Source organism: Metabacillus sp. KUDC1714, from assembly GCF_014217835.1.
Taxonomy (GTDB): Bacteria; Bacillota; Bacilli; order Bacillales; family Bacillaceae; genus Metabacillus; species Metabacillus rhizosphaerae.
The window spans coordinates 3,047,229-3,104,899 of record NZ_CP055263.1 but is presented as its reverse complement, the minus strand read 5'-3'; the positions used below and the strand labels follow the sequence as shown (position 1 = coordinate 3,104,899).

Sequence of the window (57,671 nt, the reverse complement as noted above, 5' to 3'; positions counted from 1 at the left end):
CTTGTTTCACAGATAAATCCTGGTATTTCAGAGCCATCTTCCAATTCTACCTTTCCAATCCCAAGCGGAGATGGAATCAGAGAGACGAAGGATCCGAACTGGCTGAGTGGCATTTCCCAAACCTCTACTTCAATAGACGCCCCTGGTTCGTTCAATCGAATTAATCCCGGTTTAGATGGATGGGAAGATAGTTTAATCATTTTGTATTGCGGAGCGGTTTTCGTTTCTCGAATAAAGACAGCTCCATGTTCGATCATTTGCTTTTCTAACGGAAATCCACGCATATGCAGTCCACATACTGCTACGAGTGTCGTTTCCTTCTTTTGTCGAAAGCGGCGACCATGTATAAATAAATCGGCAAGCCCACAAATCAAATGCTCATTTTCATTGCTTGAAAACAACGTAATTCCAAATGGTAGATTTTCTTCTTCAGCTTCTGCTGGAACCGCTACAGCACTAAGATCTAATAGATTGCAATGATTCGTATATAGTCCCATAAGACTGTTGGTTTCAATTGGATTTTCACGTACTTCTTCACGCGTCCATGTACCTCCGCATGTCGGCATGACCAAAACCGCATTTTTTAACTGCTGATGGGCTTTTTTCGTTAATGTCTGTAGCCTGTGAATCGCTTTAAATAAAGAAGACGCATCATGCTCTGGATTTGCTCCGGAACGAAGGACTGTTTCTGTCACAGGAAAAGCGGCATTCTCATGTGTCGTAATAAATTCCCCTAATTCCGCCCAGCGTTCAGCGACCCACGGTCCTTCATAAAGAATAGCAGCGGCTTCCGCTAAATAGCTTCCATCGATGTATTCGATCGGAATATCCAATTTCCCAACGCGGGCAACAGCTTTTTCCCATGCCTGTTTGTAGTCCTGTGCAAAGGGTCCGAAAAATGTAGGAGGTTCTTGCACAAGATAAATTTTTTCCGGAAGGGCATTGGATTTACGCGTGATTGACTTGGACCATGGATCAGAGCTTTCAAGCCCGCGTACCACTTCATCAACAAGCAAAGCATCTGAAAGACTATTGGTAAACACATTAATACAGTCCAAGCTAGCACAGGCTTTTACCAGACCTTTGATCGGCCATGCCCCAAGACTTGGTTTATAGCCGACAAGACTGTTCAGGGCAGCCGGTATACGACCTGATCCAGCTGTATCAGTTCCAAGAGAAAAGGCGGCCATCCCTCGTGCAACTGAAACAGCGGAACCTGAGCTTGAACCACCGCTGATTAATTCAGGGTTCAACGAATTTTTTGTTTCTCCATATGGACTTCTTGTTCCTACAAGACCTGTTGCAAACTGATCTAGATTTGCTTTACCAACTGGTATGGCACCAGCCTCAATCAATCGCTTAACGATTGTCGCATGTTCATTCGGTGTAAAAGAATATTCAGGGCAGCCAGATGTAGTAGGTATACCCGCAAGATCGATATTATCTTTAATGGCAAATGGGATACCCCAGAGCGGTGTTTGCTCTGGATCCATTTGCTTTAACTGATCTAAATATGGTTTAATCCTTTCCATCGTAGGCGGAGTAATCCAAATATTATATTCTTTGTCTGCTTCTGCCCGATGAACGATTTCCTGAATAACTGCTTCTGGTGTAAGTTCATTCGATTGATATTTTCCCTTCAGCTCAGGAATGGATAATATTTGCGGTAAGTTCAATGTTTTCATGAGAAGCACCTCGCTTTTCTTTTGTCATGGATATAATTAATTGACCAGCATGAACCTCTTCACCCGGTGATACAAGAACAGAGTGAATAAATCCGTCATATGGAGCCAGCTGTGGAAACTCCATCTTCATACTCTCCTCAATGATCAGTGTATCGCCCTTTTTCACTTCTTCTCCTGGTGATACAAGAACTTTCCACACACTACCTGGCATCGTACAACGAACAGCTTCCACACCTTCTGGCAGTACTTCTTCTGTCGTTTCCGTCACCTCATTTTCGGAAATATACTCATCAAGACCCAATTCACGCCATCTTTCACGCTCCTCATGGAAGGCAACCTGTTGTGTTGATCGGAAAGCATCAGCACTTTCTTTGATTGAATTTAAGAAAGAAACATAATCACTAAGTTTAAAGGTCGTTTCGGTAATCTCAACTTCGAAACGTCCTCGTATAAAGTCCTCACGCATAGTGAGAAGTTCATCCGCACCAACTGGATAAAATTGAATTTGGTCAAAAAAACGAAGTAACCATGGCTTTCCTTCTTTAAAACTCTTTGTTTGACGCAAACGATTCCACATTTGAACGGTTCGGCCGACAAATTGATATCCACCTGGACCTTCCATTCCGTATACACACATATAAGCTCCGCCGATGCCTACAGCATTTTCCGGTGTCCATGTTCTAGCCGGATTATATTTCGTTGTTACTAAACGGTGCCGTGGATCGGTTGGTGTTGCCACAGGGGCACCAAGATACACATCTCCTAGACCCAGAACTAAGTAGTTGGCATCAAAAACAACCTTTTTAACCTCCTCGATGGCATCCAATCCATTCACACGACGAATAAATTCTAAGTTGCTTGGACACCATGGTGCATCAGGACGAACATTGTTTTGATAACGATCAATCGCAAGCTGTGTAGCCGGATCATCCCATGATAACGGTAGTCGAACGATACGGGACGGTACTTCCATTTCTTCAAGCGCTGGCAGCTCTCGATCAAGAGATTGAATGATTTCACAAAGTTCAGCAACCGACAACTTTGTTGCATCAATATGAACTTGTAAAGAACGGATGCCAGGAGTTAAATCGATCACTGGAATATCATGACGGGATTGAATGGCTTGCATGAGTGCATGTACTTGGAAACGAAGCAAAAGATCCAATTCCATTTCCCCATATTCAATCAGAATGTTTTCATCACCATCTGCACGAATCATCATTGGAAAACGGCCGTCTGTCCGCTCAACAAGCACTGGATAGTCTGGTGAAAATGGTGCAATTTCTGTTGGTAAAGTCGGAAGAACGGCTGATTCACATTCCTTTGTTCCAATACTCTCCAAGTATTGTTCTTGTGTTTGACGTAGTTCATTTGCTTCTTCTAATGTTAAAAGCTGAAAACGAATACGGTCGCCCGCATGAAGTTGACCAATTTTCCAAAATTCTGCTGAAGCAGTCGTAACCGGACAAACAAAACCACCAAGACTTGGACCATCTGGGCCGAGTAAAATTGGCATATCTCCTGTTAAATCAAGAGTTCCAACCGCATAGGCGTTATCATGAATATTGGATGGATGCAAGCCTGCCTCTCCTCCATCTTCACGTGTCCAATGCGGAGCAGGACCTATTAATCGGACACCTGTACGTGAACTGTTAAAATGAACTTCCCAGCTCGTAGTTGTTAATTGATCCAAATAGTCAGGCATTAAATATTCTTCTGTGCAGTGCGGTCCTGGAATCACACCAATCGTCCATTCCTTTGTTAAAACAGGATGAAGATCAGAAGGGAGTTCGAACAGTAAAGGTGCAGAATTTGAGCTAACCCGCAGAACATCGCCTGTCCGGAGTGCACGTCCACCGTGTCCGCCAAAGCCACCAAGAGTAAAGGTTGAGGAGCTGCCAAGGTATAGTGGCATATCTAATCCACCTGCTACTAATAAATAGGTCCGCATGCCTTGTACGGCTTCACCGAATGATAGCACTTGACCTCGTTTGACATGGATGACGCTATACATGGGTACTTCTCTGTCATCTAACCTCGCTTCCATATCAGCACCTGTCAGGCAAATGGACATTTCTGCCCGGAATCGATAGGAACCGCCACGAAGCGTGAACTCTAATCCTGGAGCCCTTTCGTCATTTCCTAACAGCTTATTTCCAATTCGGAAGGAGAATGGATCCATTGGTCCGCAAGGCGGTACACCCACATCCCAATGTCCGACACGCCCCGGAAAGTCTTGTACAGTCGTTTGAATCCCGCCGTCAAGTACTTCAATAGCACTTTCCTCTGGCGCAAAGTTCTTTAACATTTGTGTATGCACATATCCTGAACGGCAATCCTCTTCTTGTAACAGAGCTTCTAAATATTGTAGATTCGTTGTTATTCCATATAATCTTGTTTCTTTTAGAGCTGTGCTTAATTTATCAATCGCTTCTTCTCTTGTATCAGCATGAACAATAATTTTTGCTAGCATTGGATCATAGAACGAAGTGACGTTGATACCGTCACGTACCCATGTTTCAATTCGAGCTTGTTCAGAAAAATGAATTTGGTCTATTTGTCCACCGCTTGGACGGAAATCATTTAAGCAGTCTTCTGCATAAATCCGAGCTTGAATACTGTGTCCTTTCGGAGCTAAATAAAGAGTTTCAAGTGAACGCAACTCTCCTGCTGCTTCACGAACCATCCACTCTACTAAATCAATTCCTAAGACTTCCTCCGTTACACCATGTTCCACTTGAAGACGTGTATTCACTTCAAGAAAATAAAACTTTGCTTCATCGGGATCATATAAAAATTCAACTGTACCGGCACTGCGGTACCCCACTTCTAGAGCCAGTCTTTTCGCAGCTGCTAACATTTCTTCACGGACAGAAGAAGAGAGAAGAGGAGCCGGACTTTCTTCTACCACTTTTTGATTTCGTCGTTGAATCGAACAATCCCGCTCTCCAAGTGCTGCCACCTCACCAAATTCATTTCCGAAGATTTGTACCTCTACGTGACGCGCTTTTTGAATATATTTTTCTAAAAATACACCACCATTGTTAAAGTTCGTTTCCGCCAATCTACATACCGACTCAAAAGCTTCACATAATGCCGGTTCATCCGTACAGATTCGCATGCCGATTCCCCCGCCGCCAGCTGTACTTTTCAGTATGATCGGATAGCCAATCTGTTCGGCTTCTATTAACGCTGTACGTACATCACTGATCAGCGAAGTGCCTGGTAAAAGCGGAACATTGGCTTTTGTCGCAAGATCACGAGCAGAGTGCTTTAAACCGAATAATTCAATTTGTTCCGGAGTTGGACCAATGAAAGCAATTCCGTTTTCTTGGCAGGCGCGGGCAAAGTCTGCATTTTCGCTTAGAAATCCATACCCTGGGTGGATCGCTTCTGCCCCTGTTTCAATCGCTGTTTTTAATATAAGATCGGCGTTTAAATAACTATCTTTTGCCACCCCTTCACCGATTAAAACAGCCTCATCTGCTAGGTCCACATGTAGACTATCCTGATCAGCTTTTGTATAAACAGCAACAGAACCAATTCCCATTCTTTGCAAGGTTCTTTCTATTCGAGCGGCAATAGCGCCGCGGTTTGCAATTAGTACTTTTTTAAACATGATCGCACGCTCCTTTATTCTCTTATTTATCCCAGATGATTAATTGCACAGGTGTTGGATTATAGGCGTTGCATGGGTTGTTTAACTGCGGACAATTACTGATTACAACCGTTGTCCGGTTGATCGCCTGCATCTCTACGTAATAGCCGGGTGCTGAAACTCCGTCATCAAATCTTAATCCGCCTGATGGTGTTACGGGAACGTTCATGAAAAAGTTAACATTCGCAGCAATATCTCGTTTGGTTGTGCGTTTATCATATTTAGCCATTTGGAGCATAAAGGTATCACGGCAGTTATGCATCGGCAATGTATCGTGTGAATATCGAACGGTGTTACTCTGTGCAGAGCAGGCACCGCCAATGGTATCATGACGTCCACATGTATCCGCGACAATTTTGATTAATTCTTTTCCCGATTCAGCTAAAAGAACAGAACCTGTAGATAGATAAATATTTCGCTGACGCAAAATTGTATTAATGGCACTGTAATGATCAGATGGATGATCCGCATCGTAGAACAACGTGTCCGCTGCTTGATTGCCTTCTAAATCCAGAATTCGTAACACTTGACCTGGCTCTAATGTATACAACCAGCCCTCTCCTGCAAGTAATTTTTTATGATAGATTGCTTCTTCCACTTTACGTTCACTTTCTACATAATTTAAAACTGCCATTATTGAATTCCTCCTTTAGTAAGCATTAAGTATTCCCATGTATTTTCAAATGCCCTTCGGTTTTCGTCGCGGTGGTTCAAGCAAATGTCATTTTCTTGAACAGGTCCTGCATCTTTTATCTTCATTTCAATCGGTGTCGATTCATAAATATTTTTGGTATCTAGTGGATTTGGTGTATTTGATAAAACGAGAAGGACATCCATTTCCGTTCTAAGTGTGACGATCTTTCCTTTTTTCGTATGTCCTTCGACAAAATTCATGTTTCCCTCCTCATCGCAATACACTTTCGAGAATAAATTGATGACTGGTGATAAATCACTTGTCGTTAATCCATTACGGGAGAGTTCCACAATCAAATTCTCTTCCCCGCTCCGGTACCATTCATTCCGATTTTCTTGATAGGTGGTTTTTCCATATTTCTCATCAATCATTTGCCGGGTAGTGTATCCGGAGATCGTATCATGCCAGCCGACTGTGTCTTCCACAAAACTTGCTAGTACGCGACCATTATCAGTCATTAGAACATTTCCTTTTGTTAAAAATGCTGTGTATTGAGCTTTTAATGTATCTGGCATATTGTAGCGTTCAGCAGTGTCATCCGCGTTATAAAGTAATAAAGATAAATTAGCGCCATCTTCGAGTGCAGTAAAGGTAATTTCTTTTCCTCTTCGAATGCGGGCTGACCATTTTCCACCAGCCGGTATAGTTTTAGTGATAATAGAAGAAACAGTGTTAATCATTGATTCATCCCCCTTTTAATTAGAAAGGTCCGAGGTGCCTGCCATATAGATCTGGCCAAAAGCACATGGAACCAAAACTTTTAAAACTGATAGACAATTAAAATAAAAGGCTCTTTTCTAAAAGATTGTTGTTTTTGAACAAAACTGATTAGGGTGATTGGTGCGGAAGGTGCGAGACTCCTGTGGGAGTAGCGGGACAGATGAGACCCCGCAGGCGCTTCGCGCTGAGGAGGCTCATCTCCCGCCCCACGGAAAGCGAGCATCCTGGAGCGCCAATCAACCAACCCAATACTATTTTAAAAGCAACAAAGTTTGCGAAAACAGCCAAATAAAAAAAGGATAAAAGCCTAAAGAGATGGAAATCTCCCAGGCTTTTATCCTTCCGTGTATGCAACCGTTACGGTTGCACTCTTTCTCTTGGACCAGGCTTTAAAGATGATATTACTTCTTTAAACGGAACCCTAGAAAGCTTTTTTGTTTCCAACTAGATTGCGGAAACCTTTATAAGTGTTTTGTGATTTGATGTACTCAGCATAAATGGTCATGGTGTTATGAAACAACAAACATGGTAGATTATCTTACATGCTTTTCTAATTTCATTTGTGTATTCGGTGAAAGCATGATTTTTCGTTCTGTTGCCTTCGACCACTTCGTTCTGAAAAACATATAAACGAAGCCGATCACAATCCAAGCAATGCCAAATTTTAGCGTATTTGTATCTAGTAAAGTTAATAGCCATCCAATAAAACTAGCACCAATAAGAGGGAAAATCAGAAATAAAATGGTTTCTTTTGGTGAACGTTTTTTAAGCTTAATATAGAAATGTGCAATTACAGATAAGTTCACGAAGATAAATGCTGTTAATGCACCAAAGCTGACAAATAAAACGGCTGTACTGAGATTAATAAAAATAGCTGATAAGGAAATAACAGCCACAAATATAATATTTGCTACAGGTGTTTTGTATTTTGGATGGATTGAGGAAAATAATTTTTTCGGCAAAATTGAATCACGGCCAAGTGCGTATAAAAAACGACTTACACTGGTCATTGACGAAAGCCCTTGTGTAAAGGTCGCCACAATTAACACCATAATAAACAGTGAGCTCAATAGGTTTCCGCCAATCAGTTGAACAAGGCTGTAGGCAGCGTTATCTGGATTTGTAAACGTAAAATTCGGATACGCAATTTGAGTTAAATAAGAAATTGAAATATACATAGCAGCAGCAATAAAAATAATACAAAAAATAGCTTTCGGAATCGTTTTTTGAGCATCAACGGTTTCATCCGCCATAGTTGTTACTGCGTCGAAACCAAGAAAACAGAAGCAAATTACAGCAGCACCTGAGAACACAGCGCTCGTCGATGACTCATCACTAAAGAATGGAGTTAATGAAAAGATGGAACTGGATTCATTACCTCCTGTTAAAATATCCTTCGCAACTAAAACACAGAATAGTAAGATAAATCCGATTTGAAATAGAACGGAGATCCCACTTAAGCGTGCAGCGGATTTGATCCCAAGGATGTTGACTACAGCCAGGATGAAATTCATAATAATGACCCAAACATAAATAGGGACAGCGGGAAACTCGGTATTCATAAAAATTCCGAAGGTTAAAATCGCAATAATGGGAGAGAAAACATAATCGATAAGAAGTGCCCATCCTACAAGAAACCCAGCTTTGGGATGAATAGAATTTTTTGTATACGCATAGGCAGAACCAGAGATTGGATAAGCTTTTACCATTTTGCTATAACTATATGCGGTAAAAAAGATTGCTAGAAAGGCTGCAATATATGCGCCTGCCATTTGACCATTAGCTGATTCAAACGCCACACCGTAGACCGTAAAATAAATCATCGGGGTCATCCAAGCAAGTCCCATAAAAACAACTTGAGGTAGTTTTAGTGATTTAACAAGTGTAGCATTCTCCATCATCATCCATCATCCTTTTTAAAATGTAATAAAAAAGGAAAAAAGTCAGGGAGATTTTTTGTTTTAAAAAATCTCCCGGGCTTTTTTCCCTCCGTGTATACAACTATGTATAGCTGTACGCTCTCTCTCGGACCAGACTTTAAAGAGTACTCTTTAAACGGAACCCTAGAGAGCTATTTTATTCAAAATGATTTAAATAACGCTCTTAATATTGTTAATATGTTTGAAGTATAAACCACGAAAAAATAGAATTCTATATTTATGTAAGAAGATCTAACATTAAAAATGAAGAAACACCGATTACCAACAGCCAATGTTCAATTTACTTTCAGAACAGAGCATTTATATCTGTGGCAATTTGTTCAGGATTAAGAGTCGCCTATATGGTCTATGGGGATGCGTTACGTGAGAAATTTCAACGGATATTTTTAACATCAATGTAAAAACCTCTTCTTTAGACGCAGAGGTGATCACAGAGCTTATCTTGTCAAGGAAGGCTCATGAAGTTGTTTCTCAAAAGGAATAGCTTGCACTGACTGTGAATGATATATATTCTGATTATTTTCCTATAAAACAGAATGTTGGAATCCTCTTAGTTTTTATAGTTTGCTTCCTATAGAAGGGAATTACGATGCGTTAAAGTTGGAAGCTTATTTGAAAAGTCACGGTATTCGTGTCTTTTATTCTGATCGTTTTCTAAGCGGGCAGACTATCATGATAACTATTTGCGTATTGCACTCAATAGACGAGTTAAAAGTAGGACTTAACATATTAAAATAGTATCTCAGCTAATTGATTATTTATTTTCATATGCTCACAAAATTAAAAAGCTTGAAGATTCAAGCTTTTTATATTTCTAAGTATTTGTTTTTTTACGAAATTCATGCTTTTTTGGCTGGTTTTGGAATGGGAATATGGAATTCTTTGGATAACCTTTTAAATTTGAAAGTTATTCCTGATAAGGATCGCGTTGGATTTTTCTTAGGAATTTACAATTTGGGAAAATACAGTAACTCAAGCTCTTGCCCCAGTAATTGCTGCATTTATGATTTCAGCAATAGGATTTTCATCAATTTTTATAATGTCATTTGTTTTCTCGATAATCGGAGGGATATCAATTCTTTCAATTAAATCTGTATCTAGGTAGATTCTATTTTTGTTACCTATGAGATATAAATCCTATCAAACAAGGAATATATTAATATCTGTTAGTATACCACTGACAGTGTATAGAAATTATTAGAGGATACGGTATTGTACTGCATCCTCTTTTCTTCAACCTGCCGAAAAATTTACCTTCTCCTCGAAAATATCTTACAATTTACTAAGTCTGTTCCAACCTTTAGTATTTGTTTCTCAATATAGAATATTAAAAAATTCCTGTATTTTAAAACAGGAATCTTAATCAATCTTTTTTATAAACTATCGAACTTTTTTAACAAACTATCAGACTTTAGTTTTAATTAACGCTGGAGATTGCAGACTGCAAGTGAACAGATTTAAGGATTATCCTAAGCTATGTATTACTTATTATTGATTGAGGCTTTCTAATGCTTGCTTAACGTTTGCGAAAGTAGTAATTTCGGACAAATTAATTCCACTATTTACAATTGTTTTTGCTAAATCAGGACGTAGACCTGTTGTCAAGGTTTGTATCCCTAACAAATTAAGCATTTGTCCTATTTGATGTAGATGCCGCGCTATATCTGAATTAATTAAAAATATGCCTGAGAAGTCGGCAATAACATATCTAATCTGAAGTTCAGCAATTTTTGGTACGATTTTTTCCATAATGTGATTTGCCCTATATGAATCGATAATACCAATCAGAGGGAGAACGGCAATACCTTCTTTAATTAATACAATAGGTGCTGACAGTTCAGCCAGTTCTCTTTGCGTCTCCTCTTTATATTCATCGGATAGGCGTTCGAAGGCAAAAACCGTTTCATTGAGGCTTATGTCCAACATATTATTTATCCTTTTAATAATGAAAGCATAATCTTCTAATGTAAGCCCAAAATCTATGCTAATTTTCGTCATTATGTCAGTAAAAATTTCCCTTGTTGGTGGGTAACGAACCAATATTTCTGAAATTTTCCCTTTGGGAGATACCTGTCTAGCTGCGTTATTCTTACTCCATTCAACGAGAGTTTCAGGTATTTTCTCTTCCTCGATAATAAGGGAATCGCCTAAAAAGTTTATAAATTCAATATACATTTCTATTGCTTGTTCTTTTTCCCACAGAGGGATTTCTAATTTCATACTATACAAAACACCATCAACGATTTCTTCAGCAAGTGATTCTGTATTATCAATTAAGTGGTTTGAAACATTAAATATCACGTTCATTAGTCCAACCCCCTCTTTTAAGATAATAAACTTAAACTCTTGTAGTAATAATAAGCATTTAATACATTGATAGTCAATGGAAGTAAGCAGATAAGTGCTTCCGACCTAACGAAATTTAACTAATCTATAATGTTAAAAATCCTGTCCTTTAACTCAGTTACTTGAATAAGTAACTGACTTACTCCATATTGTAGTAAATCCACCGTTAATTTTATATGATGCCAGATATTTCTGGTTGACCTTTTTTATATCGATAAATGATAACCGTAGCCAGGGTAGAACGTAAGCACCCGTGGAGCTATCCTCAAATTTGTCACTCATCTATCAAAATGTGTGTTAATAACACTTACGTTAGCTCCTGATATAATAAAAAACGCCTCAACTCCCGTACTATCAAGGATTTAAGACGTTTTAACTACTCAAATTTAATTGTGTTAATTGATATTTTACACGAAGTATCTAAGGATAAGGCGAAAAGGCCCACATCCATAAGATTTATCAAGACCTAATTTATAAAAATCCTTAAAAATAAAGAGAATACATATTAAGTATGCGTCTATAGATGCATTGATTAAGCATATTAAAAACCTTGAAAAGCATAAAAGCTAATCAAAATTCTTGTATATTAAATCTTTCTTTAATCCTTTCTAATTGTTCTTCTACTTCTGATTTATCTTGGGGGTAATCTTTAAGATAACGAACACATTCTTCTCTTAAATATTTATAGAATGTCGGATAATCTAAAATAATCTCTTGGTCTTCTTCTACTGCAGGACGATCAATGTAATAGGCTATACCTTCTTTACCAAAATAATCTTCTTCCCACTCTTCATAATAGTCAGCAAACACAAACCTCGCATATTCAGTACCATATCCTTCACCATTCGCATAACTTCTTATGATTCGTAAAAATTTACCGTCTCCCATATGGTGATAGAAATAACTTATCAATTTTCGCTGCATATCTTCCACGATGCTTCCAACTCCTTCATTATTAATCCAGGGTAGGGAAGAAATTTGATATTTCTCCTGATTCATCAATAAAGCCTCTAAATTGGAGTCCGTTAGAGGAAACACCTGTTATCTCTCTCCCAGCGCCAACGACCTTACCATTTTTCATGGCTTCTTCTCCCCATTTTAGTATCTGTTCGTCTGATATGATGTTGGGGTCGTAAACTGTTTTTGGATGGGAAACATTCTTAAGCTCTCCAGGTATTAGCTTTCCTTCCATGTCTAGTTTAGGTAAGCCATATTCTATTTCATACACTCCCTCGATGGAAGGGTGCTTTCTTTTTGAAATAATACACTCCTCTAAATCCCAGCCTTTCGCTTTAAATGCCTTTTCGAAATTATTGAGATTATGTCCTCCAACTACGCCCTTACCTTTTTTCCTAACAATATCTACTACTTCTACTAAATGTTTATCATATCCTGGTTTAAAAGTAATATTTTTATTCGCTTCCTTAGTTTCTTTAGAATCATCTTCACTATTATCGTTCTTATTCGTTTCCTTATTTTCTTCAGAGTCATCTTCACTTCTATCGTTCTTTTTCTCTGGATCTTCTTCCTGGTGAGCTTTTTTACTAGAGGAATTCTGGTCATGGTCATGATTATTGTTACTTTTACTTTTCTTTCCTGTGAACGATTCAAAGATCTTTTTTAAATAAGGTTTTAGTTTCGATGAAACCGAGTCACCTAGTTTTACAAGGGCTTTCCCAAAAGGAATTCGACTTAACAGTGCACCAATTCCCAGTGCAAGAGCCGTTTCTGGCGTAAGGTATTTTTTAGGATTGCGGATAATGTCTGCAATCTGACTTCCGCCTGCTGCAATTCCGATTCCAGTCGATACGGCACCTATTGCCGACCAGAATCCTAATAACGGGAACGTTAAAGCAAATGCTCCAAGGACAATCAAAGTTTTTTCCAAACCTGACAAACCGTTCCACCAGTTTTGCAGACTATCAAATAAACAGGCAATACAAGCCTCGGAGCCATTGGCAGTGACTCCCCAATCAGTTAGAAACATAACTGAGACTAATGCTAATAAGACAATAATTAAAGCTTTGTAGTACTTCTGAATATTTATTTCTATGCCTGATAAAAGTTCCCTTGCCTCTGTTTTACCGTGTAACAAGGTAAATCCTAGTTCTCTCCGTTCTCGATAAAAAAGTAGCATGTATCCAAAACGCTGTCTGTCTTCAAAAACACATCTGAATAAATTCCACATTTCAGTAACAGGATTGATCAGGGTTTCCCCATCTAGCATAGGAATCTTCGCTCTTACTCGGTTCAATTCCCAATAATCGATGAGTAACGCAGCACCGAGCATCATTAAAAATACCGGTTTTGCCGCATATCCACTTCCTAATAAATCATGAATTCCGGTTAACCAATCCGGAGCATTGTAACTAGCATTCCATATTGCGTGATCAAAAATGGCCCAAACCAAAAGGATAACAGGAAAAATAAATGTATACCGTTTTAATTTACTTTTATATCGCACTGCTAACCCGATTCCTAACGTTACCATCGCGGTTAGCAACGAATGTCCTGCAGACATTTTATCAGGCAAAAAGCCCTCCTCAAAATAGCCTGGAAATAGTGTGAATAAATCCCAATGAAGCACTTTCCCTCCAAATAGTGTCACACCATAATCAAAAATACCTCCAGAAATAAATCGACGAGTGGTTTCCTCTAAAAATTGAAAACCAGCTCCCGTTGCCGCTCCAATAAGCGCATAATCGCTTAAACTCAATGTGGAAGCACGTCGTGACAAAAACAGATAAACTCCAATGGGGATCAGTTTTAACACCTCTTCAGCAATCGGGGTTAAAAATGCTTGACTCCATATATCTTGTTCCCTCCCGCCGAAAATAGCAGTAATGAAACTGACGATAAGAGAATTCAACGGTACGATTAACCATGCCCCCGCCAAAAAGAAATAGGTGTACTTCTTCCAAGTTAAAGTTTTACTTCGACATAACAACCAAAATTGCAAAATAACGTAAAATGACCACAAAAACTGGACGAACATTTTTCTGGAGTCTTCCATAAAAATTAAGCTTAGTACGAAGGCAAATAGCGATATCCAAGAAAAAATTGTAAAGACCCGTAAAATAAATGGATGGTTCTGAATAAATCCATTCCAAAAGTGAAAGATAGACTCGAGCTTCTTCCTTAAACTCACTTTAAATTTTTCAACCTGACTCGTCATATTGCTCAACTCCGATGCAGTATTTTTTCATTCCTGCATGATTTAAATAAAATTTTTGATGATAACCGCTGCTTCCAATTTCATACTATACCCCCATTCACCAATAATTGGAATAGGTCGAATTTTACAAATATTCTTAACGGTAGTATCGTTATTCCTATGTCAATATCAAAGAAAAGGGGACATAAAGTAATAATGTTTGATTACGCAATTGAATTGTAAATATAGGTTTTTGATTGATACCTTGGTTGTGATGTAGCCTTTTAATAAAGTTTGATTAAATTAACTCTATAAACCTTGATAAAAGAGAAAAAAAGTTTGATCATTTTCTATGTATGTTGTTCTACAATCTGGCCATTTTGCTGAATAAAGACATTTACTAGATCCAAACTGTAATGGCAATCTTTATGTCCAGTTAAGAGGTAGTTAGGATAATTTTCCTTATTGTGATTTAAGTGATAACAAAAAAACACCTCAAACCCTTTAATACTAAAGGTTTAGGCGTTTTCACTAATAAAGACTTAGTTTGGATAATAGATATTTTACAAGAAGTTGAGATTAGATAATTAATGGTGAGTTTCCTCCCCCTCTGTTTTATTTTAAAGTAAAAGCATTGGTGGACTTAAATAGTTCTGATAGGGTTTAACTCTCATGAGAATGAAGTATAAATAATTTTAAAGAAACTTCACCCTTTCACACTCCCCATAACAATGACCAATCCACACCAAGATATTTAGGTGCATTCTGATCAAAAACCCAAGCAACTTTACTTGAATCAAACGATCGTAATTGATGTCGCAGCACCACCTGAACCAACTAATGTGACTTTTTTTCCTTTCAAATCTACTCCATGAGCATTAAGGTTTTTCACATATCCTTTTCCATCTGTGTTATATCCAATTAATTTACCACCTTTATGACAACGGTATTAACTGCACCTGTATATTTAGCACTATCATCTAGTTCATCCACATATTTAATAACTTCTATTTTGTTTGGCATTGATACATTGAAGCCAGCCACATTAAGAGCTCTCATCCCTTCTACCGCTTTTTGTAGCGCATTGTTCCCTACCTCAAAGGCGAGATAAGAGTAGTTTAATCCTTTTAATGTATAGCCTGCATTTTATACAAAAACAACAAAGCACCATTAATGTAATCATTACAACGTAGTACTTAAGATCCCCTGCAAATTTATATCAAGTGTTCATTTAGTTTCTTTATGTCCGAAGGTTAAGGTAATTAATACTGGTGAAATATTTCTTTTACACACCAAGATTTCATGTTTATTTTGCAAACAAAATGAACCATATCTTTAAAAGGAGCTTTTAAAGATATGGTTCAACTTTATGATTATTGCTTCCCTAGGCGAATAACATTCCAAGAAAGCTTTGGTAATACAGCTGTTAGCATGCCACTCTCAAGTTTAGCATTTCCATTTGAATGTGGAGTAACAGGTGTACCTTTTGCAGAATTTGTTTGCTTAATATCATCATTCTCAAGAACGATATGTTCTATCACCTTATATCCTTCGAAGTTACGAATATCGCAATCTAAATGTAGTCCCTCTTGTAGGTCACGGTTTACAGCAAAGATTGTTAATTGTTCATTTTCTTCATTATAAACAGCAGTAGACTCAAGTAAAGGAACATCAGTAAAGTCTTTACTATCATATTTCGGACTAGAAATGATCGGATTTAATGCAACCCCTCTTCCAAATACAGAAGTGTGCATATAAGGATAGAAGATCGTTTGCTTCCATGCTGTTCCATTGTCTTCAGTCATAATTGGAGCAATGACATTTACTAGTTGAGCTAGGCAAGCAATTTTCACACGGTCAGCATGCTTTAATAATGTGATAAGCATACAACCTACTAATAAAGCATCTTCAAAATTGTAAATATCTTCAAGCTGTGGTGGTGCTACACTCCAAGGTTCAATTTTCTTATCCTGCTCTCTACTATGGTACCAAACATTCCATTCATCGAATGAAAGATTAATATTCTTTTTACCATGTTTTTTGGCTTTAATATAATCTGCAATCGCTATGACAGATTTAATAAAATCATCCATTTCTAATGATAGAGCTAAATAGTTTGAAATTTCATTATCGTGGTTACCGTAATACTGGTGTAATGAAATAAACTCTACATGGTCATATGTATGATCTAATACAGTGGCTTCCCAATCTGCAAATGTCGGCATATTACGGTTTGAGCTACCGCATGCAACTAACTCAATTGTTGGGTCAACCCATTTCATCACTTTTGCAGCTTCTTGTGCTATACGTCCATATTCAGCTGCCGTTTTATGTCCAATCTGCCACGGACCATCCATTTCATTTCCTAGACACCATGTCTTAATATTATATGGTTTTTTCACACCATGTGAGATCCGTAGATCACTATAGTAAGAGCCTTCAGGATGGTTGCAATACTCAACAAGATTTCTAGCAGCATCAATGCCACGTGTTCCTAGATTTACAGCCATATTAACCTCTGCGTTTACAAGCTCTGCCCATTTCATGAATTCATTTGTACCAATTTCATTTGTTTCAGTCGTACGCCATGCTAACTCTAATCGGCGTGGACGCTGTGCAACAGGACCTACTCCATCTTCCCAGTTGTAACCTGATACAAAGTTTCCACCTGGGTAACGAACAAGCGGTACTTGTAACTCCTTCACCATTTCAATGACGTCTTGACGGAAGCCATTTTCGTCCGCTTGTGGATGGCCCGGCTCATAGATTCCCCCATAGACAGCACGACCTAAATGTTCAACGAAAGACCCGTAGATCCGATTATCAATTTCCGAGATTTTAAAATCCTTTTCTAAGATCATCTTTGCTTTTTTACTCATAATGTTCTCCTTCCATATTACAAAAAATAATTTTTAATCAATTTTTATTGAGAGAAAAGGGTCAGATTACTTGCATCCAGACCCTTATTCAATACTTTTTCATTTACGTATTATTGCATGTTCGCCTCAACAGTTTCTTGTGCTTGTTTTAATGCTTCTTCAGGTGATTGTGATTTCTGTCTTAGGACATTATTTAATGTGTTGGTATTTAACTCCGTTAAAACATCTGGATAATGTTCGGTTACTTTAATACCATTAATTTCATCTTTAATTTCTAATAATGTATCAAAGATGTCGTTACCAAAGTATTGATAGAACTTGTTATCTTCACGAACAGCAGGATCTTCCCAAACATCCCAACGTGGAGGATCAAAACCTAAAACTGTCCATAGCTTAATATTTGCTTCCTTAGAAAGTTTTGCAAATGCTAAGAACTCTTTTGCAAGTTCTGCATGCTCTGTTTGGTTTGTAACAACTGTACCTGTTCCACCAATACCAACGGAACGATCTCCGCCTTCTTCCCATGCAGGCATTGGACGAATAACCATCTTACCTTTTAAGTCAGGCATGTAGTCTGTGAAGCGTCCCATATACCACATTGGCATAGAAATGGAAGCTGCTTTTCCTTCATTCATAAAAGCATAAAATTCTTCAGCATGTGGTTCCCCACCTGGAGTTAGCTCTGCAATTTTATGTGTATAAAGCATGTCATTTAATAAAGAAAGGGTATTTACATTCTTTTCACTATCTACAGTTAAGTTACCATCAGCATCAAATAAATCAGACTCTTGCTGACTAATCATTTGTTGGAAAGTTGTTGCGTCACCAGTATGTACTGTTGTCATAACAGCATCTGTGTTTGCAACGACTTTTTTACCTGCTTCAACATAGTCATCCCATGTTTTAATTGACTCGATATCAACACCTGCTTGATCCATAATTTCTTTGTTGTAATACATAACAGTTGCCCCAACGTGAGTAGGCATTCCGTAGTATTTTCCATCCTTCGAATAAATATCAAGACGAGATTCAATAAAATTATCCATTTCAGGTTCAACATATTCATTCATAGGTAACAGTTGTGGTTCACCTTGTAAAAAGTTTGGAAAACGACCTACTTCAATATCAGAAATGTCAGGTGCACCCTTCCCAGATTGTAAAGCTAATAATAAATTGTTGTGCATTTGATCGTAAGGGAATGTTTCAGCAACAAGTTTAATTGGTTTATCTGGATGAAGTTCATTCCAACGAGGTACTGCGTCTTTAAAGAATTCCATGTGTAATTCAACAAAAGTCCAATACTTTAATTCAGTAGCATCTTCAACGTCTCCACCTATTACTTCTGATTCAGTTGCTTCACCAGAAGTTGAGTTTCCACCTTTACAGGCTACCAACAAGAAACACATTGATAAACCCAAAAGTATAGATAACAAACTTTTCATTTTCATTTTTTATCCCCCTAATTGTCATTATCAAAAACTGGAGTGCTAACAAAAAGTTTAACGTTGGAATACTCACCTCCCTTAAGTTTGAAAAACCAAAAAACTTAGTGAACACTTACAAAAACTGGTTAAATCTAAACCTTTGGCTAGTATTCTATTGACTTTTAGGAAGTTCTTCAAAACCCATATTCATATAGGTACTATTACCGATTATCTACTAGTTGACTATTTAACCCTTGATCCATTTTATTGAATATTCGCAATGAAAAAAACATAGACCCACATCCAATTGCACTAAATGTGAAAAATGGGATAAGACCTGGATAACTAAGGGAAAAATAGATGATAGAAACAATCACCAACCCACACATAATCGTATAATGAATTTTGGATAATCCGATAATGATCGCATTTTTAATATGTTGTCTCCATGTAGCCTTGTAATGGACTAGTAATGGAAAAGCCCAGATTAAGAGAATTGTATAGAAAAACACAATGAAGTAAAACGCAAATGGGATAACAAAAAACAGGTCACTTGTCGAATTGCTGATCAATTGATAATTGATAAAAAGGATGATACCAGCGATAGATAAAATCCATCCTATAATATTGGCAGAGGCAAATTCCTGCCGATATATTTGCTTAAATGTATTCCAAATTTTTATCTCATGTTCTCCCATGATCCATTTCCGAGCTACTCCTAATAGGGCAGCCGTAGCTGGAAATATACCAGCTACAAATAAGCCAAGGATTGAAAAGAAAATCCATAATACATTTAAGATGACAAGGCGTGAAATCCACTGAAGGATATAATCTAGTTTTGTTACAATCTGTTTTCCATTCATTTTACTATCCACCTCTTTACTCTGGCGCTTCTATTAACCTTTCACTCCACCAACAGTAAGTCCAGCTACAAAATATCGTTGGAAGAAGATAAAAAGGATGATAATTGGTACGATTGTCATTACTGAACCAGCGATTAATATATCGTAGTTATTCCCATACGGTGTTAATAAGGTTGCTAAACCAATAGGTAATGTAAACATATCGTTTGATCTTAAAACAATTAATGGCCACAAGAAGTTATTCCAGCTCCCCAACCCTTGAAGAATTGCCATAGCTGCCATTGATGGTGCCATGAGTGGTAACATAATTTTAAAGAAAATTCCGTATTCAGATGCACCATCAATTCTAGCTGCATCCATTAATTCTTTTGGAAGACCAATTGCATATTGTCGGAAAAAGAAAACGGCAACTGGTGCAACGACTGCTGGTAGAATAACAGCTGTGTAGGTGTTAATTAAGTTCATATTGATCATTAATTGAAATAACGGTAGCATGAGTATTTCAAATGGAACCATTAAGATAAAGAGAACAAATCCAAAGACAAGATTTCTTCCTTTAAAATCATATAATGCCAATGCATATCCTACCATTGAAGAGAAGAACAACGATAAGATAATGGTAATAGCTGAAATGGATAAGCTGTTAATAAACCAACTCCAGTAATTACCGCCTTGAGTAATGATGTACGTATAGTTATTAAGGCTTAACGTACTAGGATCAAATACTAAACTAATTCCATTACGCATTAATTCCGAGGAAGGCCTAAATGACGAGATTAATAAATTTAATATTGGGAATAATGCAATAAATGAAATGATGATAAAACTTATGTTAGCAACCCAAACTAAAAGAGAATTTTTTTCCTTTTTCATTTATGCATCCTCCTTTTTAAATGCTCCAGTTAAAATTAACTGAATGAAGCTAACAACAAATATGATTAGCATCAAGACAACTCCGATTGCAGCACCAAATCCCATATCATTTTGTTGAATACCTTGTTGATATAAATATCCAACGACTGTTAGCCCAATATTTCCTGGTGAACCAGCTTCCCAGAACACGAAGCTTTCTTCAAACATTCTAAATCCATGGATAACTGAAATTGTCGTAACAAAGATCGTAACAGGCTTTAAGAATGGTAAAGTTACATAGTAGAATTTCTTAATTGTTGATGCTCCATCTATTTCTGCTGCTTCATATAATTCCTTTGGTACATTCTGAAGTGCAGCTAAGAAATAAAGAATGTTAACACCCATCCATCTCCAAGAGCAAAGTAGGACCATTAAAAACATTCCCGACCATGCATTGTATCTCCAATCAACTGATCCCAATCCTAACCAGTTCATTATTTGATTGGCCGCTGCAGTATCCGTTTCGCCAAACATTAGTCTGAAGACCATACCAGATACGATTGTTGATGCTAATGCAGGTAAAAACAACGATGCACGGAAAAACGTCTTAAATTTTACAATTTTAGAATCTAACAACACAGCTAGAACAATTGGTGTTATCACTAAAATGATGACGGTTAGTATAACGTAAATGGATGTATTTGATAGCGCTTTTAAAAATGTTGGATTAAAAACCCTCGAGTAGTTGGATACCCCTATAAATGTCGTTTGTCCAGGGAGTACTTGTTGAAAACTCATAATAATTGCTTTAATAGATGGATATAAAGAAAACAGTAGAAAAGAAAGAATAAAAGGAGAAACAAATATATAAGGCACTACCTTTTTCGAATTTAGAAATTTAACCAATTTATTTTGTCTTTTAACCGGTATAGCAAGTTCTTGGGATGTACTCTTTGACGTAGGTAACATTAGAAAACCCTCCCTAATAAAACTTAAATAGCTTAAAAGATTCTTCAAAATACAGTTTAACTACTAATACTTTTTAAAAAGTTGAGTCATTTTATTTGTTATCACATTGGTGTTTAGACAAAGATCGTTAGGAACGAAATGACAACGAGGATGAAAGAGTATATGTTCATTTCGTAAAAAGTTTTTTTAGTTTGCTTGTTCCAAAAACACCTCCAAAATAAATTCTAGTTATTGAAGCTTCAACTAGTCTAAGCATTCCAAGAAACATCATTGTTAACGCTTACATATAACTCTAAAGAATATATACCTGTTCCTACCACAATTCATATAGATCTCATCACTTGATTGTACGAACGTTTCTTTAAAACCTTTATCAATACTTTCACTCGTCCGTATATGCTTCTATAAACTGATTATATGAAACTGGTAAAATTTTTTCAAGAACTTTTTGAAAATTGTTTAAATAATCACTTTCAATTTATGGAGTAGGTAACCTAATCTTTTCATTTGGTTACCTTTTTACGAAGGTTTAACTCTGCTGTTGAACTCCGTACAATTAAACTTGGCTCAAAAACAACTGATTGTACTTTTTCTGCAGATTTTTTCTGTTGACCATTTTTTTCTTTCACGAGATCTACAATCATATTTGCTGCTGTCTCACCTAGTTTACTCTGAGGGTGAGTAATTGTTGTTAATTTCACTTCCGTTAGATTTCCCATAAAGGAATTGTCAAAGCCAACAAGAGATATATCGTCAGGAACACGCAGGTTTTTTTCTCGAAGTACATCAAGCAAAGTAATGGCTAGTTCGTCATTATAACAAACAATAGCTGTAGGTCTAGAATCTCTATCTAAGTCTAATAGTTTCGTAAGTACTTCTTTTGGCTTGGTTAACTTTTCACTTGAATTATAAGTTATGATCCCATTTGGATTAATCGTGACACCATGATTACGATGAGCTTTTATAAAGCCCTTCATTCTTTTTACTCCTTGAAGATCATCTGTTTTAAAGAAACTCACTATATTTCGATGTCCTAATTGAATGAGATGTTCGGCTTGAATATATCCACCCTTTTGGTCATTAATCGTTATGCTTAATGGCTCCAATTCATCATAAAATGCGTTAACCATAATATATGGAATGTTTAAACGTTCAATATTTAGGTAGTAATTGATATTGGGGTTTGATGTCGCACTTTTTGTAGGTTCTACAATGACTCCTTCAAAAGGCTCTGTTAAAATCTTTTCTAAAACCCTTCTTTCATTATCATGATCATTATTTGTACTAAATAGACTCACATTGTAGCCGTGTTTACTTAAAAAGGATTCTGCTCCTCTAATAATTGAAGGAAAAATGTAATCCGAAATAAAAGTAGTGACAATGGCAATGTTTTTTTGACTTCCTACACTTGATAACCTTTTATTATGTGTGCGGTCTGCACAAAAAGTACCAGCACCTTGTTCTCTATAAAGCCATCCCTTGTTTACTAACTCCCCAATTGCAATTCGAACAGTATGACGACTTACCTCAAATTGCTTCATTAACTCACTCTCAGAAGGTATTTTTTGGTGAGGTTGAAAGGTTCCATCTAAAATTCTTGATTTAATTTCTTGTTTCACAATGTCGTATTTCGTTGGCATAGGAGCACCTCATCTTGTAAAATTAATAAAACTTCTCTGTATAGACCTATAAATAAAAGTATTAAGGATAAACTAAGATATCTCTCTTTAACTCTACATTTAATCATCTAAAAAGGCGATTGTTTTTAAGAGTGAAATAAGTTGATCCATTAACCTATTAAATATTAATAAGGGCAGAAAACAATTATTTTTAATTGGACAACTTAAAGAAATCGCTTACATAACATTATCTTTCTTGTACGTAAGTGTTCTTTCATTAATCTTAATATAAATTGTACGTATATTCAAATAATTTCCACATAAAACACTTACCTTCTTTAGCCATTTTTCCCCTTAAGAATTTGTACGGAATACCCACCCTATAATACTTACTACTTTTAGCTTCCTTTCAACTTTTTAAGCTTTATAAATAAAAAAGCCTTATCCACATGGGATTAAGGCTAAAATGATATAATCTTAAACATTCGAAGTAGCACTTTCGATTTAGGAACCACTTTCTAAACTTCTAGAAAAATAAGAAAGAATATTCTTACACTTTTCTACCAACTAATCTGAAATGTAGCAAGTTGCTTGTCAATATCATCGTTAACATCACTTACTCTTAAGTAAATACCATCTAATGTTATAAATTTATCCGGATATCGAAATGAACGGAATGAGGACCAGCTGGAATCACTTAAGCCTTGGGTTGGAATAAATGTCGCTTCAGCCTTGAAATCATCCGATTCATCATTTCTTGCAAGTTGAAGTGCATAATTTACATTTCTCAAATAATGACCTCGATTCTGCAATGATTCGAAGGAAATACCTGCTTTATCAGCTAGACCAGGAACAATTATCCACTGAGAAGATTTGTATGAATCGAAGGGATAATGCGCGATTTGAGCAAAAGACTTCTCATGTCTCACATAACAGTCCGGAGAGTTGTAGGACTTTAGACGATTCCATTGTGGCTTATCTCCCCAATGATGAAGCAAACGATCAAGTTCTTTTTTAGTAATTCTTGTAACAGATCCATGCTTAGCATTCAACGGTGGATTATAGTCACGTCTATTTAATGGAGTCCATTCTCCTCTTGCTAGATCTTCTGTCTCCCAAACAAACATTCTACCATTCACAGGATAATAACAGTCGCCATAAAGATACCATTTATTCTCTTCATATTTTTTAATGATTATAGATGCTTCGATCATTGGTTCACCTATTGGACGTGTGTACTGATTATGATCAAAACTCCTAGGTTCCAATGAAGCTGAATACGTCCCTTTCATTCGTTTGCCATCAGTTGGAGCCTCATCAGGTGTACGTTCATCCTTAAAATACATATAAAAGCTTCCTTCATGTTCTACAATCGCTGCATCAATGACATTATATCCTGGATCAAAATAAATGATTGGGTCACTCACAGTTACGAAATCTTCCGTGTAATTGACATAAATTCGGTTTCTATCATCTGTATTACCAGACCAAAAAATTCCATACTTATTTATTTTCTTATCAAAAAAGACCTCGGGTGCCCAGGAGTGCATACCTTCAGAATTCAATTGAAGAAGACGACCATTTTCAAAGGTTATAAGATCTGGAGAATCATAGCACATAATATACTCACTATTCCACATATTCGTTGCAAGTATAACAAAGCTACCATCCTGTTTTTTGTAGACAAATGGATCTCGAAGTCCCCTTTCACCTATTTGAGGATCAAGTATTGGTTTATTGTTGTTGAGAGGGATCCAGTTAAGACCATCATAGCTGTATGCCAAATGCAGTGAAAACTCATTCCCTTCGTTTAGAGGCGTTTCAGTAAAGTATCCCATAACATAAGCAATTTCCTCATTTTTACTCTCTTGATTTACTACAAGCTTTTCGTTCAAATGACCACATCCTTTATCTCTCGAGATCATACTATACCCGAAAAAATTCACTTAAAGTATTACAAAAGATCGTCTTATTTATTTAGTCGAAGCTTATAACTATCCTGTTCACTTGAACTCGCATGCTCTTTTAAAGTCTCTAAACGATCATAAACAGAAACTACTCTTCCTGTATAATGATCAAGTTCTCCATTTGCCATGTAGTATGCATATTGAGGTGCTTGAAATGGTGGGACATCAATCTTCTGTTCAAATAAACCCTCGATATCACTTAAATAACGTTGACCATCTTTTGTATCTCTTTGATAACGGGTCATATCTGTATCATTTAAGCCTGGATCTAAAGCAAATACTTTAATAGGTGTTTCATCTAGCTCTTCAGATAAATTCTCTGTTAATCTAGCAACAGCGGTTTTGGATGTACCATATCCATTACCATATTTAAATGCTCCTATCGTCCCACCGCCTACAACATTTATAATACTTCCAAAGCCTTGGCTAATCATGATTGGAACCACGGCTTGAATACAATGAAATGTTCCAAATAAATTCGTGGTGACATCATTTATCCAATCTGATTTTCGCACCTCCCAAGTAGGTCCAATCGCTTTAAATGCACCTGCATTATTAATCCACACGTCAATTTGTCCAAATTGTTTCATTACAGAATCCACTACATCTTGAATTTCAGTAGGTTGTGTTACATCCATTGATACCATTACATGCTCAGAAGAATATGTATCTAATTCCTCTTTTACTTCTTTTAACCTTTCAGAATCTCTTCCTGTTCCAATTACTTTATATCCTTTTTCTGCAAAAAACAGAGCTGTATTACGACCAATTCCTCTTGTTGCACCTGTTATCAAAACAACTTTTTTCTGTTCCATTTTATTATCCTCCTTTACGAATGTGCTAATTGTATGAGCTCCATACTTTTATACACATCCTATCGATTTTGTGATTTAATCCTTAATAACTAGATACGATAAATCAATAAAAGCTAAAAGAATCCCCACTAAAAGTATACGTTTTCATTTCATTCACAACAACTACTGAAAAATTATTGCCATAGTTAAAACTTGTTTAGTTACTATACTATTTTATCGTAACTAAACAATTGGTAGTTTCTGTTTTGTGAACCCTTAAGTACCTATGTTTGCTCATTAAATAGTAAAAAGCACGCCCAATTATGGATGTGCTAGTTTTCTTCAACGTCTAAAATATTAGTTTAAATAGACTGTATATAGTTACTGTACTGCTTTACAAAAGAATATTTCATGACGATTAAACTAAATACTCTTTACTACATTATCACTAATTTTTTTAATAACCTTATTATCCTTCATATAATGAAAGTAAGCAAAATCAACATGTCCACCAATTTGTGTCGTTGCATAATTAAATAAACCGATGCGATAGCCCATGAAATGATCTAAAGTGTATTTCATGTTCAATGCATCACCCACTTCAATCCATTCATTCCCATCGATCGAGTAATAGAACTTCGCTACGTCACAGCTATCCTCAAAATTGAATTCTATCTTTACATATATCAGATTCTCTTGAAATGGTATTTTTTCTATTATTTCTTCACTACCATCTCCACGATTTTTCGTCATTGTTACATAGCGGTCACCATTCTCTGTAAGTTGAATGCCAATGGTTCCAAAGCTATTTTGCAAAGCAATTAATCCTGCATGATCACCAGGTTTCATCTGCGTTATATCCATTAAGGTAATTCCAGCACAGGTTGGTCCTTCTGTTCTTTGGGTTAATGTATTACGAGCAAATAATACGCTGTTTGTTAAATAACCAGTTTCCAAACGCAAATATCCTGGCCTTTTCACGAAAGACCACAGATTATTGTCAGGATTATGATTCCATTGCCAATTAAGTTCTAATTTATTTTCTATATAAGCAAACTCATCACTAATTACCAAAGGTTGATGGGTTGAATTTGGCAAGTTCAGTTCAAAATCTTTTGGTGCCCTGCCATCAATCCCAAAAATTGGCCAACCATCTACCCAGTTAACCGGTAATACATAGGGAATTCTACCAACTGCATCATGATCTTGAAACAACATGGCATACCACTTATTATCAGGAGTATCAAAAATGGCTCCTTGAGCAATCCCTTTATTATGGTAACCCTTATCGTCATCAAAAATCACTTTGCGCTCATATTCTCCTAAAAGTTGTCTTGAGCGGTAACATATTTGTCTTCTCCGCTGATTTCCAACCTTTGGCCATTCTATAAATAGTAAATAATAGTGTCCGTTCATCTTATAGGCATGACAACCCTCACATCGTAAACCTATTCCTTCCTTTTCAGTTTCCAAGAGTAATTGATGAACTCCCCCTGGTTTTACGGCTGTCGCGTCCTCTGTTAATTCTGTAATACGAATATCCCCACATCCATAAATTACAAACACTCTATCTTCATCAAAAAACAAAGCAGGATCATGATATCTTCCCTCAATAGTAAAGCGCTTCCATCCTCCACCTTCAATATTCTGTGTTTGGTATATATAAAACTGATTCATATCATTACTAGAAAAACAAACATAAAATGTACCATTATGATAGCGTAAACTTGCAGCCCATGATCCCTGACCATAAATTCCTTTTCCATCTAACAGGTTATGACTATCATTTTCCTCTAATGTGTCAAAAACATATCCGACAATCTCCCAATCCACTAAATTCACTGACTTCATAATTGGGCAGCCTGGTACGGTATGCATACTTGTACTAACCATATAATAAATTTCTTCAACTCTTATAACGTCTACGTCCGGAACATCTGACCAAAAAATTGGGTTTGTTAAAGTAGTTTGACTCATCATATTTCTCCTTTTTTCATTTCTATCTAGTTTCTTTACTTTCTATGATTCTAGTATATATTCAGTTTCTTAGTTAACTTTTTATTCTGTATTTATATTTAAAACTCCTTTATATTTGTAACAATTCATCATGACATCACCTGAAATTAATACACTAATTCTTCAACAAAACCAGCAAGCCTTTCCCCAATAAAAACCAAGGAAAGGCTCGCTTAATTTTAATCATATAATATAACCAATCCTACTATTGAAAAGAACAGACAGATTAGATTTAAATAAGCAAACCTAGTAAATTATTCAGATACTCTATATCTTCCTATACTTCTTTCAATGTAAAAATTAATCAATCAATAGTTTGAATACCACTGGCTTATCACTACTAACTTGATCTGTAGTAATCTCCAAACCATCTTCTGTACGATTCCAACTCGGTTTTTCCTCAAACCCCAAAATGGAAATGTTTTTAATTATGCCATGAAAATGAGGTAGTTTTGAAGCATCTTTTTCTGCAAGAGACTGGATATTTACTTTTCCATCTTCCGGATAATTTAATACTGTTGCATAAAGATAAGAGCCATTTACAGTAAAGCGTATGTCTTCTGAAGTGAACTCTTTTGATTTGCTATCTGTAAACTGTCCCTCCTGGATTTCTGTAGGTCCCTCACCAGACTTCCTCCATACTTTACTATCATAAATAGCCTCACCATTCACTTTTAACCAATTACCAATTTCTAACAATATAGTTTTATCCTCATCAGGTATTGTCCCATCTGCTTTTGGTCCTATATTCAACAATAAACTACCATTTTTGCTCACAATATCAACAAGGTCACATATAATCTCATTAGCAGTTTTATAATCATTATTTTCTGTATAACACCATGAGTTTTTGGCTACAGAAGTATCAGTTTGCCAAAAATACGGCTTCTGTTCTGAAAATTGTCCTCTTTCTATATCTACTACTGCACTACCAAACATAAAGGCATCATGTTTATAGTTAATAGCAACATCCATGCCCCATTCATCAGCACGGTTATAGTAATACGCAGCAAACTTTTTTAGATATGGTTTTACTGCATGATGCTGTATCCACCAGTCAAAATACATAATTTTTGGTCGATAACGATCAACTATTTCACAGGTGCGAATTAACCAATCCTCAAGAAATTCCTCAGACGGTGATGGACTAAATAGATCTTGATGATTTGGCTCCGGCATAGCCGCCCAATAAAAATCTCCTTTCTCAAGCGGTTCTTTAATGTCACTATCAAATTCTTTACCATGGCCCATAAAAAACCAGTGTTCGATACGATGAGAGGATGCGCATAATGAAATGTCTCTTTCTTCTAACGAATCGCCTAATTCACCAAGGATATCGCGTTGTGGTCCCATTTCATAGGCGTTGAAATGAGAATAATCACTCTTATACATTTGAAATCCATCATGGTGTTCTGCAACAGGCATTACATATCGGGCTCCAGCCTCCTTAAAAAGGTCAGCCCATTCCACTGGATCAAAACGTTCTGCTTTAAACAGTGGGATAAAATCTTTGTACCCAAATTCCTTATGATTACCATAAGTTTTTACGTGATGTTCAAATTCTTTTGACCCCTGAATATACATATTTCTTGAATACCATTCACTTCCAAAAGCAGGAACTGAATATACTCCCCAATGAATAAAAATTCCAAATTTTGCATCACGGTACCACTTTGCTAACTCGTACTTCGAAAGTGAATCCCAATTATCATCATACTTTCCTTCTTTAATCACTCGATCAATTTCTTTTAAATAATTTGTATATTTTTTATCAATCATAATCTTTCCTCCTCATGTGTATAAACAAGAACTTGTTTAAAAGATGAAATGAATAATAACTTTAAATTAGATTGACTAAACTATGAGCGATGAAATATCACTCCTCTACTTGTAATGCTTTGATCAATTCTTTTCAAATGATTGATTTATATTTTTTAACACTTAAAATTTCCGATTTATCCATATACAACGATCTTACCTATATGTAAACTTGCAGATCTTAAACTAGAAATTACTAATTACTACTAGTGATCGATATTTTAGGTATAATCAATTCACATAACTTATTCTGAAATAACACCTTTTTTTAGAATTATGTTTGCATAAAGAGCTTTTTCACCAGTCGCTATTATCGCATAGGCATTTTTTGCTCTATCGTAAAATGCAAATCTCTCTACGTATTCAAAGGGACTCTCTATTGAAGTTTGTTTCGCTATTATTGATTCGTACTCATCCCAAATTGGTGTTTCAACAGGATCTCCCTTAACAACCTCCATAAGTGCAATGGGGTGTTTCGTATATGTGTCAATAGGGAATAACTCTAAAATTGACTCTAATATCTCTGTTGCACTATTCCCATCACAGCGGATCACTTTACTACCATGACTTGCTGCAGGGAAATTTCCATCAGCTAGTACGATTTCATCGCCATGTCCCATTTCCATTAATACTTTTAATAACTCAGGGGAAATTATTTTTGGTATGCCTTTTAACATTTTTACAGATACTCCTTATCTAACAGTTTTTATTTTTAGACTTAACGATCAAGATTAATATTTCCCGCGCTTCATAGATCATTAAAAAATGATAATGTTTTTTATCATCACATGTATTTACAATCAAAAAATGCACTATTTAAATGGCTTAATGATAGAATAGTTGATAACTAGTTTGATTTTTCTTCCATTACTCAATTTATGATAAAGATTATGATTTTCGAATTGGAAAATAAAGTGTATAACTCTCATCTGTCACATCTACTAATGGAATAAATTTAAAGTTTATGGGCTGATTTTTCGTTTTATATGTTCCATCATTCCAAAAACTATGATGCCTTTCGTTATGAGGAGTTAAGAAAGTATCTGGTTTATTAGGATCTCCTACAATTTCCCTCTCCTCTTCAACTAGCCCTGCTAAAACAAGTGGTCCATCCATTAATGCCACCATATTTTGTGAACCTATCAGTGAAGAGGTATAAAGTTGTTTTGGAAACTCGAGTGTTATTTGATCATTTTTCCAGATTTTTTTCAAATGGATAAAGGAAGATTGGATAGAATACTCTCCAACTTTCCCGTTAATTTTCACAGTTGGTTCCCCTTGCACCCACCAAGGAATACGAGTTTTCACCTCAAATTCAGCCTGTGTACCACACTCAATATGAAGTATATGCCTATAGCAATCAGGACGATCATTTGGAATTTGTGGTACATGTACATATTGAATTTGCTCATATCCACTTTTATGAAATGTCTGAATAGGACCTGATCCATTCTGCGTACTACTTCTTAACTCCATTTTCACATTTGTTCCCTCATAACTAAAACTAGTTCGTGAAGGAATAAATTGGCTAATCGTTATTCCATTTAATTGCTTATGAAAGATACATTGATCATAAGATGCTTGAGCTTGAACAAGTGTTCCGTGACAACACCAAAAATGCTTCGTTGGACTTCCCCATTTCTTCTTGCTTCCAGGTCCCATATCTAAAAAATATGAAATCATCCCCGTCTTCTTGTTCTGTTGCGACATGATTCCGTTATATAAATTCTTTTCCCAAAAATCAGCATACTTTACATCTCCAGTCCAGCGGTACAAAAATTGGGAGAGACGCATCATATTGTAAATAACACAATGTTCCTGGGCTAAGCCCAATCTTGCAGCAAGGTTTTGAGGGGGTGTCCATACTTCACCGCAAGAAACTCCACCAGTACAATATGTTCCTCTCTTCACCACTGCTTCTTCCCAAAAAGCCTCAACAATATTACGCCAGCGTTTTTCTCCAGTTACCTCCCAAGCACGAGCAGCTCCTAATATTTCTGCTACTTGCGTATTCGCATGTTTATTTGTAAGAACATCCTTATCTTCAAGAAGGGCATCAAAAAATCTTGGGCGATCATAACGTTTGATTAATTCTAGATGTTCAGGCTTACCAGTAAGATCATATAAATCTACCCATGCTTCAAGCATTCCTCCTGTTTCATAATCTAAAATCACATCCAAATTTTCTCTTGTAAAAGACTTAGTCCAATTGTAAAACCAATTTGAAAAACGGTCTGATATATGTAAGGCCTCTTCTATTCCCATCATGTTATACACATCATGTAATCCCATAAATATTTTATGGACAGTATAATGTGGCGCCCATACTTGTCGTCCTTCTAATATTCTCTCCATATAACTCTCTGGAATTGCCGCCACCCATTCTCCTCCGTTTGCTTGTTGACATCTTGCAAGCTCCTGAACGATAAACAAAGTTTTAGCTCTTAGCTCTTCATCACCTGTTTGCCCAAAAACACAAGCTGAAGCTGAGAGCCAATGCCCTAAAAAATGACCGCGAAGCTCACAAGTCGGAGATTCCCAACCCCAATGCCATGTTTCTGGTCCGTTTTCTTCATCGTCACTATCGAAAGAAGTACTAGCGCTTCCACTAAAACTCCATAATCCTGCCTGAAGATAAAAATTCCGTAATAAGTTTTCCGTTGATAAACTTTTAAGATATGAAGCATTCAAATTAAAACGGTCCATAAAAGGGCTATCTATTAACTTTATTGAACCATGTTGAAATTCTTTAAATTTTACTGTCATCATATATCACTCCAAAAGTCTATTCGTCATAATCTTTGATTTACCGATTTATTGAGCTGAAGAATTCTATTTTAACCTTCTATATCCAACAACTTCCAATAGCATTAGATAGTATAAGTTCACATATTTTATTAAAAGCTAGAAATCTATAATACAAAATATTTTTTGCGGAGGAAGATAATATGACTGATTAATTAAAATTAATGCTCATTGGCTCTCCATTGTAAACAACCTTTTGTTTAGAATATGTAGGAACGGATCTAACTTCTCCACCGTTAACAAGAGTAATCAACAATTCTCTAGAGCTCTTCATTCCTCGATAAGAACCACGACGTTTTTCTATTACAAGTCGATTTTTATCATCTTCCCAGCGAATGAGTATGGTGGAAAATTCCCCCTTCTCATAGTTGTAATTGTCTCCTTCATCTTCGTACAGCATAAAACTTCCATCTTGCCCTTTATAAACTTTCAATTCTACGGGTTCTGTTAACTCTTCGGAGCTGTATTGAATATTGGGACCAAAAGGTACAATAGATCCGGCACGTACATACAAAGGCATAGTTTCGAGCTCAGCAGGTGCCTCAATGTGTTGGCCACCAAACATCCGTTGGTCTGTCCAGAAATCATACCAATCTGTTCCAGAAGGTAAATATATATGGCGTTTTTTACTAGCATCTTCAATCTTAATTGATCCATTTTTGTAGTACATTGGGTCCGTCACAGGATTTACTAAGAAGGCTGGTCCAAACATATATTGGTCTTTAATGTTATAGGTTTTCGGATCATGCATAAAGTCAAATGCTAAGGTACGCATCATGGTATAATCCTGATGAGTTACCCAACCAGCGATCGAATAAATATAAGGTAATAAGCGATAACGTAGCTTAATAAATTTTACAATCGTGTCATAGAACACCGTACCTGGCTCACCAAATCTCCACACTTCTCTAGGTGTATCTGTGCCATGGCTTCGGAACATAGGTAAAAATGTGCCATATTGCAACCATCTAACGTATAGCTCGCGGTATCCTAAGTCTTCACAGCCATCCTGATAATCTCCATTCCAAAACCACTGAGCCTTTTTAGAAACAAAGAATGCTCCGATATCCAAAGTCCAGTAGGGATTCCCGGTCACGCAGAAATTTAATCCATCAGCGATCTGATTTCGCATTGTTTCCCAATTGGCAGCTATATCTCCAGACCAAGAAATCGTCCCATACTTTTGCTGGCCTGCAAAAGCGGACCTTGTTAAGTTAACAACCCGCTTCGTTTCAGTTGTCTTCCGCTGTCCTTCATAGATACCCTTGGAATGCAGAAGTGAATATGCATTAATAAAACCAGGGTCCAAATATTTTTTTGATTCTTGCGTATTGATCCGAAGTCTTTCTTCTGGTTCAGGTTTTACTTCCCCTCCCCAATCTGCCTCGAAGGGTTCTGTACAATCGCACCACCATGCATCGATGCCATGTGAAAACAATCCAGCATTTGCCTGTTTCCAATACAGATCACGCGCTTCTTCGCGAAATGCATCATACGTTGCTTGATTCCCAAGAAGATACCCTTTTTGCTTCATTTCTACATGATTAGGCCCATCGTTATTCATAATTGGCCAAATAGAAACCATAAGTTTCGCATTCAGCTCATGAATATCATCCATCATTTTTGTTGGATTGGGAAAACGTTCGGGATCAAAAGATTTTTGCCCCCAAAGTTCCCCAGTCCATGACATCCAATCAAGTACAATTGTATCAAGAGGGATTTGACGTTTTCTGTACTCTTTTATCGTCGAAATTAACTCCTCTTGTGATTTGTACCTCTCTTTTGACTGCACATAACCAAAAGCCCATTTAGGCAAAAGCGGTGCTTTTCCTGTGAGGTGGCGATAACCTTTTACAATTTGATCAAAATTAGGCCCATGAATAAAATAAAAATCCATCTCACTATCTATATCTGTCCATATATATGAACCGTGAATATCATCATGGAATGTCATCAATGAATAGCTGTCTACAAGAATTCCGTACCCTTTAGTAGAGACAAAAACAGGTACCACTGCTTTCATGTTCTGCTGATACAAATATTGATGAGTGCCCCTTAAATTTAAAATACCTTCCTCGTGTGAACCTAGGCCATAGATCGCTTCATCATCTGACCATTCAAATTCGAGTTTGGTATGATAAGCTGTTCGATCAACGATGTGTTTTTCTGGAATAGCTTTAGCTCGAGCGCCATCAACATTTTTTGAATTCTGAATCTCCGTATTTTCATCAAAAACAGATTTTATCACTTCAACAGGGACAAGGGTTTTCCCACCACGATCTGGTTCCTTTGTTAAAACCTTACCTGACGAATCCGTATAAGTTAAAGCACATGTTTGTTTGTTGATTTCAATTTGTACATCGCTCGTTGAAAACTTGATACCATTGTCTGTCTCATTTACTGAAAATAGAACAGGTTCTTGTGCATTTGTTTCAACGATGAGGCTTTCTTTTATACCAATCTCTTTCTCTACTGTATAACGGATACGAATAATTGAATTCGTATAAGGAGTGATTTTTATCATTCCATTTGTACATTCAATTAACAAGTGATCTTCATGGCGCTTATACTGCACTACCTGCATGATACATACCTGCCTTCTATCGATTTTTTCAGTCACCCCATTAAAAGAGAAAACAATGCTAGATTCCAGAAATGACAACCTTTGCTCACTTTATTGTTCTTAATAAGTTATTTTTATCTACACACTCTCTTTTATGAAGGAAGAAAATTCCACTCGTACTTTTGGATTCTTAAACAAAATGTAAATTCTAGCGAATTAACATTGTTTCCGCTTCCATTACTACCTTAAAACAACCTAGTGTTTAACACGTAGAGTATAAATACCATCTCTTTCCGTAGGAAAACAAATCATTCCGTCTTCTTCATGTAGCTTATTAACAGGTTTATCATTTTTATCAGTTAACTTATATGGCCCAGTCCAGTTTATTTTGCAATCATTTCCACTTAAAGAATGAATGACAGCGGTTTCTATTGAACCGTTCGCCCAATATAAATCTACTTCAAATCCACCTCGTGCTTTTATTCCCTTAACAAAGCCTTTATCCCACTTTTCAGGGATGGCAGGAAGGAACTGAAGTGATCCAGTATGACTTTGTATGAGCATTTCAGCAATTCCGGCTGTACCTCCAAAATTCCCGTCAATTTGAAAAGGCGGATGATTATCCAAAAGGTTTGGAAGGGTCGAGTGCTTCAGCATTTCTAAAATATTTGAATAAGCAAGTTCCCCTTCCCAAAGTCTTGCCCACATATTGATAATCCAAGCCCGACTCCATCCTGTATGCCCCCCGCCATTCGCAAGTCTTCTTTCTAAAGTAGTTTTCGCTGCCTTGGCAAGATCTGGAGTTTCCGTTACACTGATTTGCTTCCCTGGGTGGAGAGCAAATAAATGTGATATATGTCGATGACCTGGTTCTGCCTCTTCATAATCCTCCATCCATTCTTGGATTTGCCCATATTTACCTATTTTCGTTTCTGGTAAACGCTTTAAAACCTCAGCCAATTGTTCTCTAAATAGTACGTCCTTCCCTAGGATTTCACTTGCCTCAATGCATGCAAGAAAGAGTTCTTTCAGGATCTGGCTGTCCATTGATGGTCCAATACACAATGTCCCTTTTTGACCATTTGGAAGAATATAGGTGTTTTCTGGTGAAACAGATGGACTTGTAACCAGATATCCCTCTTCCGTTTCTACTAAAAAGTCTAAAAAGAATTCAGCAGACTCTTTCATTGTCTCATAGCTTTTATCAAGAAAATCTTTATCAAAAGTAAATTGATAATGTTCCCATAAATGAAGGCAAAGCCATGCCGCGCCCGTTTGCCAGTAGGTTGACGGAGGGTAAATGTCCTGTGGAGCCGTATCCCCCCAAATATCCGTATTATGATGTGCTACAAATCCTCTGCATCCATACATGACCTCTGCTGTATGTCTACCATTTGCCCGCATTCGTTCAATTAAATCAAATAATGGCTCATGACATTCTGATAGATTACACACTTCAGCAGGCCAATAGTTCATTTGTGCATTAATATTAATGGTATATTTACTATCCCAAGGTGGTCTCATTTTGTCGTTCCAAATTCCCTGCAAGTTTGCTGGAAGCGTGCCAGGTCGACTACTTGATATGAGTAAATATCGACCAAATTGAAAATACAACTCTATCAGCTTATGATCTTCTAAACCATTTTTGACTCGGTTGATCCTTTCATCTATCGGCAATTGGAGTAATTCTTCATTTAATTCATCATTTAAACAAATTTCCATTCGTTTATAATAGGCCGAATAATCCTCTATATGACGTTGCTTCAATTGTTCATAAGATTTAATCGCTGCTTGATCAATCTTTTTAAAGCATTCTTCTTCTGGATCAGCATGACGAAAGGTTGTTTCAGCTGCTAAAAATAATACGACTGTATCAGCCTCACTTACAATTAGGTGCTCTCCAATAGTATCTACCGTTCCTCCCTCTGCAAAGGCAGATAACACAACAGAAAAATCGGATCCACCGTTCCCACCACAATTCCCTTTCATGACTAGACTATTATTTCTTTTTGAAGATAAACTCTCAATATATCTATTCTGTTCTCTTGAAAGTCTAGCAGTAAATGAAATCGATCCTTTTTCACTTGATGTAACACGAATTACTGTAACTTGATCTGGATAGCTGGAGAATATTTCTCTTTTAAAGCTGGTTTGATTCAAAGAATAGTCAACCGATAACATCGCTTTTTCTAAATCAAGCTTCCTTGTGTATTCTTCAACCCCTTCATGCCCAAAATTAAGAAACAAATCACCAAGGGTCATATAATGCCTTTGTGTTTCAGGTGTTCCCGATAAAGCATAGGTTGCTAGTTTTTCAGCTTCACTTAATCTTCCTTCCTTAAGTAACGCTCTAATTTTGGGTAGGTTTTCCAATGCATCTGGATTATTTCTATCTCTGAATCCTCCATACCAGATTGATTCTTCATTTAACTGAATTTGTTCTACTGAAGTTTTGCCAAATATCATAGCACCTAATCGTCCATTCCCAATAGGCAATGCCTCATTCCAATTCTTTGCAGGCTTATTAAATAAAATCATATTATGTTTCAAAACTGATTTCCCCCTAATTATTTTATTGAATAAAATCGAGAACAGTTTTCACCTAATATCTGACTCTCGTAACCAGAAGCGAATTGTTTAACATAATCTAGTACAATTCCCATAACCGATTCATAGGATTCACTAACTGTGCATACTGGCCAATCAGATCCTATCATGACTCTTTCCGGTCCAAATGCATTAAATACGATATCTAGATAGGCTTTAAAATCCTCTTTTCTCCAATTCTTCCAATCTGCCTCTGTCACCATTCCAGATACTTTCACATAAACATTTCTGTATTCTGCAAGTTTTGTAAGATTTTCCTTCCAAAATGAAATCTCTTTATTTTTTATATCTGGTTTGCCGATATGATCTAAAACAAATAACTGTTCCGGAAATTTTTCAATAAGCTGGAGAGCATAAGGAATATGCTTTGGAAAAAGTAAGAGATCATACGTTAAGTTAAAATCGTTTAGCACACTGATGCCCCGTTGAAATTCTTCGCTTAGCATAAATTGATCATCGGCTTCATCGTGGATCACATGACGAACGCCTTTTAAAAAGGGATTGTTAGCAAATTGCTTTAGTTGTTTTGTTACATCAGGTGAACATAGGTCAACCCATCCTACAACTCCCTTGATAAAATCATATTTTTGGGCTAATTCTAAAAGCCACCTTGTCTCATCTAAGCTTTGTCTAGCTTGAACAACGATAGACCCATCAAAATGAATAGATTTTAAAAGAACCTTCAAATCTTCTGGTGAAAAGTCCCTTTTTAATTCAGACATATCATCATTTATCCAGGCGAATTCCTTTTCGTTATAAAGCCAAAAATGTTGATGTGCGTCAATTTTCATCATTCAAAAGATCCCTCCCTTTTACTTATTATTCATATTCAATTACTGCCTTTATTACTTTTGCCTCCGGAGCTAGCAAATACTCGAATTCTTTCGCTATTCCATTAAATGAACAACGATGTGTAATTAAGTCCTCTAAGACAATGCTTGATGATTTTACAGCTTCTATTACTTCTCGAAAATCTTCCTTCGTCGCATTCCGACTTCCCATTAATGTTAGCTCTTTTTTATGAAAATCTGGGTCATGAAAGATGATGTCACCCTTTGCCAATCCAACAAACACTATCGATCCTCCATGTGCTGCGTATCGAAATGCTTGATTCATAGATTGGATGTTTCCTGTTGCATCAAATACAATACTTGGTAGGTCACCATTTGTAATATCTTGAATTTTTTGGAGTGGTTCATTTTTTACGCAAACCGTTTCATCAACTTTCGCCCAGTTCTGGCAAAAAGCAAGTCTTTCTTCATTTATATCCATTGCGATGACACGAGCTCCTCTATATTTAGCAAAAGCCATAACTCCAAGACCTATTGGTCCAGCACCGATGACTAAGACATTGTCACCTTCCTTTAAAAATGAACGCCTGACAGCATGGGCGCCGATCGACATTGGCTCTAACATTGCAGCTTCATCAAGTGAAATTCCATCTATCTTTATCAAGTGAGACACCGGTACAGATAATGTTTCACACATTCCTCCATCTATATGTACACCGATAACATATAGATCTGTACAGCAGTTCGTTTTCCCTGCTACACATGCAATACATTTACCGCAATACATATACGGAATAATCGCAACATGATCACCCTTTTTTAGACCACTATCATTTTTTTCAACTTCTTCAATGATCCCTGATAATTCATGACCTAAAATCCGTGGATAAGTAAAAAATGGCTGATTTCCTTTATATGCATGGATATCAGTCCCACATATCCCAATCCGCTTAATAGTTACCAACGCCTCTCCTCTTTTTAAAGTAGGCTTTGCCATTTCTATCATTTTTAGGTCGTTCGGATTTTCACAAACAATAGCTTTCATTTTATATCCTCCTATAATCGACTGTAAAAATTATTACCAATACTCGCTTCTTCCACTAGACCATGTTTTATTGTGGATCGGTTCTAGTATAGCTAGAACTTCTTTTAGAAACTCTAAATCAATCGGTTTATTTGCCCACTCGATATTCTTTTTAACATTCTCCACACTTGCTGTACTCACTAATGTTGTTGGTACTTTTTCATTCGCTACTGAGTATTGAATAGCAAGTTTTGAAATGTCTTCGCCATGTTGTTTACAAAAATAAGCTGCTTTGCTACATGCATCTTTTATTTCTTGTGATGCTGGATGCCATTCCGGCACCAATCGATTGCTAAGTAGTCCCATCGATAGTGGGGATGCGTTCATCAAGCCGACTTGATTTTTTTCCAAAAGAGGGAGCATATTCAACAAAGAATTATCATTCAATGAGTAATGACAATAGGAAAGGATGACATCAAGATCAGTTTTGTTAAGTACTTTTTCAAATATGGATAATGGTAAACCCGAAACGCCAAAAAATCGAATTTTCCCTTCTTTTTTTAGTAGTTTGAGGGCAGGGATTGACTCCTCTATGATTTGTTCATAAGAAGCAAATTCGATGTCATGCAAAAGTAAAATATCTAAATAATCCGTCGATAACCTTTTTAAGCTTTCTTCTACACTTGTAATAATTCTATTCTTTGAAAAATCAAATTCATGCTCTCCATATCTTCCCGCTTTCGTGGAAAGAATGAACTTCTCTCTCGGAATATCTTTCAACGCTTTTCCAAGTACAGTTTCAGCCTTCGTTAAGCCATAATAGGGTGAAACATCAATTAAATTCATTCCACATTCAACCGCTGTATGAACTGTTTTTATTCCCTCTTCCTCATCAATATTTCTAAACACAGAACCTAAAGATGAAGCACCATAACTAAGAACGGGAACGTTTAGCCCTGTTTTTCCAAGTTTTCTATATTTCATATGCCCCTCCAGAAAAAATTTTTTTACATTTTTGTTTAAGGTTGCGACTATAAAAATAACGCATAACTGATAGAACCGATGAAGAGACCTTCATCGGTTCTTTTATTCAATTGTTCAACTGATCATAGCTGAACTTTTTTATAAACTAGAATTGTCATATGCTTCTTGCATAATTTCTAAATAACGTTTAAGGTTTAACTGGTCAAACCCTTTAACATACGCATCCCATTCTTTATCCAAGTCTTTTGTACCTGTAATAAATTGTAGGGAATTCTGCTCAATATAGTCCACAATATTTGTCTCAATCATTGCTGCTTCATCTGCAACAGCTGGGTCAATCCAAATTGCCCAATGTGGGAAAACCTCAGAAGGTTCTTTTCCTTCATATAAATGAGTTGCTTCCTGTAATCTTCGCTCATACCCTTCTGCTGTATAAATATCAGTCGCTTGGACTAATCCATCTCTAAATTCTCCGGAATGATAATATTGTGATTGTGCCCCCCAATTATCGTTACGTGGTTTTTCATCTTCTTTTAAAGGTATTAGTGCTAAATTAGGTTCTACCCCTTCTTCAATTGCGATTTCTCCTTCTTTAGGTTCCCTCCAGCTTACATCTTTTTCACCATGATGACTGAGAATTCGTCCTTCGTCTGTAAACATATAGTCTACTAACTTAATAGCAGCAATCTGAGCTTCTTCACTTGCTTTATTTGTTAAAACAAATGCTCCTCCAGGAGTACTCGGGAAGTTATATGTTGCATATTCAGTATTTGGTCCTTTAAGTGGAGCCAATGCATCGTAATCTATATCATATTCGAAATTTGTTACAAACACTCCTGGGTGCATCCCGGTAGACGCTCCTACAATTTGAGCTTCTGCATTATTACCTAATTTTTGATGTGCCTCCATATTTTGTGAAAAGGCACCTTTATCAATTAATCCTTCTTTATATAAGGACTTTATATAGGCTAAGCCTTCCTTCCATTCATCTTTATTTGCTACTAAATCGACCTTCCCATTTTCTAAGGTCAATCTTGACCTCGAATCATCATAAATAAAACCGTTCATTAAATATGGAATAATAGATGATTCAATAAGAGCAGGCGAGCCACTTAATGGAACTTCATCTTGTTTTCCATTTCCATTTGGATCTTGTGTCTTAAATGCTGTTAATACATTTTTAAATTCTTCTGTTGTTTTCGGCATTTCTAGCTTTAATTTTTCTAGCCAATCTTTATTAATCCATAGTTTATTTCCATACGAACAATGAAAACATTCATTTAAATGTGGCAATCCATAAATATTTCCGTCAGGAGCCGTTACCATTGATGCATAATAAGGATGATTTTCTATCACCTCTTTTATATTTGGAGCATACTTATCTATTAAATCATTTAATGGAAGTACTACACCTTGTTTTCCATATCGTAATAAGTCTGTTTGAGAAAACTGATCTACCCAAGGAACTAAGAAAAAGGCATCAGGGTAATCACCACTTGCGAGCGCTATATTTCTTACTTCACTTGCAGAAGTTGCATCATAAGTTGTTACTTGCCATTCTAAATCGATATTAAACTTCTCCTCAACCAGTTTCGTGAAATAGTTTGTTTCTAAATTTGTATCAGCATTTTGTGGACCAAAAACCTTTATCTTAAGTGGACCATCTTGTTGAGACACTTCTGTTTTTTCATTTGAACTACAACCAACTAAAGTAAAACTAAGAATAAGCAATAATGATAAAAAATAAAGCATCGCCTTTTTCAATGTAACCTTCCCCTTTTCATTAAATTGAATGACAATATCAAAATCTGACTACATATATTTACTCCACATCCCCCCTTTCAACATTAACAACTAAGATGCATTAGCCTTTAACTGAACCAATCATCATACCTTTAACAAAGTGACGCTGAACAAATGGATAAATGAGCATAACAGGTAAACTCGCAGCAACGATTAAGGCATATTTCATTAAATCAGCTAGCTGCTGTCTTTCCATCATTTCAGATGCATCCATTCCACCTGTGCCTGTATTCAAAATAATAATATTTCTAAGTACCAATTGAAGTGGATGTAGATCTGGATTCTTTAAATATATCAAGGCATCAAAGTATGCGTTCCACTGACCTACTGCATACATTAAAACAAGGACTGCTATAATTGGCTTTGCTAATGGGAGGACAACTGACCAAAGGAAACGAAAATCACTACATCCATCCATTTCACTTGCTTCTACTAATTCATCTGGTATTGAAGTCTGAAAAAATGTACGTGCAATAATAACTTGCCAAACAGCAATTGCATTAGGAATCATGAGCGCCCATCTCGTATCCACCATTCCTAACGATTGCACTACAAGATAAGTAGGAATTAAGCCACCATAAAATAACATTGTGAATACGATAAAAAACATTAAAAAATTCCGACCAAAGAATGTTTTTCTTGAGAGTGGATAGGCAATCAACACAGTCAATGTCACACTAATTAACGTACCGAAAGAAGTATAAAATAGAGAATTTAAATAACCAGTTATGATCTGTGAATTACTAAAGATTACTTCATACCCTTTAAAAGACAGGTCTACTGGAAATAACCATACCTTACCAGATGAAACTGCTTCAGGACTGCTTATTGATGCACTGACAATATAAATTAGTGGATAAAGAACAACCACCAATAAGATCGTTAGAAATAAATAAACACCTGTTAGAAAAAAACGATCAGCAATCGATTCTTTTATTTTGTTTTTATGACTAAACATTGCTTTACTCCCCCTTATTACCACAAGCCATTTTTGGAAATTTTCTTCGAGGTTGCATTTACAGCAACAAGTAAAACTAGATTAATAATTGAATTGAACAAACCAACTGCAGTTGCAAAGCTAAAGTTAGCATTTAGCAAACCAATTTTATATACATAAGTCGAAATAACCTCAGAAGTAGAAAGATTAAGTGGATTTTGTAATAAAAAGACTTTTTCAAATCCTAGTGCCATGATGTTCCCCACACTGAGAATGAGAATAATAGTTGCTACAGGCATGATACTCGGAATATCAATATAAAAGATTTTTTGAAGTCGCGTAGCTCCGTCAACCTTTGCCGCTTCATATTGTGATGGATCGACACCAGATAGCGCAGCCAAATAAATGATAGCTGAATAACCTGCATGCTGCCATACGTCTGACCATACATAGATGTCCCTAAACATCCCTGGCAGACCAAGAAAATCAATCGATTCAAGCCCAAGGGTTCCAAACAATTGATTTACAATTCCAAGCCTAGGAGAGAACATTAATGTTAACATTGAAACAATAATAACAGTCGAAATAAAATATGGTGCATATGTGACCAATTGTACCGTCTTTTTAAACATGCCATTGCGAATTTCATTTAAACATAGAGCCAAGATTATAGGAATAGGAAATCCCACTGCCAACGCATACAAACTAAGGAAGAAAGTATTCTTAATAAGAATCCAAAATTGTGGATTGTTAAAAAACATCTCAAAATGCTTAAATCCAACCCATTCACTTCCCCAAATTCCTTTCACCACACTATAATCCTTAAAAGCAATTACGGAATTGAACATCGGAATATACTTAAAAATAAGAAAATATAGAACCGGAGGAATAACCAGCAGATAAAGTTGCCAATGTCTCTTTAATGACTTTTTGGCATTTCCTAAGATCTTTGACTTAACCTGTATTCCATTCAATTTAGGTGAAGTCTTATTTGCTACCTCGACTTTCAACTCAACCACTCCTATCTTTTTTGTAAACGCTACCAAAACAAAAAACTAATAAGTTGATTAGAATGTAACATGTGTTTAATCCTCTTCATAGGTACAATTGCAAATGTTTAGGACAATTAACGATAGAGATAATCTACATGCTTAACAAAAGCCCCTATTTTGAATACTTCAACCATGCATAAGAAGATTCAGAATAGAAGGCTTTCCTTGCCTTTAATCAAAAATGTTTAGATCCTAAAAATCGCATATCCAATGTTCAAATTTTTTCATTTCCTAAGCTATAAACACACACATAGAATATAAAAAAAAAGCTAATAATACATTTAGCCGTCAAGGTACATTTGAATTTGATCAGTACATTTTGCATGTACTAACTTGTCTTTAAAGTGGAGGTGGAATATATAAGCACAACCACCTTAAACATTTCTACAAACATAAGACAAATGGAAATTGAGAATCTATTGCCTACCATTCCAATTTTTCTTAAGACCTAGAGGGGCTAGAAACTGGAGCTGGAATCGACGTTAAGCTTTATTCCACTCGTCCTGTAAATGCGGATCAGTACGTTAATTCAAATTTTTCACTTAAAAATTATACGCTTAACAACAAAAAAAACAAATAGAGAATCTCTATTTGTTTTATAGAAGAATATGAACTTACTTACTTATTTCTTTTGGACTATTTCCATTTTGCTGATTAGCTGCTTGTCTATATACTTTTGGTGTTACATGTAAAACCCTCTTGAAAGCTCTACGGAAAGAATGGGCAGAATTATAGCCCACTTCAATCGATATCTCTTCAATTGTCATATCGGTCTTAAGAAGTAACTCAGAAGCTTTTTTGATGCGAATTTTTTCAATATAATCTGAAACATATTCACCTAATTGCTCTTTAAAAAGCTGTGAAACAAATTTTTCAGGAAGACCTATCTTTTCTGAGATTCTGTATAAAGATAAGTCTGGGTCATGATAATTTTGTTCCAAAAACTCAATAATTAATTTTACTGCCTGGTCATTTGATTCTTTTTTCCTTTTATTAATCATGCTACAGAATTCATCAGCCGTAGATTCAAATACTTTCCAAACATGTTCTATTCCAAGATTTAAATGAACTTGTAAAATCTTATTTACCAAGTTTATTGATTTTTCAGAACTTTGATAATTAGAAGAGTAACATGCCTTAATAAGCGTAGATTTTATTTCTTCAAGTAATTGCTCCACAATTTTTGGAGATAATTCTCTTTCACAAAAATTCTCCTGAAAGATTTCTGTCATTATTTGTTTTACATCATATATTTCTCCCATTTTCATTGCATTTATCAGTCGAAGCTCAATATCAATTGGATAATAAAACATACTTGTTTCTCTAGCTATATCTTGAAACCAAAGTATCTCGTTCATTTCAGAAAAGGTATAATCTAATGCCTGTCTTGCTTCATAATAAGAACGGCTAATTTCCTTAAAATTCTGAAAGGATTTCCCTACAAAAGATGATATTGAGATACGATAAGAATTTGCTACTGATAAACTGAGTTCATTTAGAAGATGTTTTAATTCATCAGGGGCAGTTACTTTATTTTCACTATTAACAGTAAAAATAATAACAATCTTATCTAAATTTAAATCAGTCACAATGGTCGAGGTTTCTAATTCTTTGAGAGTTCGTTTAATAAGGAAACGTGATGCACTCAATTCATTATGAATCTCTTTATTCTCCATATCACCATAACCATTTATTTTTAAAATACATACAAATCCATACTCACCTCTATAGTTTACATTTAATTGATCTGCCCTATCGTTAATCCCTTCTTGATAATAAAATTCTCCATTTAATAAACTCTTTATAAAGGAATCCTTTAATATATCTTTATGATTCGTTATTTCTCCCCTTAAGAGCTTATTATTAGATATTAGCTTCGAAATATTGCCATGTAAAAAGTCATATTCATTTTTATGTTTGGAGGCATCCGGACCAATTTGCTCTCTAACCACATCTATTAAGTTATGAATTGGTGTACTATCGCGGTAAGCAAGAAGCAAGCAAAGCAACATTCCAATTATCAGAGTGCTAAGTGTAACAACCAATGTTATTTGTTTGATAACCTCCGCTTTTTCCATTAGTCCTTCTTTAGGTATCCCTGCAACATAATTCCATCCATTGAGATCAGACTGTATAGATAATAGCATTGTATCATCTTCTATTATTTTGTTAATTGAATCTGTATCTTTTGTATAATTGCTGACAATTTCTTTGGCCTGACTTTCATTAATACCCATTATTGTAATTGGATTTCCTTCTTTATCAGCAATAAAGGCCCAGCCTCCATACTGCTTAGATATCCCTTCTAATAGTAAATGAATTTTCCTCTGATCAATCGTCAAAACTGCTGTACCCAATGGTTGATTATAGCTATTGAAGGGAAGAGATTGAAGATATGTAATAACAGAAAGCTCCTTATTTTCACTCGTATATGAGCGAAGTGGGAGTATTTCTCCTTGATAATCCCCCTGTAAAATTGTTTTTTTCCATTGTTCAAAGGAGAGATCATTATAATGGTAAGTTTCATAGAAATGATTAATTCTAAAAAAAACTGCACCATCGTTTAATACAACATCATAATTTTTTAAATAGATATAAAAATCCTCTAAAAAATCGTTCGAATGAGCATATGTTGAAATAAAACGTGAGGTTTCTCTTAAGCTATAAATATCAATCGGATTAGATTCTGTTCTTACCGTTAAATGTTGATTAAAATCTTCTAAAGCAATCTGTCTAGTAAATCTTTCAACTTCCATTAGCCTGCTTTCTAAGATTTCCTTACTCTTGTTTAAAATCAACTTGCTCGTATCGATAGAGCTTTTCTTTGCAACATCTATTGACACTTGGTACGTTATAAAACCGGTAATGAGTGGAAATAAAAGAATGATAACATAAGATAGTAAGAATCTTCTAAATATTTTTGATGTTTTAGTTTTTAAGTACAAAAAATTCCCTCCCCTCAAAAAAGATACCGCTTTCATATTTGTGTATGTTTATAAAGCAATCAATTTCACTGCTATACAGTGAAAAGCTGTACCTCTTCCATTTTAGCACGTTTTTCTATTTTAAAAAAAAAAAAATTAATGGCTATTTTTTATGCTAAGGCAAAGTATATCGTTTAATAGGAGGAACGGGGATGAAGTTAGACATTTATATTGGAATGCTATTATGGTAAAGGAATTGGATGGAAAAAGGGGAGAATTCTTGGGGTTCCGAGAGCTGAAGTTTGGGCTTCTAATCTGGCGGATATTTAAGATTTTTTAACATCTTGCACCTCTTCTATCAATCTTTCAACGATGTGTTTTGGAGTAGGTAAATCTGGCAGATAACTGAAATGTTACGGGGCTGTCACAAAGAGTCAGAACCTTTTGCAACAATCCCGCTTTCTACTATCTATCTCTACTCTCTTTACTCCTTTAAAATAAAACCAGTTCTGTTCATTTCCTCAAGCACATCCTCGACCTCTTCTGAAGAATGGCCAATCACTAGACCAATCATCTTTGTTACCTGATCCTCACCCGGAAAAGATCTAGGATCTAATATGCTTAATGGAATAAACTGATACTTATCTACGAATTTTTCGGCCATTGGAATGGCACTATCAAAGTTGTTGTTCCAATCAAAATTGCAAAGTCGCACTAACTTTTTGCCAAATCTTTTATGAATATCGTTATATAGCAAGAGCCCGCATGTCGATGCATTAAAACGGACATTTAAATCAATAAAATAGTAATGCCCATTATATAATAGAACATCAAAGCCGGCTACACCGACGTATCCCTTTTCGGCTATATTTTTCATGACTTTATAGCCGGTTTTAATGATATCTGCTATGTTTTCGTCATAATCAGTTGTAATCCAGCTACCGCAGAAGCTACCATCATCCGTGACGAGTTGCTCTGATTTGCCAATAAACTCAATTTCACCCTTTTTGTTGGCTATATAATGAATCGAAATATTTTGCTCGTAAGGAATATGCTCCTCGACGATAATTGATGACAAATCACCAAAGCTTTCATCAATTTCTTCTAGCTGCTTTTCCTCATTTATAAGCAAGACTCCGTACCCTCCAGAGGTTGGACGACCATCCCCTGTTTTTAAGACAATTGGCAGTTGCAATTTTTCCTCCATAATTTGCTCCAAGCTCATCATTCTTCGCTTCGGTATATGTTCAGAAGGAACAAGTTCAGGTATATTTCTCTTATCACAAAGATAGGCTAACACTCTAGGGTCAACCCTATACAGCTCAGCTGAAACCTTATCTTCAGGATGTGGGTATTGAAAAATCATCTTTTTATTTTGTTTAGATAGAAGCTTAAGCACATTAATATATTCTTCTTCATTTCGATACGTATAAAGCTCTGGCGGCAATTGAAGCCCTGATTTTCCCAGCAGTCTTAATGCCGATTTTGTAGCACATGCAGCATGACATACAACCGGTGTGTTTCCAACCACACTTAGTTCTCTCCCTGTTAGAGCAGTTAAGCTTAATAAATCTCCTGAATAATGCTGATAATCTTCAGCATATAATTTGGGGTTATAGATGATACCTTCTCCGTAAATGTCTTGAATCGAATAAGCTGGACGGAAATTCATTTGGTGACCTTGCGTAAATGGTACCTTTTTTGCTGCTTCTCCCATATGAAACCCTCCTGTATTCTTGTTTTAGTAGAATAGTTTTTCTATTAACTAGCTTTCAAAACTTTCATTTCAGCATTCTTACTTTCTCTTATCTTTCTTTTCTCTTTTTATTCACCAAAAGAAAAACCCTTAAACCTACTTTATTATTATTTTTTATAAGTGGTCTTTTGAACTAGTTACGATTTAACATTCTTTGAACATGCAAATTAGTATTGTTAAAAAATAAAAAGAGCTGTTTAGTCCAAGGAAATATTAATCCTTGAAACAGCCCTTTTTAGAAAACTATCCACTTAATTTTTCAATCGTTTTTGCAAGTAGTGCTGTAAATTTAGGGAACGTTTTTAAGTCTGTATACTCGTCTTTTTCACTATGAGAAAATTCTCCCATTGGACCCATTCCGTCTACAGTTGGAATACCTTCAATTGCCGTAAAGGAGGCATCAGATCCGCCGCCTGAGCTTACCTCACGGATAGATATATCAATTTCCGCAGCTACTTCTTGAATAACATTAATTAGCTGCTCTGTCTCGTTTGTTTTCTGCATAGGTGGTCGACTAATATCACCCTTTAATTTGGTACTGGTTCCTGAAACATGCTCCTTCTGAGAGATTTCAGTTATCTTCCTGACAATCTCTGCCGCCTGTTGTTCATTCTTATAACGCACATCAATTTCAGCTTTTGCAGCAGAAGGGATCGTATTTGTAGAGGTTCCGCCATGAACATATCCTACGTTTACAGATATTCCTTCCTCATAGTCGTTCAACTCTTGAAGCTTGAGAATTTTATGGGAGATTTCCTCAATCGCACTTCTTCCCCGTTCAGGCTCTACTCCGGCATGAGCACTCTTCCCCTTCACAACAAGCGTGAAATGACCAACCCCTTTTCGCTCTGTCACAATCCCTCCATTTGGGCGGGAGCATTCTACTACTATTGAATACTGTTTGTTTTCAGCAACCTGTTTAATCAACGGCTTTGAGGCAGGTGATCCGATTTCTTCGTCACTGTTAAAAATAATATGCACATTTTTGTATGCGTCAGATCCCGCTTCTTTTAATGCCTTTAATGCGTATAATACCTGAACATGACTCGCTTTTTCATCATTAACACCAGGACCAAAGGCTTTATTTCCTATCACATTAAACGGACGTTTTTTAGCTTCCCCCTTAGGAAAAACAGTGTCCATATGTGCAATGATCATAATTTTCGGATCACTGTCACTTAAAGCTTTTATTTCCAAATGGTTACCTAGCTTTTGTTCAGGATGGACCTTAACTTCCATTCCTATCTCCTCAAATTTCTCTATTAAAATTTCTCCTACAGCATCTACTCCTTCTTTATTGTATGTTCCGCTGTCTGTATTCACGAGAATCTCCAAAAGCTCAATGATTTCATGTTTTTTAGATTCCAAATACGTTTCGATCATTTTACTCTCCTTACTTTTACTAGTTTGTAGATTCATTACCCGTCATATTCTGCGAAATAAACATTTTCTAGTCCAATCTCTTAAACAAAAAAGGAATAATAGATGCATTTGCGATCTATTATTCCTTCATTGTCTAAAAAACTATTTATCTCGTCTTGGATTGTTACGAGAATTCGTTGGGTTGTTCAGATCCTTCAGGTTTCTATCTTGAAATAAATTTGTATCACTCGTTTTTATGTTCGGTTGTTCTCGACGTTCCTTCCATTCTTTTGGATCAGGGCTATGAATGGTCGTTTGCTCCATTTTATTGCTTAATTTGTTTAATGTTCGACCAGCCGCTTCTCTTCCACCTAATCCGAAGGCTAAACCAAATGCAAGTGTGAATCCGCCCAGGATTAAGATGAATGCAGCATTCACAATTGTACTTGCTACCCCTAATTGATTAAGGGCCATAAAGAAAGCTAATGTAATGATGGTATATTTAGCGATATTACCAAGTAACTTACCTTCTGTTTCTTGTCTCACCATGCTTTTAACAACACGTTTGACAAGATCACCCGCATAAAATCCAATTCCAAGAATTAGAATAGCAGTTAACACCATTGGAATATAAGCTAATACAACCGTTAAGATAGAAACTAAGCTTTCAAGATTAACAAGCTGTAAGGCTTCGATTGTAAATAACAGAACGACTACAATCTGTGCTGCCAAACCGACAAGCTCAGAAATGGTAAACGTTTGATTGCTCTTTTGTAGTGACCCTAGTCCCATTTTAGAAAGGATGCTGTTAAACCCAACTCGCTCTAACAATGAAGTGATGGCTGTTTTGATCCATTTTCCGACCCATAAACCTACTGCAACAAGCAGAATCGCTACAATAATGTTTGGAATCATGTCCATGATTTGGCCAAGCATTCCAACCGCTGGTGCTGAAATACCATCAATATCTAATGTTTCAAGCGCTGAGATGACAACCGGGATTAAAATAAAAACATAAACAATTGTCCCAATCAGCTGAGAAATCGAATTTTTATCAAGTGCCTTCTCAGCACCTAATTTAGCTGCTAGACGATCTGTTCCAATACTTCGCAGGAAGTTCACGAGAATTTCCTTTACGATCTTCGCTACTAACCATCCAATAAATAGAATGACCGCAGCACCTATAATATTTGGAATAAAGGCAAAGAACCCATTCAACATGCCTTCAAGAGGCTCTGAAATTGCCTCAATTCCCAGGGCTGCAAGGACAGCCGGCAAGAAAAGAAGCAGTGTTAAATAAAAGACTGCTTTAGAAGCAGAGAGTACTGCATGATTAGCTTGATTGCTGTCACCTGTTAGCTTCCATCGTGATAAAAAGCCTAGAAAACGTTGATTTCCCCCCGCCTTCTTAACTAAAAACGACAATCCTGATGCAATCAACCAAGCAACAACAGCAATAAGGGCCGCTTTTAATAAATTTGGTATCCCAGCGACAATGACGCCTAGTGCTTGTGAGATTGGCTGCGCAACATATGGCAGGCTAAGCATGTTTAAAAATACAACAAATGCTACAGCCATTATGATCCAAAAAACGATCTTACTAATAATACTTTCAGATGAATAGTTAAAGGACTTAGATGTACCTTGGTCTCTATCAGAATCTGGTCTCATCCACCGTGCCATTTTATTATCAAAGTCTGTACGATGCAAAGCAGCTTTTACCGCCTTTGCAATAAGTGATGCAACAATCCATCCTATCAAAAGGACGAGAAGCGCAAGCACTAAATCTGGTAATCTACCTAAATAAGCCATCCAGGAATCTCTTACTCCGTTGTAATCCATCATATACTGCCTCCTTTAAAAACTCCGATTAAGTGTTGTAATTGTTTCATAGTTCACATTCCCAAAGAACAGGGTAGTTAAACAGCAAATATCTTTTGTTTAGAGTAACTAGGATTTAGATTATAAAAAACTTTAATAGGGTTTGAAGCGCATAAAACAATCTACCTCAAGGACTTGGAAAATAAATCGGTAAGTGCAAAAAGATGGTCATTATATCCAGTTTTATTTGGAAATCATATTCCATTTAATGGCCTAATTGATGAAAAATTTGTACTAATTCCTAAGCAAGCTGTCGATCTTTCTGGTAGTTTGATCATAAGTTCAAACACAACATAAAAAACGCCTCAAATCCTTTCATACCATGGATTTAAAACGTTTCATTTACATCTGATTGGATTGAATTATACAATTTTTACGGGTAATTAATTCCATCGTAAATTATCGTAAAAGAATTGTTTTGGTATAATCCGTAAAATCAAGTATATGTCTTCAACGATTTTAACACCGACCAATAATGTTGTCATTGCTAAAATCATCATTTTCTTTATACCTGTTACCTCTATTAAAGCAGCCATAAAAGGACCAGATATTCCGTATAGAAGAAGACTTATCGCAAAAGCAAATGAGATTGTAGAGCGATCCCATCCAAATTCAGCTTCAAACGGAACGATGAAGACTCCTGATGATGACCGTATAATACTTGCTATTAGAATGGATAAAAAAGTGACTAATAAAATAACCCAACTATAATGAAAACGTTTCAAGCCTTCACCCCGCTATCATGTAAATAAAAAAATGATTAAAGCTTTCTTTAAATCTCAATTTTTAATTCAGCTACTGAATATAGAACTGCACTTCCAGCCATCTTCACTCGTGTATCTTCATGCTTACAATAAAGCGTTCCACCTCTACTTGATAATTGTCTAGCCACCATTTCTTTTTTTCCTAATCTTTTTGCCCAAAATGGAATTAAACTACAATGCAAGGAACCTGTTACTGGATCTTCGTTTACTTTCAACTTAGGGAAAAACGCCCTGGAAACAAAATCGAATTCACTGCCTCTGGCTGTCACACAAACACCCAATCCTTCTGGTAATCTTTCTAATTGGGCAAAGTCAGGACTTACGTTTTTCACATCTTCCTCGGAATCTAGTACAAAAACAAGATCTCTATTTAAGTATGTCTCTTTTGGTACGATCCCTAAAGAACTAATCATTTCATCAGTAACAGAAATTTCTTCTGAAGGAACAGAAGGGAAATCCAGTTCATACAAGTCATCTTGTTTAGTTACAGTTAACTCTCCACTAATTGTATTAAACTTGACGGTTTCCAATTGCTTTTCATAATAATTTAGAATGATAAATGCCGTTGCTAACGTGGCGTGCCCACAAAGGTTAATCTCTCCTCCAGGTGTAAACCATCTCAGTCCATAATGTGCTCCTTCATTTACTGCAAAAGCTGATTCCGATAGGTTATTTTCAATCGCTATTTTTTGCATGAGTTCATCTGAAATCCAATCAATCATGATACATACTCCTGCTGGATTTCCTTCAAAAACCTTTTCTGCAAAAGCATCGACTACAAAATATTTCATCTCATTTTCCTCCAGTGTTATAATGTGCCTAATAATTTAATGATAGTTTACATCCGTTTGTGTATAACACTCAACACCTATGTATAACACTTAAAGGAGATTAACCCATGCACATTGAAATTCAACGTAATGCTGACATTTCATTAACGAAGCAAATATACCATTCAATTCTCGATCATATCCGTTCAGATCTCTTAGAAGATGATTTACAATTACCTTCTGTACGCGAGCTCTCAAAACAGCTTGGAGTAAGTTTAGTTACTGTAGTAAAGGCCTATCAAAAGCTAGAACATGATGGTTTTATTACATCTGTTCAAGGAAAAGGAACGTTTATAAGAAAGACAAAAATCGAAGAGGCAGAAAAAAAAGAAGGAACACTTTTATACGATTGGCAACTTTCCGTTCAAGATTATTTACCTAGATCTCAATTTGCTCGTTTTCATCAAGTTCCTGAAAAGATTCATCTTTCATCTAATATGATTGACCCTGGACTTCTACCCAATCGATATTTAGTGCAAGAGATTCATAGGATGTTTTCTGAAGACCCAAAAGTTCTCTCACAGTATGGAGAGATCCAAGGCGATAGAGCGCTTAGACAGGCAATGGTTGAGTATTTACAAAGGATGGACGTGCCAACTTCCCCTGATAATATTTTAGTTACAAGTGGTTCACAACAAGGAATAGACTTAGTTGCTCGTACATTCGTTGGACCAGGTGATGTGGTAGTCATGGAAGCTCCGACTTATCCAGGGGCTATTGATGTGTTTCGTGGGAGAGGTGCAACAATCCTTACCGTACCTGTTGACAGTGATGGGATGCGAATAGAATTGCTTCAGAATTTGTGTGATAAATATAAACCAAAAATAATTTATACTGTCCCTACGTTTCACAATCCAACAGGTGCTGTAATGTCCTTAAAACGCCGCAGACAAATTCTCGAATTAGCTAGAAGTATCCAGTGTTTAGTAATTGAGGATGATCCATGTAGTGAAATTTATTTTTAAAAAAAACCTCCTGCATCAATGAAAAGTCTGGACCAAGACGGTCATGTCATTTACTTGAAAGGTTTAAGCAAAATTTTAGCGCCAGGTTGTAGAATTGGTATATTAGCTGCTTCTGGTTCTATATTCAAACGTCTATTAGCTGCAAAGGCTAACACCGACTTAGGCAGTCCTTTACTTACACAAAAAGCCATCATTCCATTTATTACTTCAAAAAGAATGATGGATCATCTAAAAAAATTAAGAACAGCTCTAAAGATAAGGCGCGATCTTGTTCTAGAGATTCTGTCACAACAATCACCTGAAGAGGTATCTTGGTTTATTCCAAAGGGGGGATTAAATGTTTGGCTCACTCTTCCTTCTTGGATTAACACTGATCACCTCTTAATAGAAGCTAAAAAAGAACAAATCACTTTTTTACCTGGGTCAGCTTGTTACCCTACAGAGCAAGAAAATCATCATTTACGATTAAGCTTTTCTTATATGAATGAACAACAATTAACACAAGGCGTGACAACAATTTGTAACCTTCTTCAATCCGCAATTGCGTTAAAAATAAATCAGGATAGCTCACCACATTTTTGATTAAAGTTCAAAATTATTTGATTTGGAGCTAAAAAATAAAACCCCATTTTCTATTAAATGGGGTTCAGTATTTCTCATCAAGTGTATTGCTGTGTTTATTTAATAAACTGGCCCATCTGAGAAAGATAGAGTCTGATTCAAATCATATTTGGACTGTGTTAAAAATTGAAATCATGTCCTTTATTTTCTTTAAAATATGATGTATTTGCATAGAATCAGTATTTTGAACCTTAACACGTAGTCAACTATCCCTCAAGACGTGTTAATAAATAACACTTATCATTATGATAAGAGATACGGGGCATATAGGGAAAGGCAGAGAAAGACGTTAAGAAGGCTTTAATGCGGAAAGAATGAAAGGTTTGAGTGTGAAGGATATAGTTAAAATAACTGCGTTCCACAATCACAATTTATGCAAATATGAAATTAAGCTCTAACATAATTCTTGCTAGAAAAAAAGTTCTGTATTCTGACCTATTTGTGATCATATCTTTCGGTTTACTCATTTATAATTCTTTATTAGTTTCTAAAAGCTACCGTAATTATCTACTTGTTATGAAAAAAGAATTAATTCTTTAATTCCTTTTTGTTTGTAAGTTGATCTTTATCAAGCGTTCCAGGTGGTTGTTCTAACCATTCATTACTAATCATAATGTCAGCTCCATCTTTGGCATATTGTGCAACCTCAAGGGATAAGCGTTCATAATTAAAAATAAGATCACTTCTTTGACTTGCAGCAGCTGCTGTTGCATAATTACCTGTTCCGGCTGTACTCATGAACCCCATATGATAAAGTGTCAACTTATCGGAAAATGGTGGTGTGGTTGAATCAGTAATAGCAATATCCGACGATACAGGCGGCTGTATATTGTTATTTAGAAGTATTTTCGAAAACACTTGAACGTGTTTTTTTGAAATGTCTCTTCCCCTTAACATCCATTTTTGAATATTTTCTCTTGGTGATATTTGAGCAAAACTTTGTGCAAGTTTACTTCCCATAATATTTGTTTGAATATTCATAAACAAGTGGGATATTTCAACTGCATTTAATGGTCTTTGTTTGCTAAATAGAGAAAAACCACTTAAATATTTTTTACTGTCTACATAGTCTGTGTTTGTTGGATAAGCAATATATGGCGCTTTAATAAATAATCCTTTAGAAAGAAGAACTTTTGAGCTGCGCTCAAACAATTCCGATGTTTCTGAAAGACCTTCTCTATAATAGGCTCGCATATCATCTCTAGCACTCATAGCAACAAATCCACTGTATCCGAGTAAACCAAGCTTAGCCATATGATTTATATAGACTAGCATAAATGGATCCGTAAAGAGACTGGGAGCATTTAAATTCACATCACTATTAGTAAACCCTGTCGGTGTTGGAATTTGTTCTTCTTGGAATATGGTTGTTAATTTTTTTATATGTGTAGATGAAAGGTCAAAAGCATATTGAACGACCGCTTTTATTTCTACATCTTCTACAGTTTTTAAAAAGTAACCTAAAACACATTTGGACATACTATCATTCATATAGCCAGCCCAGATAGAAGCTATTTCAGCTGAAGTAAGTTGAATGTGATGTTCAGTCACATTGCTTCATCTCCAAATTTTCATGGTATAGTTATATTCTTTGTAAATAACTATAAATTATGACAAATTCAAAGGAATATATTTCTCCAAGTTAATTTAATAACTTGTTCAATTGACCTTATTAGGTTTTTAAGTCAAGAAAAATCCTTTTAAAAATTACCCCAATTCCATGCCTCTACATAGCAATGACCGAAACCCGAAAAAGCTATGCTCCATATTAATATTACTTTTAGATCTTCAATTATCTACCTTTTTAAAGAGATTTTAAGCACTTAATCAAATACTAGTTTTCTCTATCCGCTGCTTTTGGTGCTTGTTCAAACCAGCCTTTCTCAATCATGATTTTTGTTGCATCTTGAACAAAAGTTAGAATTTTCATTAATGATTTAGTATACATTAGCGCTATGTCATGCCTTCCATTTACTGCTGTAGAATTTCCAAATGCCCTTATTTTTATTGAAAACATATCGATCTTATGAAATAACATTAACTTATCAGAAAAAGGAGAAAAAGTAGATGTTGTAACTAAATCGTCCAGAAAAGATGGTGAAGGCAAATTTTCTTTATGTAGCATTTGCATATAACGTTCAATATTTGTAGATGTCCTATCTCTACCTCTTTCAAACAATTCCCTAATCTTTTCATCCTTTGCGACTTGTGCAAATGCCATAATTAGTGCTTTACTCGTTACATTATTCTCAATATTATCGTAAAGGTGGGTAATTTCTAAAGCGTGTAGCGGTCGTACATGTCCAAAGTAGCCGTTTAAGAAATCCTCATGAACAAATTCCACATTTTCTGGAACTGGAATAAATGGTGGCTTGCTGATAAGCCCTTTATTCATTAATATTTCTTTGGTTTGGTCCATTAAATCCATTGAAGAATCCATACAATATCTAAAAAATTCTTTTACATCCTTTCTATAAACAAGAGGTATGGCTACATTATAAATACTCATTCCTGCTTTTGTAACATACTTCAAGTAATGAACATAAAATTCATCTTCAAATAACCTTGGAGCACCTAAATTTACGTCCTCTTTAGTAAACCCTT

36 protein-coding genes, 2 pseudogenes and 2 riboswitches (2 of these 40 cut by a window edge) are annotated in these 57,671 nt (G+C 36.0%); of the genes and pseudogenes, 1 reads left to right on the top strand and 37 read right to left on the bottom strand.

What is annotated here, in order from left to right; genetic code table 11:
* The 35 genes and pseudogenes from atzF to HUW50_RS14530 form a co-directional block, all read right to left on the bottom strand.
* Positions 1–1,685, bottom strand: partial view of an allophanate hydrolase gene (atzF, locus tag HUW50_RS14700; protein ID WP_066323915.1) — the 5' portion only. The gene continues 55 nt to the left of window position 1, outside the view; 1,685 of the gene's 1,740 nt are visible here — the first part of the coding sequence; the start codon lies at positions 1,683–1,685; the stop codon falls past the left edge of the window.
* Entirely contained in the window at positions 1,645–5,304 is a 3,660-nt protein-coding gene (uca, locus tag HUW50_RS14695; RefSeq protein WP_185652983.1) for an urea carboxylase, read from the bottom strand. Before uca ends, atzF begins: the two co-directional genes overlap by 41 nt.
* A gap of 22 nt (positions 5,305–5,326) precedes the next feature.
* Positions 5,327–5,977 carry an urea amidolyase associated protein UAAP2 gene (locus tag HUW50_RS14690; protein WP_066323911.1) on the bottom strand — a complete coding sequence of 217 codons (651 nt, stop codon included), beginning with the start codon at positions 5,975–5,977 and terminating at the stop codon, positions 5,327–5,329.
* Entirely contained in the window at positions 5,977–6,717 is a 741-nt protein-coding gene (locus HUW50_RS14685) for an urea amidolyase associated protein UAAP1 (protein WP_066323907.1), read from the bottom strand. Before HUW50_RS14685 ends, HUW50_RS14690 begins: the two co-directional genes overlap by 1 nt.
* 361 nt (positions 6,718–7,078) lie before the next feature.
* A riboswitch (guanidine-I (ykkC/yxkD leader) is annotated at positions 7,079–7,193 on the bottom strand.
* 97 nt (positions 7,194–7,290) lie between these two features.
* A complete protein-coding gene (locus HUW50_RS14680) occupies positions 7,291–8,661 on the bottom strand; it encodes an APC family permease (RefSeq protein ID WP_260445501.1) in 1,371 nt (456 codons plus the stop codon).
* Positions 8,662–8,725: 64 nt separating this feature from the next.
* Positions 8,726–8,835, bottom strand: a riboswitch (guanidine-I (ykkC/yxkD leader).
* Between the two features lie 1,350 nt (positions 8,836–10,185).
* Entirely contained in the window at positions 10,186–11,004 is an 819-nt protein-coding gene (locus HUW50_RS14675) for an STAS domain-containing protein (RefSeq protein ID WP_066323902.1), read from the bottom strand.
* Between the two features lie 609 nt (positions 11,005–11,613).
* Complete coding sequence (gene cdiI, locus HUW50_RS14670) at positions 11,614–12,042, bottom strand: ribonuclease toxin immunity protein CdiI (RefSeq protein WP_232328936.1); 429 nt, start codon at positions 12,040–12,042, stop codon at positions 11,614–11,616.
* Positions 11,999–14,218 (bottom strand): PrsW family glutamic-type intramembrane protease, encoded by a 2,220-nt coding sequence (locus HUW50_RS14665; RefSeq protein ID WP_066323900.1) that lies wholly within the window; start codon positions 14,216–14,218, stop codon positions 11,999–12,001. The genes cdiI and HUW50_RS14665 overlap by 44 nt, the downstream gene beginning before the upstream one ends.
* Before the next feature lie 781 nt (positions 14,219–14,999).
* Positions 15,000–15,325, bottom strand: a pseudogene (locus HUW50_RS14660) (shikimate dehydrogenase family protein); the annotation flags it as partial.
* Between the two features lie 245 nt (positions 15,326–15,570).
* Positions 15,571–17,079 carry an arabinosylfuranosidase ArfA gene (gene arfA, locus HUW50_RS14655; protein ID WP_157094263.1) on the bottom strand — a complete coding sequence of 503 codons (1,509 nt, stop codon included), beginning with the start codon at positions 17,077–17,079 and terminating at the stop codon, positions 15,571–15,573.
* 107 nt (positions 17,080–17,186) lie between these two features.
* Positions 17,187–18,524, bottom strand: a complete 1,338-nt coding sequence (locus tag HUW50_RS14650) for an ABC transporter substrate-binding protein (RefSeq protein WP_066323897.1) — start codon at positions 18,522–18,524, stop codon at positions 17,187–17,189.
* A gap of 197 nt (positions 18,525–18,721) precedes the next feature.
* Positions 18,722–19,363 (bottom strand): YesL family protein, encoded by a 642-nt coding sequence (locus tag HUW50_RS14645; protein WP_066323896.1) that lies wholly within the window; start codon positions 19,361–19,363, stop codon positions 18,722–18,724.
* Between the two features lie 33 nt (positions 19,364–19,396).
* Positions 19,397–20,236 carry a carbohydrate ABC transporter permease gene (locus tag HUW50_RS14640; protein WP_066323895.1) on the bottom strand — a complete coding sequence of 280 codons (840 nt, stop codon included), beginning with the start codon at positions 20,234–20,236 and terminating at the stop codon, positions 19,397–19,399.
* Positions 20,237–21,184, bottom strand: a complete 948-nt coding sequence (locus tag HUW50_RS14635) for a carbohydrate ABC transporter permease (RefSeq protein ID WP_066323892.1) — start codon at positions 21,182–21,184, stop codon at positions 20,237–20,239.
* A 503-nt stretch (positions 21,185–21,687) separates the two neighbouring features.
* A complete protein-coding gene (locus HUW50_RS14630) occupies positions 21,688–22,824 on the bottom strand; it encodes a GntR family transcriptional regulator (protein WP_066323891.1) in 1,137 nt (378 codons plus the stop codon).
* Positions 22,825–23,363: 539 nt separating this feature from the next.
* Positions 23,364–24,698 carry an AbfB domain-containing protein gene (locus HUW50_RS14625; RefSeq protein WP_185652982.1) on the bottom strand — a complete coding sequence of 445 codons (1,335 nt, stop codon included), beginning with the start codon at positions 24,696–24,698 and terminating at the stop codon, positions 23,364–23,366.
* 74 nt (positions 24,699–24,772) lie between these two features.
* Positions 24,773–25,585 carry an SDR family oxidoreductase gene (locus HUW50_RS14620; RefSeq protein WP_066323886.1) on the bottom strand — a complete coding sequence of 271 codons (813 nt, stop codon included), beginning with the start codon at positions 25,583–25,585 and terminating at the stop codon, positions 24,773–24,775.
* A 402-nt stretch (positions 25,586–25,987) separates the two neighbouring features.
* Positions 25,988–27,541, bottom strand: coding sequence for a glycoside hydrolase family 43 protein (locus tag HUW50_RS14615; protein WP_066323877.1), 1,554 nt, complete (start codon positions 27,539–27,541; stop codon positions 25,988–25,990).
* Between the two features lie 339 nt (positions 27,542–27,880).
* Positions 27,881–29,359, bottom strand: coding sequence for an alpha-L-fucosidase (locus HUW50_RS14610; RefSeq protein ID WP_066323876.1), 1,479 nt, complete (start codon positions 29,357–29,359; stop codon positions 27,881–27,883).
* Between the two features lie 284 nt (positions 29,360–29,643).
* Positions 29,644–30,075 carry an L-fucose mutarotase gene (fucU, locus tag HUW50_RS14605; protein WP_066323875.1) on the bottom strand — a complete coding sequence of 144 codons (432 nt, stop codon included), beginning with the start codon at positions 30,073–30,075 and terminating at the stop codon, positions 29,644–29,646.
* A gap of 211 nt (positions 30,076–30,286) precedes the next feature.
* Positions 30,287–32,167 carry a beta-L-arabinofuranosidase domain-containing protein gene (locus HUW50_RS14600; RefSeq protein WP_260445500.1) on the bottom strand — a complete coding sequence of 627 codons (1,881 nt, stop codon included), beginning with the start codon at positions 32,165–32,167 and terminating at the stop codon, positions 30,287–30,289.
* 187 nt (positions 32,168–32,354) lie between these two features.
* A complete protein-coding gene (locus tag HUW50_RS14595; protein ID WP_066323864.1) occupies positions 32,355–34,787 on the bottom strand; it encodes a glycoside hydrolase family 31 protein in 2,433 nt (810 codons plus the stop codon).
* 234 nt (positions 34,788–35,021) lie between these two features.
* Entirely contained in the window at positions 35,022–37,304 is a 2,283-nt protein-coding gene (locus HUW50_RS14590) for a glycoside hydrolase family 95 protein (RefSeq protein WP_066325710.1), read from the bottom strand.
* 29 nt (positions 37,305–37,333) lie between these two features.
* Positions 37,334–38,167 carry an amidohydrolase family protein gene (locus tag HUW50_RS14585; protein ID WP_232328935.1) on the bottom strand — a complete coding sequence of 278 codons (834 nt, stop codon included), beginning with the start codon at positions 38,165–38,167 and terminating at the stop codon, positions 37,334–37,336.
* A gap of 25 nt (positions 38,168–38,192) precedes the next feature.
* On the bottom strand, positions 38,193–39,209 hold the full coding sequence (locus HUW50_RS14580; RefSeq protein WP_066323861.1) for a zinc-binding alcohol dehydrogenase family protein: 1,017 nt from the start codon (positions 39,207–39,209) through the stop codon (positions 38,193–38,195).
* 33 nt (positions 39,210–39,242) lie between these two features.
* Positions 39,243–40,172, bottom strand: a complete 930-nt coding sequence (locus HUW50_RS14575) for an aldo/keto reductase (protein WP_066323858.1) — start codon at positions 40,170–40,172, stop codon at positions 39,243–39,245.
* A gap of 138 nt (positions 40,173–40,310) precedes the next feature.
* Entirely contained in the window at positions 40,311–41,936 is a 1,626-nt protein-coding gene (locus tag HUW50_RS14570) for an ABC transporter substrate-binding protein (RefSeq protein ID WP_311773977.1), read from the bottom strand.
* A 100-nt stretch (positions 41,937–42,036) separates the two neighbouring features.
* Entirely contained in the window at positions 42,037–42,933 is an 897-nt protein-coding gene (locus HUW50_RS14565; protein ID WP_066323849.1) for a carbohydrate ABC transporter permease, read from the bottom strand.
* A gap of 17 nt (positions 42,934–42,950) precedes the next feature.
* Positions 42,951–43,886 carry an ABC transporter permease gene (locus HUW50_RS14560; RefSeq protein WP_066325696.1) on the bottom strand — a complete coding sequence of 312 codons (936 nt, stop codon included), beginning with the start codon at positions 43,884–43,886 and terminating at the stop codon, positions 42,951–42,953.
* 692 nt (positions 43,887–44,578) lie between these two features.
* A complete protein-coding gene (locus HUW50_RS14555; protein ID WP_185652981.1) occupies positions 44,579–46,909 on the bottom strand; it encodes a helix-turn-helix domain-containing protein in 2,331 nt (776 codons plus the stop codon).
* 463 nt (positions 46,910–47,372) lie between these two features.
* Positions 47,373–48,605, bottom strand: a complete 1,233-nt coding sequence (locus HUW50_RS14550; RefSeq protein ID WP_066323847.1) for an ATP-grasp domain-containing protein — start codon at positions 48,603–48,605, stop codon at positions 47,373–47,375.
* Between the two features lie 282 nt (positions 48,606–48,887).
* A complete protein-coding gene (locus HUW50_RS14545; protein ID WP_232328934.1) occupies positions 48,888–50,027 on the bottom strand; it encodes a M20 family metallopeptidase in 1,140 nt (379 codons plus the stop codon).
* A gap of 141 nt (positions 50,028–50,168) precedes the next feature.
* On the bottom strand, positions 50,169–51,851 hold the full coding sequence (locus HUW50_RS14540) for a mechanosensitive ion channel (protein ID WP_066323846.1): 1,683 nt from the start codon (positions 51,849–51,851) through the stop codon (positions 50,169–50,171).
* A 419-nt stretch (positions 51,852–52,270) separates the two neighbouring features.
* Positions 52,271–52,612, bottom strand: coding sequence for an MFS transporter (locus HUW50_RS14535; RefSeq protein WP_066323844.1), 342 nt, complete (start codon positions 52,610–52,612; stop codon positions 52,271–52,273).
* A 47-nt stretch (positions 52,613–52,659) separates the two neighbouring features.
* On the bottom strand, positions 52,660–53,442 hold the full coding sequence (locus tag HUW50_RS14530) for a PhzF family phenazine biosynthesis protein (protein WP_066323842.1): 783 nt from the start codon (positions 53,440–53,442) through the stop codon (positions 52,660–52,662).
* A gap of 107 nt (positions 53,443–53,549) precedes the next feature.
* On the opposite strand from HUW50_RS14530, the pseudogene pdxR reads away from it, so the two are divergent.
* Positions 53,550–55,028 (top strand): annotated as a pseudogene (gene pdxR / locus HUW50_RS14525) (MocR-like pyridoxine biosynthesis transcription factor PdxR).
* 567 nt (positions 55,029–55,595) lie between these two features.
* Here the strand turns inward: pdxR and HUW50_RS14520 are convergent.
* Both HUW50_RS14520 and HUW50_RS14515 read right to left on the bottom strand, forming a co-directional pair.
* Positions 55,596–56,618 (bottom strand): DUF3231 family protein, encoded by a 1,023-nt coding sequence (locus HUW50_RS14520; RefSeq protein ID WP_185652980.1) that lies wholly within the window; start codon positions 56,616–56,618, stop codon positions 55,596–55,598.
* Between the two features lie 283 nt (positions 56,619–56,901).
* Positions 56,902–57,671, bottom strand: the 3' portion of a protein-coding gene (locus tag HUW50_RS14515) for a DUF3231 family protein (RefSeq protein WP_066325685.1). The gene runs 253 nt beyond the window's last position; 770 of the gene's 1,023 nt are visible here — the last part of the coding sequence; its start codon lies beyond the right edge, outside the window; its stop codon occupies positions 56,902–56,904.

Excerpts from the sequence above, each read along its gene's own strand:
- HUW50_RS14550 (WP_066323847.1), bottom strand. The coding sequence starts at position 48,605 with ATGGGAGAAGCAGCAAAAAAGGTACCATTTACGCAAGGTCACCAAATG.
- HUW50_RS14540 (WP_066323846.1), bottom strand. The coding sequence starts at position 51,851 with ATGATGGATTACAACGGAGTAAGAGATTCCTGGATGGCTTATTTAGGT.
- HUW50_RS14590 (WP_066325710.1), bottom strand. The coding sequence starts at position 37,304 with ATGATTTTATTTAATAAGCCTGCAAAGAATTGGAATGAGGCATTGCCT.
- HUW50_RS14635 (WP_066323892.1), bottom strand. The coding sequence starts at position 21,184 with ATGTTACCTACGTCAAAGAGTACATCCCAAGAACTTGCTATACCGGTT.
- HUW50_RS14620 (WP_066323886.1), bottom strand. The coding sequence starts at position 25,585 with ATGGAACAGAAAAAAGTTGTTTTGATAACAGGTGCAACAAGAGGAATT.
- HUW50_RS14640 (WP_066323895.1), bottom strand. The coding sequence starts at position 20,236 with ATGAAAAAGGAAAAAAATTCTCTTTTAGTTTGGGTTGCTAACATAAGT.
- HUW50_RS14615 (WP_066323877.1), bottom strand. The coding sequence starts at position 27,541 with ATGAGTCAAACTACTTTAACAAACCCAATTTTTTGGTCAGATGTTCCG.
- HUW50_RS14610 (WP_066323876.1), bottom strand. The coding sequence starts at position 29,359 with ATGATTGATAAAAAATATACAAATTATTTAAAAGAAATTGATCGAGTG.
- HUW50_RS14580 (WP_066323861.1), bottom strand. The coding sequence starts at position 39,209 with ATGAAAGCTATTGTTTGTGAAAATCCGAACGACCTAAAAATGATAGAA.
- cdiI (WP_232328936.1), bottom strand. The coding sequence starts at position 12,042 with ATGAATCAGGAGAAATATCAAATTTCTTCCCTACCCTGGATTAATAAT.
- HUW50_RS14650 (WP_066323897.1), bottom strand. The coding sequence starts at position 18,524 with ATGAAAATGAAAAGTTTGTTATCTATACTTTTGGGTTTATCAATGTGT.
- fucU (WP_066323875.1), bottom strand. The coding sequence starts at position 30,075 with ATGTTAAAAGGCATACCAAAAATAATTTCCCCTGAGTTATTAAAAGTA.
- HUW50_RS14565 (WP_066323849.1), bottom strand. The coding sequence starts at position 42,933 with ATGTTTAGTCATAAAAACAAAATAAAAGAATCGATTGCTGATCGTTTT.
- HUW50_RS14675 (WP_066323902.1), bottom strand. The coding sequence starts at position 11,004 with ATGAACGTGATATTTAATGTTTCAAACCACTTAATTGATAATACAGAA.
- HUW50_RS14600 (WP_260445500.1), bottom strand. The coding sequence starts at position 32,167 with ATGATGACAGTAAAATTTAAAGAATTTCAACATGGTTCAATAAAGTTA.
- HUW50_RS14530 (WP_066323842.1), bottom strand. The coding sequence starts at position 53,442 with ATGAAATATTTTGTAGTCGATGCTTTTGCAGAAAAGGTTTTTGAAGGA.
- uca (WP_185652983.1), bottom strand. The coding sequence starts at position 5,304 with ATGTTTAAAAAAGTACTAATTGCAAACCGCGGCGCTATTGCCGCTCGA.
- HUW50_RS14680 (WP_260445501.1), bottom strand. The coding sequence starts at position 8,661 with ATGATGATGGAGAATGCTACACTTGTTAAATCACTAAAACTACCTCAA.
- HUW50_RS14585 (WP_232328935.1), bottom strand. The coding sequence starts at position 38,167 with ATGATGAAAATTGACGCACATCAACATTTTTGGCTTTATAACGAAAAG.
- HUW50_RS14630 (WP_066323891.1), bottom strand. The coding sequence starts at position 22,824 with ATGCCAACGAAATACGACATTGTGAAACAAGAAATTAAATCAAGAATT.
- HUW50_RS14595 (WP_066323864.1), bottom strand. The coding sequence starts at position 34,787 with ATGCAGGTAGTGCAGTATAAGCGCCATGAAGATCACTTGTTAATTGAA.
- HUW50_RS14645 (WP_066323896.1), bottom strand. The coding sequence starts at position 19,363 with ATGAATGGAAAACAGATTGTAACAAAACTAGATTATATCCTTCAGTGG.
- HUW50_RS14575 (WP_066323858.1), bottom strand. The coding sequence starts at position 40,172 with ATGAAATATAGAAAACTTGGAAAAACAGGGCTAAACGTTCCCGTTCTT.
- HUW50_RS14690 (WP_066323911.1), bottom strand. The coding sequence starts at position 5,977 with ATGGCAGTTTTAAATTATGTAGAAAGTGAACGTAAAGTGGAAGAAGCA.
- HUW50_RS14685 (WP_066323907.1), bottom strand. The coding sequence starts at position 6,717 with ATGATTAACACTGTTTCTTCTATTATCACTAAAACTATACCGGCTGGT.
- HUW50_RS14545 (WP_232328934.1), bottom strand. The coding sequence starts at position 50,027 with ATGATCGAAACGTATTTGGAATCTAAAAAACATGAAATCATTGAGCTT.
- HUW50_RS14665 (WP_066323900.1), bottom strand. The coding sequence starts at position 14,218 with ATGACGAGTCAGGTTGAAAAATTTAAAGTGAGTTTAAGGAAGAAGCTC.